Below are 56,106 nucleotides of genomic sequence, written 5' to 3' on the forward strand. Positions count from 1 at the left end.
CACCGGGGTATCGCGCGGACCTCGTGGTCGTTTCGGGCGATATTTACGATTTCCCGGCGCTGGCGGGGAATGTTCGGGAAGTGTGGCAGGACGGGGCGCGCGCGGTTTAGGGCGGGGCTTTCCCGGGCACGGCATACTGGCCGCCGTGATCATGAAAACCGAGGAACGCCACGCTTCCTGGCTCGAGCTTTTCTTCGACCTGGTCGCGGTCGCCGGCGTCGCCCAGCTTTCGCACCTCGTGCGCGGAACGACTTCCTGGAGCGACGCCGGCCTCTACGTCGTGTGCTTCCTCGCGTTCTGGACCGCGTGGATGTGCTTCACCGTGTACGGCAACGTCACCGGCGAAGCGGCCCGCACGATGCCCGTGCTGCTCGCGATGGCCGGACTGGTTTTCATGGCCGGTTCGGTGCACGACATCGGCGAGCACGCACAGGGTTTCGCCATCTCTTACGTGGCGGTGCGCGCGCTCGCCAGCCGGGTCTGGGAAGGCCGGGAAAACACGCGGATCATCGTCGAATGGCCGGTGGTGCACGCCGGGATGGGCGTGGTGCCGTGGTTCGTTTCGTTCTGGGTCGACGCGCCGTGGAAGTACGCGCTGTGGGCACTCGGGCTGGGGATCGACCTGATCGCCGGGCTGACCATGTCGGGAGAGCAGGTCGCGGCCAAGGTCGCGGAACGGGCCACCCAGTCCAAGCGGCCGATGCCAGGGCTGGCTTTCGCGCACTTGGACGTCGCGCACTTCGGCGAGCGGCTGGGGCTTTTCACGATCATCGTGCTGGGCGAGGGCGTCCTGACGGTCACCGACGCGATGACGGAGATCCCGGACTGGGAGTGGCCGCTGATCACGACCGTGCTCGGGGTTCTGGCGCTGCTCGCGGCTTTGTGGGGAGCGGCGTTGTTCCAGGGGTTCGGCGGGATTCCCTACCTGTCCCACGCCGCTTGGGGCCCGCGGGTGCTGCTGCCGGTGCACTGCCTGGTGGCCGGTTTGCTGGCAGCGCTGGCGGCCGGATTCGGGGATGCCGTGGAGTCGGTCGCGCACGGACACGTCGCCGCGGGGACGCGATGGCTGCTGTGCGGTTGTGTCGCGGCGTTCACGGTGGTGGGCGTGGTGGCGCGGGTGGCTTCCGGGAAGTGGAAACCGTGGGATTTCGTCGCCGTGCTCGCCGGAGTGGGGATTCCGGCCGCACTGGGCTTCGCCGGCGGGGGACTGCCTCCGGCGCGGTTCTTGTGGGTGCTGCTGCTGGCGATCCTGCCGGGGTTGGTGCGGGAGTTCCCCCGACGTCGCCCGGTTGCCGCTTCGGGCGCGGACGGCCGGTAAGGGGGAACCCTCAAGGACTCTGATTCCTTCAGAGTTCCCCGCACGGCTTTCAGACGTTGGCGAGGAGATCCTTCAACGCGGCCGCGAACTTGGCCGGATTCCGTTGCGGCGCCAGGTGCGCACCCGGCGTCTCGGTGAACGGCAGGCCCAGTTCGAGCGCGAGAATCTTGGCGGGCTGGTAGTGGTACCAGCCGCGGCTGGCTTCCCCGGCGACCGGCACGATCTCGGTGTTCGTCCGGCGCAGCGCGCGCAAATCCGGCAGGTAGTCGAAGAACTCGGTCAGCTCGCGGTCGAACAACCGGAGCCAGTCGCCCTCGTTCGGCAGCCGCAGACGCGGCAGGTCGGGCAGCGCGGCACCGGCGATCCCGTCCGCGAACCGCGTGACCGCGCCCATCAGATCACCCGAACGGGCCAACCGGACCTGCGCCGCGGCGGCCTCGAGAATCCCCTCGGCGTCCGGCATCAACTGGATCGCGGGCGGTTCGTGCGCGACGAACGCGGCGACCCGATCCGGATACCGCGCGACGAGATCCAGCCCGATCAACGCGCCGGCACTGGTGCCGAACATCGAAACCGGCCCGCTCCCGCCGACGTGGTCGAGAACCGCGAGCGCGTCGTCCGCCTGCAGTGCCACCGGAACGGGCCCGGTCGTGGTGTCCGTGCTGGAGAAATGGCCGCGGCGGTCGTAGGTGATCACGGTGTAGTCCGTGCGCAAAAGCTTGACCAGCGCCCGGAACGAGTCCGCCGCACCGGTCCCGCCGGGGACCAGCAGCAGCCGCGGTCCCTCGCCGGTCGTGCGGACGGCCAGCTCGCCGCCCTCGACCGGACAGCGATGCTCGGCAGTCTCGGCGTCTTCCGCGATCATGCCGAGAGTCAAGCACAACCCGGGTCACCCGATGGCTTCCGGGACGCCGGTTTTTGTCGGTGGCGGGTGGGAGACTCCGGAAATGACGAGTTGGGATGAGTTCAGTGCCGCCGCCCCGACACTGGCCTCGCGCGTACGGGCCCGCTTCGCCGCTGCGGATTCGCACGTCTTGGCCACCCTGCGCAGCGACGGTTCGCCACGCGTGAGCGGTTCGGAGATCGACTTCCGCGACGGCGAGGCGTACATCGGGTCGATGCTCGACGCCGTGAAGGCCCGCGATCTTCAGCGTGACGACCGCTTCGCCCTGCACGCCTACCCCGGCATCGAGGAAGGCGGCGACGCGAAAATCGCCGGGCACGCGGTGGAGATCACCGATCCGGCGGAGGTCGCGCGCATCCAGGAGGGACAGGAAAGCCATCTGTTCCGGCTGGATCTGCGGGAGGCCGTGGTGACGTGGGTGGAGGACAACACGCTGTGGATCGAATCGTGGCACCCGGGCAGCTGGGTGCGGTTCGCGAGGCCGGACAACGGTCCCGCGGTGCGGACGGAGCTGCAACTGGGGTGACGGGCCGACCAGCGGGCGATCCGCGCGGCGGGTCTGGTGAGGGGAGTGGCAGCCGATAGGAGAGTCAGGCGGCCAGCAAACGGGCTTTGGCTGGGGTGAAGCACCTGGACGGTCCTGATCGAGCGGGCCGTCAACTGTGCGCGCCGGGACAGAGTGCGCGCCGGAAACAGGGGGGAGCGCCGGAAACTGGAGGGAGCGCCGGGACGGCGGCAGCGTGGGCAGCGGCAGCGAGCGATAAGTGTGGCGAGGCGGTGAAGTGTGGCGAGGCGGTGAAGTGTGGCGAGGCGGTGAAGTGTGGCGAGGCGGTGAAGCGTGGAGCGAACAGCGCGCCGAGCCCTAACCTGGCCCGATGAAACTCACCTCCACCGTGCTCGACGCACCGGATCCCCGGGCGCTGGCCGAGTTCTACCGGGAGTTGCTCGGGTGGCCGATCGGCGCTGACGAGCCGGAGTGGGTCACCTTGCGGCCGTCCGAGGGCGGGGCGGGGCTGTCGTTCCAACTGGAGACGCAGTACGTCCCGCCGGCGTGGCCTGCCGGGCCGGGGGAGCAGCAGATGCAGCTGCACCTCGACTTCGAGGTCGACGGGCGCGCGGCATTGGAAGCTGCGGTCGCGAAGGCGGTCGAGGGAGGGGCTCGGGTCGCGGAGTTTCAGCCGCAACAGCTGGTGCGCGTGTTGCTGGATCCGGCTGGGCATCCGTTCTGCTTCTGGACGGACGACCGGCCTTAGCCGACATCGCGACACCGCGATCCGTGCGAAGGCGGAAAGGCTGGGCTCGCACCAGCCGCGGCCTCGAACCCGTCGGCCCGCGAGAGTTCCCTTGCCACAGCGGAACCGGTGCCAGCCCGGCAAGAAATCCGGCCCGACTCAGCCCGGCACCGGCCCGACCCAGCTCGGCACCGGCCCGACCCAGCTGTCCTGGGCCGATTCAGTCCCGCACCGGGGCCGACCCAGCCCTGCCCCGGCCAGTCCGCTCAGATCCGCTCCAGAATCGTCGCCGTGGCCATCGCCCCGCCAGCACACATCGAAACCAGCGCCGTCGTCGCGTCGCGGCGCTCGAGTTCGTGCAGTGCGGTCGTCAGCAGCCGCGCGCCGGTGCTCCCCACCGGGTGTCCCAGCGCGATCGCGCCGCCGTTGACGTTCACTCGCGTCTCGTCCGGATTGTGCATGCGCTGCCACGAAAGCACGACCGACGCGAAGGCCTCGTTCACCTCGAACAGGTCCACGTCGCCGATTTTCATCCCGGCCGCTTCGAGAACCCGCGTCGTGGCCTGGACGGGACCGTCGAGGTGGTAGTACGGCTCCGCGCCGACCAAGGCCTGCCGCCGGATCCGCGCACGCGGGCGCAGGCCGAGCGAGCGGGCCAGCGAGGCGTCCATGATCAGCACCGCCGCGGCGCCGTCGGAGATCTGGGACGACGAACCCGCCGTGTGGATTCCGTCCGGCACCACGGGCTTCAACCGCGCCAGACCCTCCATCGTGGTCTCCCGCAGGCCCTGATCCCGTTCCACCACACCGGCTTCCGTCGTGACCGGCACGATCTCCCGCGAGAAATGCCCGGCCGCCCACGCGGCGGCGGCGTTGGTCTGCGACCGCACCCCGAAAGCGTCGACGTCCTCGCGCGTGATGCCTCGCCGGATCGCGATCCGTTCTGCCGCACCGTATTGGTCCGGCATGTCGACCGACCACGCGTCCGGTTTGGGGGAGCCGACGCCCTCGCCGCGGTTGGCGCCAAGGGGAACGCGGCTCATCGCCTCGGCGCCGCACGCCACGCCCACCCTGATCGCGTCCGCGGCGATCAAGCCCGCGATCAGATGCGCGGCCTGCTGCGCCGAACCGCATTGCGCGTCGATCGTCGTGGCGCCGGTCGATTCCGGCAGGCCCGCGTGCAGCCAGGCGGTGCGGGTCAGGTTGCCGCACTGCTCGCCCGCCTGCGTGACGGCTCCGCCGATCACCTGCTCCACCTCGGCCGGATCGATGTCCGCCCGTTCGACCACTCCGCGCACCGCCGCGCCCAGCAGTTCGGCCGCGTGCAGGCCGGACAGCCAGCCGCCGCGCTTGCCGATCGGCGTGCGTGCCGCGGCCACGATCACCGGTTCGCCCACGAGTGTCCCCTTTCCCTGCTTCAGCACAGCAAAACTAGAACACGTTCCTGTTAATGACAAGCGGCCGCACGGCAGCGCGGAAGTCGATCACCAGAAGATGAGCGAGCACTCACCTGCGGCAATTGGTTCTGGAACGGTAAAGTAAACAGGTTTCACTCAAGCGGGTTCCGTTGGTTAACACCGTATGCTCTACTGGGGTCATAGAACGCGTTGCAGTTGGGTATCACCGCCGATCCCGCGCAGGAGGCCAAGCCGTGGCAGCTCCGCTTTTGCCCGCCGGTTTCGACTTCACCGATCCGGACCTCTACGCCAGCCGGCTGCCCCTGGAGGAGTTCGCCGAACTCCGCCGCACGGCGCCCGTCTGGTGGAACCCGCAGCCGCACAACACCGCCGGATTCGGCGACGACGGCTATTGGGTCGTCACGCGACATGCCGACGTCAAGGCGGTCTCGCGCGACAGCGAGCTCTACTCGTCGAGGGAAAAGACCGCGATCATCCGGTTCGACGACCAGATGACCGCCGAGGGCCTCGACGCCAACCGGCTCGTCCTGCTGAACATGGACGCGCCGCAGCACACCAAGCTCCGCCGCATCGTGTCGAAGGGGTTCACCCCGCGCTCGATCGCGAAGCTCGAGGACACCTTGCGCGACCGCGCCGAGCGGATCGTGCACGAGGCCAAGAAGAAGGGCTCCGGCGACTTCGTCACCGACGTCGCGTGCGAGCTGCCGCTGCAGGCGATCGCCGAGCTGATCGGCGTGCCGCAGGAGGACCGGCTCAAGCTCTTCGACTGGTCCAACCAGATGGTCGCCTACGACGACCCGGAATACGACCTCGAGCCGATCGCCGCGTCCGCGGAACTCGTCGGCTACGCCTGGAACATGGCCGAGGACCGCCGCCGCTGCCCGATGGACGACATCGTCACGAAGCTCGTCCAGGCCGACGTCGACGGCGAATCGCTCGGCTCCGACGAGTTCGGCTTCTTCGTGATCCTGCTGGCCGTCGCGGGCAACGAGACCACCCGCAACGCCATCACGCACGGCATGAAGGCGTTCCTGGACCACCCGGACCAGTGGGACGTCTTCAAGGAGCAGCGCCCGAAGACCGCGCCGGACGAGATCGTCCGCTGGGCGACGCCGGTCGTCGCGTTCCAGCGCACCGCGACCCGCGACACCGAACTGGGCGGCGCGCAGATCCGCAAGGGCGACCGCGTCGGGATGTTCTACAGCTCGGCCAACTTCGACCCCGAGGTCTTCGACGAGCCCGGCAAGTTCGACATCCTGCGCGAGGACAACCAGCACGTCGGCTTCGGCGGCACCGGTTCGCACTACTGCATCGGCGCGAACCTGGCCCGGCTGGAGATCGACCTGATCTTCAACGCGATCGCCGAAGCGATGCCGGGCATCGCCGAGGTCTCCGCGCCCGAGCGGCTGCGGTCCAGCTGGCTCAACGGGATCAAGCACTACCAGGTCCGCTACGCCTGAGCAGGCGAAACGCCCGGGCAAGCGACCTGATCGGCAAGGAGCGCGGCGCACCGGCATGATGGCCCCGTGCGCACGACGGTAGACGCGGAATTCGGCGTCCGGGTGACGAAACCCGGCCTCGCCGCGATCTCGGTCGCCGCCGTGCGCGCGGACGCCGGCGAACTCACCGTGTCCGACGCCGGTTCCGCGCGCACCGCCGAGTTCGAGCACGGCACCCGCGCGGAGGTGTACGACCTCGCCGAGGGCGAGCATCGCGTTGCCTACCACGGCGAACGAGTGCTGCACCGCGGCAACGCCGAACCCGTCACGCTCGCCGACATCGCGCGGTACACGCGGCCCAGCCGGTACTGCCCGTCGGACCGGATGGGCGGTCTGCTGCCGCCGGGCATCGGGGACCTGACCGGCGCGCGGGCGCGAGTACAGGCGATCGTCGACCACGTGCACGGCAGGCTCTCGTACGTCGTCGGTTCCGGCGGCCCCACCCACGACGCCATCGACACTCTCCTCGCGGGCGAAGGCGTCTGTCGCGACTTCGCGCACGTATGCGTCGCGCTGTGCCGGCTCGTCGACGTACCCGCGCGCTACACGTCGGTGTACGCGCCGGGTTTGCAGCCGATGGACTTCCACGCGGTTTTCGAAGCGGGCATCGACGGCCGCTGGTACGTCTTCGACGCCACCCGGCTGGCCCCGCGCCAGACCATGCTCCGCATCGCGACCGGACGCGACGCCGCCGACACCCCGTTCCTCGCGACGCTGGACTGCGAACTCGACTTCCTCGGCGCGACCGTCTTCGCCACGACCGACGAGCCGCTGCCGCGTGACGACGGGCACGCCCCGGTCGTACTGGCCTGAATGCGTGTCTTTTGCGACAAACAGCGCGTCCGCTGGGTAAACAGTGACGGTGAAGCGTTCCCGCAAGACCCCCGGGCCGAGCAAGTGGGCCCGCGCGCGTGCCCGGTACCGATGGCTGGACCACATCGCGCGCGCCACCAACCGGTACATCGACTACGGCGGCTACCACTACGTCGCGTCGATCACCTACTTCAGCCTGCTGTCGCTGGTGCCGATTTTGATGCTGTCCTCGTCGGCGGCCGGCTTCGTGCTCGCGACGCAGCCGCATCTGCTCGACGCGCTGGTGCGCGGCATCTCCGGATCGCTGCCCGGCCCGATCGGCGCCCAGGTGTCGTCGATCCTGACCGGGTTCGTCGAGCAGCGCACCGGCGTCGGGGTCGCCGGTCTGGTCGTCGGGCTGTACTCCGGCTGGAACTGGATGAACGCGCTGCGGGACGCGCTCACCGCGATGTACGGCCAGAACCGGTCCGAGGGGCCGCTGCTGCGCACGATCCTGATGGACGTCCTGGCGTTGCTCGGCCTGGCCGCGGCGCTGCTGGTGTCGTTCGGGATCTCGGTGTCCGGCACCGCGGTAGGCCGTTCGCTGCTGGGGCTGGTCGGTGTCGAGGACACGAGCTGGGGACACAACCTGCTGTCGTTCGTCTCGGTGCCGCTCGCGCTGCTCGCCGACTGGATGGTGTTCCTGTGGGTGCTCACCCGGTTGCCGCGGGAGCGCGTCGGCTGGCGCAGCGCGATGCGCGGCGCGGTCGCCGCGGCGGTGGGGTTCGAACTGCTCAAACTGGCCGGCGGGTTCTACCTGAACTTGATCAGCAAATCGCCGTCCGGCGTGGCGTTCGGTTCGGTGATCGGTCTGCTGTTCTTCATCTCGCTGATCGCGCGGATGCTCGTGTACATCACCGCCTGGACCGCCACCGCCCGCGACGCTCCGCGCAAACCGATCCAGCCTCCGGCGGCGACGCAGCTGCGGCCGATCATCGCGCCCAAGCAGAACAACGGGAAGGCGGCTCTGCTGGGCGCGATGGTCGGGGCATTGGGGACGTTGTTCGCCTTGCGGGGGCGGCGAAAGGACTAAGGCTTCTCCGAGCCGACGACCCACATGCTGAAGTACTGCGAGCCGCCGCCGTACGCGTGTCCTAACGCGACACGAGCACCGTCCACTTGGTAATCACCGGCACGGCCCATCACCTGCTTCGCCGCTTCGGAGAACCGCAACATCCCGGATGCGCCAATGGGATTCGACGACAGCACGCCGCCCGACGGATTCACCGGCAGACGTCCGCCGATCGCGGTGTCACCGGCTTCGGTGATCTTCCAGCCCTCGCCTTCGGCGGCGAAGCCGAGGTTTTCCAGCCACATCGGCTCGAACCAGGAGAACGGCACGTAGATCTCCGCGACGTCCACTTCGGACAGCGGATCCTTGATGCCCGCGTCGCGCCACAACGCGGCCGCTGCGTCGCGACCGGCTTGCGGGCTGACCTGGTCGCGTCCGGCGAACGTCGTGGGCTCGGTCCGCATCGCCGTCGCGTGGATCCAGGCCGCACCGCCCGGCACGGCGTCCCCGGCGGCTTCGTCGCCGAGCACCATCGCGCAGGCGCCGTCGGAGGACGGACACGTTTCGTCGTACCGGATCGGGTCCCACAGCATCTGCGACGCCTGCACCGACTCGACCGTGATGTCGGACTGCTGCAAGTGCGCGAACGGATTCAACGCGCCATTGCGCCGATCCTTCGCCGCCACGATCGCGCCGATGTGTTCCGGAGCGCCGGAACGGCGGATGTAGGACCGCACGTGCGGCGCGAAGTAGCCACCGGCTCCGGCGCCGACCGGCATCTGGAACGGCGGCAGGATCGACAGGCCCCACATCGCGTTCGATTCGGACTGTTTCTCGAACGCCACCGTCAGCACGCGCCGGTGCACGCCGGACTGGACCAGCGAAGCGGCGACCAGCGCCGTCGATCCGCCGACCGAACCCGCGGTGTGCACGCGAATCAACGGCTTCCCGTTCGCGCCCAACGCGTCCGCGAGGAACAGTTCGGGCATCATGACGCCCTCGAACAGGTCCGGCGCCTTGCCGATCACGACCGCCTCGATGTCGTCCCAGCCGACCTGGGCGTCCGCCATCGCGCGGTCGATCGCTTCGCGGAGCAGACCGGCCATCGACACGTCGGTGCGCTTCGCGCGGTGGTGCGTCTGCCCGGTCCCGAGCACCGCGGCGAGCTGCTTGGTCATCGTGCCTCCAGCACGGCGAGGAGGTTCTGCTGCAGGGCAGGTCCGCTGGTCGCGTGCGCGAGCGTCTTGGCCGCCTCGCCGCGATGGATGCGCGCGGCGGCCTCGCCGATCCGCGCGAGCCCGGCAGAGAACATGGGATTCCCGGTGAGCGCGCCGCCGGACGGGCTGATCCGCACGCCGTCGTCGAGGCCGAGTTCACGGCGCAGGATGAGTTCCTGATGCGTGAACGGCGCGTGCAGTTCGGCCAATTCGACACCGTCGAGATCCAGCCGTTCCGCGGCGATGGCGGTCGACGGGGAACGCGTGAGGTCGCGCGCGCCGAGAACGGGGGAGTCGATGCGGTGCTCCAGCCCGGAGATGATCGCGGGCCGCTCCACGAGGTCGCGGGCCCGTTCCTCCGAGGCCAGGATGATCACCGACGCGCCGTCCGTCACCGGCGCGATGTCGTGCGCGCGAAGGGGATCGGCGACATACGGTGTGTCCAGCAGTTCGGCGACGTCCACGGTTCCGGAGAGCTGCGCGGCTGGATTGTCCGCCGCGTCCGCACGCGATCGGGCGGCGACTTCGGCAAGGTCCTTTTCGGACCACAGCCCGCCTTCGAGGCCCAGCCGGGCTTGCAGGCCGGCGATCGCCAGCGAATCCGGCCACAGCGGAGTGACGAGGTACGGGTCCAGCTGCATCGCCATGACCCGGCGGAGCTGTCCGGCGCTGGCTTTGCCGAATCCGTACACGAGCGCGGTGTCGACCTCGCCGGTGCGGATCTTCAGCCACGCCTCATACAGCGCCCAGGCGGCGTCCATTTCCACATGGGACTCGTGGATCGGCGGGAACGCGCCCAGCGCGTCCACCGCGGCGATGAACGAAAATGCCCGCCCGGCAAGGTAATCCGACGATCCTGAGCACCAGAATCCGATGTCTTGTTTGGACAGTCCGGTCGCGGCGAACGCCTCGGCGAGGATCGGCACAAGCATTTCCACGCCGTTGGTGGTGCCCTCGGTCTTGCGGACGTTGGGCGCCTGCGCGAAACCGGCTACGGCTACTTCAGGCATGGTTCCTCACAGGTGATGGGCGAAGGTCTCGTACGCGGCGTCCGGTTCGCCGGTGGGCTCGAAGTGGCTGATGTTCTCCAGCGACGTCCACCATTCCTCGCGCGGCCGCCAGTTGGCGCGCACGCGCATGCCCATCCGGACCTCCTCGGCGGCACAGCCGAGCACGAGGTGCAGGAAGGCGATGTCGGCCCCGTCGAGCAGGATGTACGCCGCGACGTACGGCGGTTTGATGCGCTGGCCGAGGAACGGCACGTTGACGATGCAGAACGTCGTGACGATGCCGGTGTCGGGCAATTCCACCTCGTCGGTGGTCGGCACGCCGTCGACCGGGCAGGCACCGCGCGGCGGGATGTAGACCTTGCCGCATTCGGGGCAGCGCTGGCCGAGCATCCGCCCTTCGGCGAGCCCGCGCAGGTACCGGCTTTCCTCCGGCGACGCGGAATGCTGGTACTTCAGGTGCACCGGCGTGATGATCACGCTGACCGGCGCGCCGTCCTCGCGTTCCGCCACCGGCGGAGGAGCTTCGGTGGGCGTGGTGTCCGGGGCGTCCGCGGGCAGGAAGTACGCGATGTCGCGGATGTGGCCGACCGTTTCCTCCGCCCACCGCACGCGCACGCGCTGTCCGATGTGGACATTGTCCGGCGAGCCGGCGTCGAGGGCGTGCAGCAGACTGGTGTCCGCGCCGTCGAGTTTCACCAGCACCCAGGCGAACGGACGCGACAGCGGCTGGCCGTCGAGCGGATCCGCGCACCAGGACCAGGAAACGACAACGCCTTCCGCGGCGACCGGGACGAATTCCGTCAAGGGGTCGGCGGTGGCCGGGTCGTACTCGACCGGGGGCACGTGCACGCGCCCGTCGCTGCCGCGCACGCCTTCGATCCGGCGTTCGCGCAGCGCGTTCACGAAGCGGCCGAGCACCGGCCCGGTCGAACGGGTGTAGTCGAAGCCGACGTTGAGCGGCGCCGACAGAGGAGCATCCGAAACCGTCACGGCTTCGAGTGAAACACGTTCTCGAATCCGAGGCAAGGAACCTGTTGTGTCTATGTGGAACGCGTTCTAGATTTGGGAGCTATGGACCTGGGACTGTGGACCATCGCCGCGGCCGAGCCCGCCCGGGTGGCGCTGGTGGATCCGGACGGGCGGGAAATTTCCTACGGCGACCTGACGGCGAAAGCCAACCGGTACGCCTCGGGGCTGCGCGAGCTCGGCCTCGGCGTCGGCGATTCGGTGGTGCTGCTGCTGCCGAACGGCGACGAACTGGTCGCGGCGTACTTCGCGGCGATCCAGACCGGGCTGTACGTGGTGGTGGTGAACTGGCATCTCGTCGGACCGGAAGTCGCGTACATCCTCGCCGACAGCGGAGCCAAGGCGTTTCTGGCGCACGAGCGGTTCGCCGATGTGGCGGTGGCTGCGGCCGACGAGGCTGAGTTGCCTGCTTCGGCGCGGTTCTCTGTCGGATCTGTGTCTGGCTTCCGTCGTGTCGAGGAGCTGGGCGCGGGGCTGGGCGATGGGCGGCCGGACAACAGGACGGCCGGCTCGCCGATGCTGTACACCTCGGGCACGACAGGGCGGCCCAAGGGCGTCAAGCGGCCGCTGACCGGGGCGGACCCGGATCAGGTGCCCGCGGCGTCCACGTGGTTCTTCGGAGTGTTCGGGCTGCAGCCGTTCGACGATCACGTGCATCTGTGCGGATCGCCGCTGTATCACACGGCGGTGCTCAACTTCGTGGCTATTTCGCTGCAGCTGGGACATGCCGCGGTGCTGATGGATCGTTGGGACGCCGAGGAAATGCTGCGGTTGATCGAGCGGCACCGGGTCACGCACAGCCACATGGTGCCGACGCAGTTCCGCCGGTTGCTGGCCCTGCCGGACGACGTGCGCGGGAAGTACGACCTGAGCTCGCTGCGCGTGATGATTCACGGGGCCGCGCCTTGTCCGCTCGAAGTGAAGCGGCAGATGCTCGAGTGGTGGGGACCTGTGGTCACCGAGTACTACGCGGCGACAGAGGGCGGCGGGACGGTGATTTCCGGCGAAGACTGGCTGCGCAAGCCGGGGTCGGTGGGATTGCCGTGGCCGGGGTCGACAATCCGGATTCTCGACGACGACGGGAACGAGGTGCCGACGGGCGAGACCGGCGCGGTGTACATGAAAATGGGCGACTCCAAGTTCGAGTACCACCGCGACAAGGCCAAGACGGAGAAGGCCCGGGTCGGGGATTTGTTCACCCTCGGTGACGTCGGGCATCTCGACGAGGACGGCTATTTGTTCCTGCACGACCGCAAGGCCGACATGATCATTTCCGGCGGGGTGAACATTTACCCGGCGGAGATCGAGGGCGAGCTGGTGATGCATCCGAAGGTCGCGGACGTCGCGGTGTTCGGGATTCCGCACGAGGACTGGGGCGAGGAGATCAAGGCGGTCGTGCAGCCCGCGGACGGGGTCGAGGGATCGCCGGAACTGACCTCGGAACTGCTCGCCTACGCGGAAACGCGGCTGGCCCGGTTCAAGCTGCCCAAGTCGGTGGACTACCTGCCCGAACTGCCCCGCGACCCCAACGGGAAGCTCTACAAACGCAAGCTGCGCGCCCAATACGTCTCCTGAAGGTACGTGCGGGGAACCCTGAGGGAATCAGATTCCCTCAGGGTTCCCCGCACGTATGTCAGCGGCCCTGGAAGTCGGGTTTGCGTTTTTCGGCGAAGGCTTTGGGGCCTTCTTTCGCGTCCGCGGAGGCGAAGACTTCGATGCCGTACTTGGCGTCCAGTTCGAAGGCTTCCTCCTCGTGCATGCCCTCGGTGTCGCGGATGGTCTTGAGGATCGCGCGTATCGCGAGCGGGCCGTTGTCGTTGATCAGTTCAGCGAGTTCCAGCGCGCGAGACAGCGCTTGACCGTCGGGGACGACGTGGCCCACCAGGCCGACGTCGCGTGCCTCTGCGGCGGTGATGTGCCTGCCGGTGAGGAGGAGGTCCGCGGCGACGGTGTACGGGATCTGCCTGGGCAGGCGCACGGCCGAACCGCCCATCGGGAACAGGCCCCAGCGGGGTTCCGAGACGCCGAATTTCGCGCTCTCCGCGGCCACCCGGATGTCCGTGCCTTGCAGGATTTCCGTGCCGCCCGCGATGGCCGGTCCTTCGACGGCCGCGATGAGCGGTTTGGTGAGCCGGCGGCCCTTCAGCAGGCCCTCGATGCGGCTCGGATCGAAGGAACCGTTCGAAAACGACTTGTCGGGGGCGTTGCGGGACATGGATTTCAGGTCCGCGCCCGCGCAGAACGCGCCGCCGGCTCCGGTCAGGACGCAACTGCGCACCTCGTCGTCGGAATCCACCCGGTCCCAGGCCTCGACCATGATCGCCAGCATTTCGCCGGTGAGGGCGTTGCGGGCTTCCGGGCGGTTCATCGTCACCACGAGCGTGCGGCCTTCGAGGCTGACGAGTGCGTGGGGTTCGGCCACCGGGGCCTCCTTCTCAGCTGGCCGGGGTCATTGCCCAGAACGATAACATGTTCTACTTTGGGTGAGTGGCACTCAACATCGCGGATCTACTCGAGCACGCCGTCGACGCCGTGCCGGAACGCGTCGCGGTCGTGTGCGGCGGACGCCAGGTCACCTTCGCGCAGCTGGAGAAACGCGCGAACCGGCTGGCGCACCACCTGGCCGCGCACGGCGTGGGACCCGGCTCCCACATCGGTGTCTATTCCCGGAACTCCATCGAGGCGCTGGAAACCATGTTCGCCGCGTACAAACTGCGCGCGATCGCGGTGAACGTGAACTACCGCTACGTCCACGGAGAACTCCGCTATCTGTTCACCAACGCCGACCTGGTGGCGCTGGTGCACGAGCGGCGCTACTCCGACCGGGTGGCGGCGGTGCTGCCGGAAACGCCAAAACTGAAACACGTTGTAGTCGTCGACGACGGTTCGGGCACGCCGTACGAGACGGGCGTCGAGTACGAGTCGGCGCTCGAGGGCGAGTCGGACGAACGCGACTTCGGCGAGCGCAGCGCCGACGATCTGTACATCCTCTACACCGGCGGCACCACCGGTTACCCCAAGGGCGTGCTGTGGCGGCACGAGGACATCTGGCGTGCGCTCGGCGGCGGCATCAACTTCGTCACCGGCGAGTACGTGCCGGACGAATGGACGCTCAGCGAACAAGGCAAATCCGGTTCGCTCGTACGGTTGCCGGCCGCTCCGTTGATCCACGGGGCCGCGCAGTGGGCCGCGTTCGGCGCGTTGTTCACCGGCAGCCCGGTGGTGTTCGTGCCGCAGTTCGACGCGCACGACGTGTGGCGCGCGGTGCAGGAACACAAGGTGCAGGTGCTGACGATCGTCGGCGACGCGATGGCGCGGCCGCTCGTGGACGCCTACCGCTCCGGCGATTACGACGCCTCGTCGCTGGTCGCGGTGTCGAGTCACGCGGCGCTGTTCTCGCATTCGGTGAAGCAGGAATTCCTGGAGATGCTGCCGAACGTCGTGATCACCGACGCGATCGGTTCGTCGGAGAGCGGCTTCACCGGAATCGGCATGGTGGGCAAGGATTCCGACCATTCCGCGGGTCCTCGGGTGAACTTCGGCAAGGACGCCATTCTGCTGGACGACGAAGGCGAAGTGGTCGAACCGAAACCCGGTGCGGTCGGGCTGATCGGCCGCCGCGGCCACGTCCCGCTCGGCTATTACGGCGACCCGGAGAAAACCCGCACCATTTTCACCGAAGTGGACGGCGTCCGTTACGTCGTGCCCGGCGACTACGCGCGCTACGAGGAAGACGGCACGGTGACGTTGCTGGGCCGGGGATCGCAGTGCGTGAACACCGGCGGCGAAAAGGTTTATCCGGAAGAAGTCGAGGGTGCGCTGAAATCGCATCCGGACGTTTTCGACGCACTGGTCATCGGCATCCCGGACGACCGGCTCGGCCAGCGCGTCGCCGCCGTCGTCCAGCCGCGTCCCGGCGTGCGGCCGGATCTGGCCGCGCTGGAAGCACACGTGCGGACCGAGGTCGCCGGATACAAGGTGCCGCGAACGGTGTGGCTGGCCGAGGAAATCGGCCGTTCGCCGAGCGGGAAGCCGGATTATCCGTGGGCCCAGCGGTACGCCGCCGAACACGAACCCGCCTAGGAGGGCGCATGCGCACATCGTTGTGCGACCGGTTCGGCATCGAGGTGCCGATCTTCGGATTCACCCCGTCGGAGCACGTCGCGGCCGCGATCAGCCGCGCGGGCGGCATGGGCGTACTGGGCTGCGTCCGGTTCAACGACGCCGCCGAACTCGACGCGGTGCTGTCCTGGATGGACGAAAACACCGACGGAAAGCCTTACGGCGTCGACATCGTGATGCCGGCGAAGATCCCGTCCGAAGGCACCCAGACCGACCTGAACGAACTGATCCCGCCGGGACACCGGGAATTTGTCGATAAAGTGCTGAAGGACCTCGCGGTCCCGCCGCTGCCCGACGACACCGACGAACGCGCCGGGGTGCTGGGCTGGCTGCACTCGGTCGCCCGGTCCCATGTGGACGTCGCGCTGAACCACCGGATCAGCCTGATCGCCAACGCACTGGGCTCGCCCCCGGTCGACGTGATCACCCGCGCCCACGACGCGGGCGTCCCGGTGGCAGCCCTGGCCGGAAAGGGCTCGCACGCGGCTCGGCACGTCGACAACGGCGTGGACCTCGTTGTCGCGCAAGGGCATGAGGCAGGCGGCCACACCGGCGAGATCGCGACCATGGTGCTGGTCCCGGAAATCGTCGACGCGGTCGGCGACCGCGCCCCGGTCCTGGCGGCCGGAGGAATCGGCTCCGGCCGCCAGGTCGCCGCCGCACTGGCCTTGGGCGCGTCGGGCGCGTGGATGGGCTCGTACTGGCTCGCGACGCGGGAGTACCTCCAGACGATGCCCGAATCGGAGGCAATGCAGAACGCGCTGGTCGCGGCGACCTCGGCGGACACCGTCCGGACGCGGATCTACACGGGCAAGCCCGCCCGCCTGCTGAAGACCCGCTGGACGGAGGCATGGGCGGCGCCGGGTGCGCCGGAACCGCTGCCGATGCCGCTGCAGAACCTGCTGGTTTCCCACGCGCACAACCGGATCCACGCCGCCGCGGACCCGTCGGTGGTGTCGATGCCGGTGGGCCAGATCGTCGGCAGGATGGACCGGGTCCGCCCGGTGGCCGAGGTGATGGCGGATCTGGTGCAGGGGTTCGACGAGACGGTTTCCCGGCTGGACAAGCTCCGCTGAGCTTCAGGCGAGGCGCTGCTTGATGAAGAGGGCGGCCCGGTCCAGGGCTTGGCCTGCTTCGTCGAGGGTGTCGGTGAAGGTCTGGAAGACGTGCGGGACGTCGGCGGTGATGTCGAGGATCACGTCGACGTCCGCCTCGCGGGCGCGTTCGGCCAGCCGGACCGAATCGTCCAGCAGGACCTCGTTCGTGCCGACCTGCAGCAGGATCGGCGGGAAGCCGGTCAGGTCGGCGTGGACCGCCGGGGCGAGGAGCGGCTGGGCGGGGTCCGCGTCCGCCCGGTACAGCTCGCCGGTCTTGCTCATGCCTTCCCTGGTGAAGAAGGGGTCCGCGGCTTCCTTTGCCACCATGGACGCGCCGGAACAGGTGTGGTCGAGCCCCGGCGAGAACGCGACGATCCCGGCGGGCATCGGCAGTCCCGCGTCGCGCGCGGCGAGGGTTGTGGTTACGGACAGGCCGCCGCCCGCGGAGTCGCCCGCGAAGACGATCGAGGACGGGTCGTTGTCTTCCAGGAGACTGCGGTAGGCGGCGAGGCCGTCTTCGATCCCGGCCGGGAACGGATGCTCGGGCGCGAGCCGGTAATCCAGCGAGAGAGCGCGGATTCCGGTCCGCAGGACCAGATTCGCGGTCAACGCCATCGCGGTGTGCGGCGAACCCAGCGAGAACGACCCGCCGTGGAAGTACAGGATCGTGCCCGGCAGCGGTGTTGTCGGCGGTTCGACGAGGACCGCCGGTCTCCCGGCGAGCGCGGCCGGAGTTTCCCGATGCTCGGTCGGCACGGGGTACTGGCTCATGAGCCTGGCGAACCCGGCCCGCATCTGGTCGATCGAAGACGCTTCGGGCTGCTCCGGTGCGTTCCGCAGCTTCTCGTCGATGGCGCGGCGCTGTTCCCTGCTCATCCGCTTCTCCTCAAAATTCCTTGGAAGTATATGCCGTGGCATCTAATGCTAGACTATATGCCATGGAAGGTACTTCGGCGAACGAGCAGCTCTTCGACCATCTCGTGCGCTGCGAGACCCGGATCTACAACGCGCTGGCCGAGGGCCTCAAGGCCGAACACGGCATCGGCGCGGCGCAGTTCGAGTTCCTGCAGTACCTGGGACGGCATCCGCAGTCGCGGGTGGCGGACCTCGCGGTGAACTTCGCCGTCGGGATCGGAGCGACCAGCAAGGGCGTCGACCGGCTCGAAGCACGCGGCTGGGTGCGCCGGGTGCCGAACCCGGAGGACCGGCGGTCGTCGCTCGTCGAGCTGACCCCCGCCGGGCGGGAGCTGACCGAGGCGATGGAGAAGACGTTCCGAAACCAGCTCGACGTGCTCATCGGCTCGGTGGTGGGGGAGGACCGGGCCGCGGGGGTCATCGCGGTGCTCGCCGAGTTGCGGGGGGCGCTGGAGGAGCGCGGGGTCGGGCTTCCGGCGGGCTAGGGTTCGCGGATTCCGGTGGCGGGATCCCGAGCGGGCGCGAGAGCGCTTGGTGCGGGTCAGATGCCTGCCCGGCGGTTTCCGAGGGCGGGGGCTCGCATCGCTGCCGTGCCCCGGCGGGGTGGAGGCGGAATGCCGGGCTTGGGTGGCTGGCCTGCGGTTTCCGTGAGGGAGATCTGCGCCGCTCGTTCGGGAGGCCGCGCGACTTGCTGCGGATTGGCCCGCGGTTTCAGGCAGTGGAGACCGCGCTGTTCGCCGGGTGCGGAGGGGCGCGCAGCTTGGTTGCCCGTCTCGCGACTCCGCGTGGTGCGGAGCCCGAGTTTTGCCGCACTCTGGCGCGTTAGGCGAGCGGAACCCGGCGACGTGGCAGCGCCGCCTTCATCCCAGCCGGAGGTTCGCGAGCCACACCCTCCCGCACCCGAGTGCAGGCGTAGTCAGCCGTGCCGCCCCGGGAAGACACTGCACAAGCCAGGTGCGGAACCCCAGCGGAGTCCCGCACCCGGCTCGTCACAGCGGGGTCAGATCTTCCCGGCCGCAGCGGCGATGTCGGAGGCGAACGTGCTCACCTCGGTGTACACGCCGGGCGCGTGGGCCCTCGCGCAGCCGTCGCCCCAGCTGACGATGCCGACCTGGATCCATTCGCCCGCGCCGTCGCGGCGGAACATCGGGCCGCCCGAGTCGCCCTGGCAGGTGTCGACGCCGCCGGTGTCGAGTTTGCCCGCGCACAGTTCCGCGTCCGGCTTCAGGTCGGCGTAGTCGCCGCCCTGGGACTGGCACGTCGAGTCGTCCACGAAGGGGACCTCGGCCTTCAGCAGGTAGCGCTGCTGTGCGCCGCCTTCCTGGGCCGCGCCCCAGCCGGCGATGGTGAACGTGCCGGAGTTGTTGTCGGCGTTCTTCGCGATCGGCAGCGTCGGGATGCCGCTCACCGGGCTCGCCAGCTTGATCAGCGCCCAGTCGCCGCCGGTGGAGTCGTACGTCGGGGACCGGTAGACGTAGGTCGAACGCACCTTCTTCGCGCTCGAGCTCTGCAGATCGACCACGCCGAGCGTCGCGGTGATCGACGAGTCCGCTCCGGTGCGGTCGACGCAGTGCGCGGCGGTCAGCACGATCTGGTCCGTGTACAGCGCGCCGCCGCAGCCCATCGAAAGCCGGACCATCCACGGGAATTCCCCTTGGTCGGCGCGCGTCCCGCCGACGACCTGAGGCTCCGCGCCCGGCGACGGCGGCGTCGACGCCGCGGCGGGCGTCGCCAGTCCGGCGGCGGCCGCGAGTGCTGCCGCGCCGGCCAGGACTCGCGTGAGCATGCTGAAGTTTCGCTTGTCGGCCAAGGGGATTGTCCTTCCGGTGTCCACAGTGGAGCTTCCGCTCCCGGGGCGGGGAGGTGTCGTGTGGTGACGAATCGACTACACCAGAGCGGCGGTAAGTGGACAACCAACTTTCTTCGGATCTTTCGGATTCTTCACCGGATCCGGCAGATTCCGGCCTCGGGGACGACGATAAAAAGCAGCCTTGACCTGGGGGTCTGTGAAAATCGGAGTAGCCGGGCGGAGACGGAGCGAGGGGGACTTTCGCGCACCGCCCACGGCGAGCAGTGCGCGATCCCCTGCCGGAAAGCAAAAACTCAGCGCACAACCCCTCGACGGCGCACCAAGTACGCCACCGCGCCCAGCCCCAGCACCAAACACCCGCTGATCACCGAGGCGGCCGGCAAACTGAAGGCCAGCACCGCGCATCCCGCCAACCCGCCAGCCGCGACCGCCTTCGGCGCGGCCCCCTCGTCCCGGCGCAGCGTCAACGCGGAAGCGTTCGCCACGGCGTAATAGGCCAGCACCGCGAAGGACGAAAACCCAATCGCACCACGCAAATCCGTCGTCGTCGCCAGTACCGCGACCACCACGCCCACCGTCAGCTCAGCCCGGTGCGGAACCGAAAACCGAGGATGCACCGCGGCCAAGAACCGCGGCAGATGCCCGTCCCGCGCCATCGCGAGCGTCGTCCGCGAAACGCCCAGCACCAAAGCCAGCAACGAACCCAGCGCGGCCACCACGGCGCCGACCCGAACCACTGGCGACAGCCACGGCACGGCCGAAGCGAGCGGGTCGGAACTCGCGCCGATCCCGTCTGGTCCCAACGTCACCAGCAGCACCGCCGCCACCACGGCGTACACCACGAGCGTCAGTCCCAAAGCGAGCGGAATGGCTCGCGGAATCGTGCGTGCCGGGTCGCGGACTTCCTCGCCAAGAGTGGCCAGCCGGGCATAACCGGCGAAGGCGAAAAACAGCAACCCGGCCGCTTCGAGCACACCGCCGCCGTGAAATGGCATCCACGGGGAAACGTGCGTGCCGGAAAATCCGAAAACCGCGACCAGGGTGAGCACCACGAGGGTGATGCAAACGATCACCCGGGTCGCCAAAGCGGACCGGTGCACGCCGAGATAATTCACGCCGGTGACCACACCGATCACGCCCACCGCGAGCAGGCTCCGCCAAGGCTGGCCGAGCCCGGGCGCGGCGTAAGCGACGACGGTCAGCGTCATGGCCGCGCAGCTCGCCGTTTTCCCGGCGACGAAACCCCAACCCGCTATGTATCCCCAAAATTCACCCAGGCGAGCGCGTCCGTACACATAAGTGCCACCGGATTCCGGATACAGCGCGGCAAGCCGGGCGGAGGAAGTCGCGTTGCAGTACGCGACTAGCGCGGCCACGGCGAGCGCGGGCAGCAATCCCGAACCCGCAGCACGCGCAGCGGGAGCGAACGCGGCGAAAACGCCGGCGCCGATCATCGAACCGAGTCCGATGAATACAGCGTCGGCGAGGCCTAACCGGCGGGCCAAAGGCATTGCGGGGTCCTCCCGTGGGGTCAGTTCGCGAGACAGCGAACCACGTGCCGCGCGTCTGGCATAGGCTCGGGTCTCGTGCCCACGTCTTCGCCGCTGTCCCGCCTGTCCGCCGACGGACCGGTTCGCGACGGCATCCCGGATCACGGCCGCGTGCCGCGCTACTACGCGGTGAAGGTCGAACTGCTGGCCGTCATCGCCGAATTGGGCGAAGGGAGCGCGCTGCCCACAGAACGCGAACTGTGCGAACGGTTCGAGGTGTCCCGCGCGACAGTCCGGCAAGCGGTCGGCGAGTTGGTCCTCGAAGGCAGGCTCTCGCGACGGCAGGGGAGCGGCACGTACGTCGCCGCGCCGAAGCTGGTCCAGCCGCTCGCGCTCGTCAGCTACACCGAAGGCCTGCGCCGCCAAGGGATCCGTCCCGGCCGCACGCTGATCACGCTCGAACGCCGCGCCGCGGGTACTGGGTTGGCCGCCGACCTGCGGATCGAACCGGCTGCCGAGGTGATCCACCTGGAACGCGTCCTGCTCGCCGACGACGAACGCGTCGGCCTCGAATCGACCTTCCTCCGCGCCGACAAGTTCCCCACGCTGCCGGAGGATTTCGACCCGGAGCAGTCGCTGTACGCGTACCTGCGCGACGAACTGGGCGTCGTCTTCGACGGGGCCGAGGAACGCGTGGAGACCGTCCTCGCGACACCTCGCGAGGCGCTGCTCATCGGTACGAACCCGGCGCTGCCGATGCTGCTGATGCACCGGGTGTCGTGGGGTCCGGACGGCGAGCCGTTCGAGCGGGTCCGGTCGCTTTACCGCGGGGACCGGCTGAGTTTCGTGACGCGACTGAGCCGTGTCGAGTAGCTGTCACACCCGGTGCCGCCAGTTCGTTCCCTCCGCAGCGAACGGAGGGAACGAACCATGGAGATCGCACTGTGGACCGCTCAGGCGGCTCTGGCTTTGCTTTTCGCTTTGTCCGGCGTGCTGAAGTCGACGATGTCGCGGCGACGGCTGATCGAGACCGGGCAAACCGGCGTGGCCGCGTATCCGATGCCGGTCGTGCGCTTCGCCGCGATCTGCGAACTCGTCGCGGTGGCCGGGCTGATCCTGCCGAGGCTGACCGGGATCGCCCCGGCTCTCACCGGGTGGGCGGCGATCGGCCTGGCGGTGGTGATGGTCGGCGCGATGGCGGGGCACTGGCGGCTGGCCGTCACCGAGCACCGCCCGGCGGAGTACCGCAATGTCGCGGCGAACGTCGTGATCCTGGCGGTGTGCGTGTTCGTCGCGGCGGGCCGCCTGTGAAGATAACAGAACGATAACTCATCCGGTCCAATATTCGAGGCTGCTTCACCTGGCGTTCCCCGTGCCGACAGGCTCCGTTGAGCGCGGGCGGCGACTGTTGCGGCCGTGCGAATCCTCATCGTTGGCGGCGGCGTGCTCGGCACCCAGCACGCCTGGCAGGCCGTGGAACGCGGCCACGAAGTCCTCCAGCTCGAACGCGAGCCGGAGGCGCGCGGCGCGTCCGTCCGCAACTTCGGGCTGGTCTGGGTCGGCGGTCGGGCCGCCGGTCCGGAGCTGGAGACGGCGGTGCGCGCCCGGGAGCTGTGGGAGCGGATCGGCGAACGCGTGCCCGCGCTGGGTTTCCGGCCCAACGGCTCGCTGACGGTCGTCCGCACCGACGCCGAACTGGCCGTCGCGGAGGAGGTCGTCGCCGGGCCGGAGGCGGCGGAGCGCGGCTTCAAACTCCTCGACGCGAAGGAAACCCGGGCGCTGAACCCGGCTCTGCGCGGCAATTTCTCCGGCGCGTTGTGGTGCGAGCGCGACGCGGCCGTCGAACCGCGGACGGCGCAGCCCGCGCTCCGTGAAGCACTCAAGGCGAGCGGGCGTTACCGCTGGCTGCCGGGCCGCGAGGTGCGGAACCTGACGGAAAACGGCGTCGTTGACGATCACGGCGAGCGGCACGAAGGCGACGTCGTCGTGTTCTGCACCGGCGCGTGGCTCGGCGGGTTGGTCCGCGAGATCGCGGGCGAGATCCCGGTGCGGCGAGTCCGGCTGCAGATGGCGCAGACCGAACCGTTCGACGAACCGTTGCCCACCAGCGTCGCGGACGGCGACAGTTTCCGGTACTACCCGGCCTACCGCGGTGCGGCGCTCGACGCGATGAACGAAGGCCAGCCGCAGGGCGAGGTCGCCGCGCAGAACGCGATGCAGTTGCTGATGGTGCAGCGTCGCGACGGCTCGCTCACCATCGGCGACACGCACGAGTACGCGCAGCCGTTCACCTTCGACGTCACCGAAGACTCGTACGAACACCTTGCCGAAGTGGCGGGCGCGCTGCTCGGCCGGCCGCTGCCGAAGATCCGCCGCCGCTGGGCCGGCGTCTACGCGCAGGCAACCGACCAGGCCGCGGTGGTCCACCGGGAACGCTTGTCCGACAACGCTTTCCTCGTCACCGGTCCCGGCGGCCGGGGGATGACCTGCTCGCCCGCAATCGCCGAAGACACCGCAAAGGAGCTGGGCTGGTGACCACCGAACTCGTCGTGCTCGACATGGCCGGAACCACCGTCGCGGACGACGGGCTGGTCGAACGCGCCTTCACCGCGGCGATCGCCGCCGCCGGAGTGTCCGAAGAGGACGAACGGTACGCCGGAATGCTCGACTACGTCCGGGAAACCATGGGCCAGTCGAAGATCGCCGTGTTCCGCGCGCTGCTCGGCGACGAAGACCTCGCCCAGCGCGCGAACGCCGAATTCGAGGGTTCGTACGGACGGCTGGTCGCGGCCGGGGAGTGCAAGCCGATCCCCGGTGCCGAGGAAACCATCCGCGGCCTGCGCGAGAACGGCGTTCGCGTCGCGCTGACCACCGGTTTCGCGCCCACGACTCAGCGCGCGCTGCTGGACGCGCTCGGCTGGCACGACCTTGCCGACCTCGCGCTCGCGCCCGGCGACGGCGTGCGCGGCCGTCCGTATCCCGACTTGATCCTCGCTGTCGCACTGAAGCTCAAGGTCGCCGACGTCCGCAATATCGCGGTGGTCGGCGACACTCCCACTGATGTCCGCACCGGCCTCGCCGCTGGTGCCGGAATCGTCGCCGGAGTGCTCACCGGCGCCAGCAACCGCGCCGACCTGGAAGCGGCAGGCGCGACCCACGTTCTCGACTCCGTCTCCGCCCTCCCCGCTGTCCTTGAAGGAGCCACCCAGTCATGAGAATCCGGAAAGCGACCGTCGTCGCTCTCGTCGCTGCCCTCGCCGGCCTCCTGTCCGCGTGCGGCGGCACAGCGGGCGGCGCGTCCGGCGATCAGACCGTCACCGTGTACACCGCGGATGGCCTGGAGGACTGGTACAACGCCCGGTTCGCCGAGTTCAAGCAGCAGACCGGGATCACCGTCCAGGCCGTCACCGCCGGGTCCGCCGAGGTCGTTTCGCGCGTGGGCAAGGAAAAAGCCAACACCCAGGCCGACGTTCTCGTGACGCTCCCGCCGTTCGTCCAGCAGGCGGCGAAGGAGGGCCTGCTCGCCGCGTCCGCCCCGAAGGGCGTCGACCAGGTCCCGGCCGCGCAGAAGGACCCGCAGGGCCGCTACTACGCGCTGATGAACAACTACCTCAGCTTCATCTACAACCCGCAGCAGGCGAACCCGGCTCCGAAGAGCTGGAACGACCTGCTCGACCCGAAGTACAAGGGCAAGCTCCAGTACTCGACGCCGGGCGAGGCGGGCGACGGCACCGCGGTGCTGCTGCAGGCCCAGCACGTGTTCGGCGACCAGGGCGCGCTCGACTACCTCGGCCGCTTGCAGGCGAACAACGTCGGGCCGTCGTCGTCCACCGGCAAGCTGCAGCCGAAGGTCGCGAAGGGCGAGGTGCTCGTCGCCAACGGGGACCTGCAGATGAACCTCGCCGAGATCGACAAGAGCGGCGGGTTCTCGGTGTTCTTCCCCGCCGACGCGCAGGGCAAGCGGTCCACCTTCGCCCTGCCGTACTTCGCCGGCCTGGTCAACAACGCGCCACACGCGGACAACGCGCGCAAGCTGCTCGACTTCCTGTTCTCGCCGGAAACCCAGGCGAAAGCCAGCGACGCGTACGGCATCCCGGCCCGTTCCGACGTCAAACCGCAGGGCCCGAAGGCGGAGAAGATCACCGCCGCGATGTCCGGAGTGGACATCTGGACCCCGGACTGGAACTCAGTCCTCGGCCGCCTCGACGCCGACCTCGCCGCGTACCGGAAGGCCACCGGACAGTGACTCCGGCAGTGGAGTTCCGCGGCGTATCCGTCCACTTCGGAGCGACGCAAGCGCTTGCCCCGCTGGACCTCTCGGTCGCCCGCGGCGAAACGCTCGCACTGCTGGGACCGTCCGGCTCCGGCAAGTCGACCGCGCTCAAGGCGCTCGCCGGATTCCTCCGGCCGAGCGCCGGACGGGTGCTGCTCGACGGCCAGGACGTCACCGACCTGCCGCCGCACCGGCGTGGTCTCGGCGTGGTGGTGCAGAGTTACGCGCTGTTCCCGCACCAGCGGGTCGCCGACAACGTCGCGTTTGGACTGAAGGCGCGGAAGACGCGCCGGGCGGACGTGCCGAAGCGCGTCGGCGAGGTGCTGGAACTGGTCGGGATGAGCGAGTACGCGCGCCGCTATCCGTGTGAGCTGTCCGGTGGGCAGCAGCAGCGGGTGGCGTTGGCGCGGGCCCTCGCGATCCGGCCCAACGTGCTGCTGCTCGACGAACCACTGTCCGCATTGGACGCCGCATTGCGCGAGGACATGGTCGCGGAACTGCTGCGGCTGCGGGCCGAATTGCCGGATACGACGCTGATCTACGTCACTCACGACCAGAGCGAAGCTCTCGCGCTCGCCGACCGGATCGCGGTGCTGCGCGACTCGCGGCTGGTCGAACTCGGTCCGTGTGAACAGCTCTACCGCCGTCCGGCCACGGAGTTCACCGCGAGCTTCCTCGGCGCGGCGAACCTGATCCCGGTCGAATTGGTGCGAGCGGACGGCTCGGTCGCGACAGTCCGGCTGGCTGGGCGGGAACTGTCCGCCGAACCGTCCGGCACGCTCCAACCGGAGCGGCCGGTGGCGCTCGGCGTGCGGCCGCACCGGATCTCGGTCGGCGAACCCGGACCGGACACTTTCCCAGCGCTGGTGCGCGGTGTGCAGTGGCGCGGTTCCGGTTACCGGCTCGACCTGCGGCTCACCGACGAGGTCTGCGACATCCGCGCCGAGGTGCCGGACAGTCCGGTGCTGCCCGCGGTCGGCGACCGGGTCGGGGTGTCCATTCCGGACGGCTGCCCGCTGGTGGGGGTGGGCGGATGACCGGCCTCGCCCTCGGCGCCGCTGCGGTCGCTCCGGCCCGCCGCAATACCCGGCCCCGCCGGTACCGGATCGGCTGGCTGCTCCCGCCCGCGATCGTGGTCGCCGGGTTTTTCGGCTATCCGCTGGTGCTGGTGATCCTGCAGTCCCTCACCGCGCAGGACGGTAGTTTCGGGCTTTCGGTGTGGACGCAAGTGCTGTCGTCGCCGGAATTCGGCCGCGCGGTGTGGCAGACGGTGTCGCTGGCCTTGGGTTCCACCGTGGGTTGTGTCCTGCTCGGCGGGTTTCTCGCGCTGGTTGTCGCATTCGTCCCGTTTCCCGGGGCGACACTGCTGGCCCGGCTCGTGGACACGGTGCTGGCATTCCCTTCGTTCCTGATCGCGCTGGCCTTCACCTTCCTTTACGGCGGCGCGGGAGTCTTCGGCACCGCTGGGTTTCTGTACTCGCCGTGGGGTGTGCTGCTGGCTGAGATCACCTTCTACACGCCGTTCGTGATGCGGCCCGCGCTTGCCGCGTTCAGCCAAGTTCCGTCGGCGCAGTTGGACGTGGCGGCGAGTCTCGGCGCGCGGCCCGGCCGAGTGCTGTGGCGCGTTGTGCTGCCGGAAGCGTTGCCGTCGCTCGCGTCCGGCGCGTGTCTGGTGCTGCTGTTGACGATGAACGAGTTCGGCATCGTGCTGTTCCTCGGCGCCAAGGGCGTCTCGACCCTGCCGATGCTGGTGTACGGCAAGGGAATCGTCACGTTCGACTTCCCGGCCGCCTCCGTGGTCGCGGTGGTGAATGTGGTGCTGTCGCTGGTGCTCTACACGGTTTACCGGCGAGCGGTCGGGAAAGGGGGACGTCGTGCTGTTGTGGACGCGGCGTAGCCGGTTGCTGGTGTGGCTGGTGTTCGGCGTGGTTTTCCTCGGGGTGGTGGCCGCGCCGCTGGTGATGAGCGTGCTGGCGTCGTTCGCCGGGAGCTGGACCGGCGTGCTGCCCAGCGGGCTCACCGGGGCGCATTACACCGAGGCGCTGTCTGGCGAGACGTTCGCGAGCTTGTCGGTGAGCGTGCAGACCGGGGTGATCACGTCGCTGGTGTCGGTGCTGCTCGGAACCTGGGCCGCGCTCGCCGTCGACCACGCGCCGCCGCGGCTGCGCCGGATCGCGGATTCGCTGTTCCACCTGCCGATCGCGGTGCCGTCGGTGGTGCTGGGCCTGGCCTTGCTGGTGGCGTTCAGCCGTCCGCCGGTGGCGTTCAACGGCACGCGCTGGATCGTCCTGGCCGGACACTTGATGATTCTGCTGCCCTTCGCCTACAGCACGGTTTCAGCGGCGCTGCAACGCGTTGATCCGCTGCTCGCGCAGGCCGCGGCGAGTCTCGGCGCGCGTCCGTTGCGGGTGTTGCTGCGCGTCCGGTTGCCGGTGCTGGTGCCCGCGATGTCGGCTTCGGCCGGTTTGGCGCTGGCGATGTCGATGGGGGAATTGGGCGCGACGATGATGCTGTACCCGCCGGACTGGCGGACGCTCCCGGCGACCATTTTCTCCCTCACTGACCGGGGACAGGTGTTTCTCGCGTCGGCGAGCACGGTGCTGTTGCTGGTGGTGACGCTGGCCGGGGTGGTGCTGCTGGGGTTGGTGCGGGGGCGGGCTTCGGCCCGGTGAAATAGTTTTCCCGCTCGGATGCAACCGTCGCGGCCTCTGTTCCGTCCGCGATGCATGCGGACTACAGGGAAAATCGTGGGAGCGAGCGCGCTGCTGCTGACGGTCGCGGCGTGCGGGGGCAACGGAACCGTGGCTGCGCCGGTTTCCTCGGGGCCGCCGTCCGGTTCGGTGTCGGTGTCCTCGCCGCCGCCGTCGCCGTCCTCGACGTCGGTTGCGCCGCCGCCGGTGTCTGGGCCGCCGAAGAGCCGTCCGACGCAGGGTGTGCCGCCTGGGGACACGGCGCCTGCTGCTGGGCAGGTCAATGCTTCGGCGCTTCCGGCCGGGTATCCGCACGACGTCACGCTCGCGGAGGGTGGCTCGGTCGTGGTGATCCAGGCTGAAGAGGGCGGATGCGACAAGCTCAGCGCGAAGGCGGGTGAGCAGACGGCTGCTCAGGTTGTCGTGCTGGTGACTCTTGCCAAGGCGCCGCACGGGCAGATGTGTCCCATGCACGTGCGGGAGATTTCGTTGCCGGTACGGCTCGCTGCCCCGCTGGGCGGACGGGAATTGGTGTTGAAGCCCGGTCCGTGAAGATCGGGTGCAACCCGGCCGGGCGGCCGCTCCGTCTAGAGGGCATGAGGTACTCGACGAAGCTGATCGGAACGACACGACTGGCGGGCGCGGCACTGGTGCTCACGATGGCGGCCGCGTGCGGCAGTCCGACGAGCATGGCGAACGCACCAGCGTCCGGGACCGAGACTGCGCCGGCGAGCGGCAGCGCTTCGACCTCGATGCCGCCATCGGGCAAGCCCCAGTTCAACCCTCCCGCGGGGGCGGTTCGGGTTCCGGACAACCGGGTCGACGGGGCTGCGTTGCCCAAGACGTTTCCCAAGGAGGTTTATACGGACAGCGGGGGGAAGGTGCTCGTGGTGCGGGCTGAGGAAGGGGGATGCGGGCATGCGCTCGGGTCGGCTGTTGAGCAGAGCGCTCAGCGGGTGGTGGTCGATTTGAGCGAGACCAAGGCGCAGACCGGGCAGATGTGCACTATGGATCTGCGGCATCCGGTGATTTCGGTGCCGTTGGAGGCGGCGTTGGGGGAGCGGACTGTGGTGTTGAAGCAGTCTCCGCCTCGGTGAGGTCGCTCGGGTGATGGGTCGGACGGCTTCGTCGGGGGGTTGTTCGGCTCGTCGCCTGGGGGCGACATTGCGCCCGGTCTTGGGTTGCGTGGGGCACCCCGAAGGGTGATTGTGCTGACGGTTCGGGGGTGCTTGTCAAGGCGGGAAAGATGCCTTGACAAGCACCCCCGAACCGCAGGGCGGCTTCGTATCGGGGTGCGGGGGAGGGGCTGGGTGCCTCGCTGGTTGGGTGCGTCGGCTGCGGTGTCGTAGGTGGGCTGGGGCTAGCGCCCCAATGTGGCATTGGGTGCGTCAGATGCACCCAATGTGGCGTTCGGTGCGTGGGACGCACCCAATGCCACATTGGGGCGTGCCGGGGGCTGGTGGGTGGGTCGTGAGGGGAACCCTGAGGGAATCTGAGTATGTGAAGGGGCCCTTCACGTACTTCGGGGGCTGAGCAGTCCACAGTGGACGTGTTGGTCTGTTCGGGGTTGTGTCGATGGCCGTGGGGCTGGTGCGGCCCTAGGCTTGGGTGATGGGAACTCGCCAGGTTTCGCGCAGTGCTCTCGTTGCTGCTGCGCCGGAACGGATTTTCGCGTTGCTGGCCGATCCGGCGCAGCATCCGCTCATTGACGGGTCGGGCACGGTTCGAGGCAGCCGTGGGTCTGCGCCGGCGCGGTTGTCGCTGGGGGCGCAGTTCGGCATGGAAATGCGGATGGGGGCGCCGTACCGGATTCAGAACACCGTGGTCGAGTTCGAGGAGAATCGGCTGATCGCTTGGCGGCACTTCGCCGGGCACCGGTGGCGTTGGCTGCTTGAGCCGACTGGGGACGGACGCACTGAAGTCACCGAGACTTTTGACTGGTCTACTGCGCGGTCGCCGCTGGCGATCCGGTTGCTTGGCTTTCCCCAGCGCAACGCCGAGGCCATCGAGAAGACTCTCGCCCGGTTGGGCGGGATGTTTCCCGGATGACCTCGGCGCCGGTTTCCGTCAGCGGAAGCTGATCTGCAGGACCGGTTCGCTGGTTTCGGAGAAGAAGTCGTTGCCCTTGTCGTCGATGACGATGAACGCGGGGAACTCTTCGACCTCGATTTTCCAGACCGCTTCCATGCCGAGTTCGGCGTACTCGAGCACGTCGACCTTCTTGATGCAGTCCTTCGCCAGCCGGGCGGCCGGGCCGCCGATCGAGCCGAGGTAGAAGCCGCCGTGTTCCTTGCACGCGGCGGTGACCTGCTTCGAGCGGTTGCCCTTCGCCAGCATGACCAGCGAGCCGCCCGCTGCCTGGAACTGGGCGACGTACGAGTCCATCCGGCCCGCGGTCGTCGGGCCGAACGAGCCGGACGCGTAGCCGTCGGGGGTCTTCGCCGGGCCCGCGTAGTAGACCGGGTGATCGCGCAGGTACTGCGGCATCTCCTCGCCCGCGTCGAGACGTTCGGCGATCTTGGCGTGGGCGATGTCGCGCGCCACGACCAGCGGGCCGGTCAGCGACAGGCGCGTCTTCACCGGCAGTTGCGCCAGCTGGGCGCGGATCTGGTCCATCGGCTGGTTCAAGTCGACCGACACGACCTCGTCGGACAGGTCGTCCTCGGTGACGTCCGGCAGGAAGCGGGCCGGGTCGCGTTCGAGCTGCTCGATGAACACGCCCTCGCTCGTGATCTTCGCCTTCGCCTGGCGGTCGGCCGAGCAGGACACCGCGACGCCGACCGGGCAGCTCGCGCCGTGCCGCGGCAGGCGGATCACCCGGACGTCGTGGCAGAAGTACTTGCCGCCGAACTGCGCGCCGATGCCGAACTGGCGCGTCATCTCCAGCACCTGCTGCTCGAGGTCGCGGTCGCGGAACGCGTGGCCCAGCTCGGAACCCTCGGCGGGCAGGTTGTCCAGGTAGCGCGCGGAGGCCAGCTTCGCGACCTTGAGGTTGAACTCGGCCGACATGCCGCCGACCACGATCGCCAGGTGGTACGGCGGGCACGCGGCGGTGCCCAGGCTGCGCAGCTTCTCGTCCAGGAACCGGGCGAGCCGCTTCGGGTTCAGGACTGCCTTCGTTTCCTGGTACAGGAACGTTTTGTTCGCGCTGCCGCCGCCCTTGGCCATGAACAGGAACTCGTACGACGGATCCGTCGCGTCCGAGTCCTTGTGGTAGAGCTCGACCTGCGCGGGCAGGTTCGTGCCGGTGTTGCGCTCTTCCCAGAAGTTGATCGGGGCCATCTGCGAGTAGCGCAGGTTCAGCTGCTGGTAGGCGTCGAAAATGCCCTGCGACAGCGCGCGCTCGTCGTCGCCGCCGGACAGCACGCCCTCGGTGCGCTTGCCGATGACGATCGCGGTGCCGGTGTCCTGGCACATCGGCAGCACGCCGCCGGCCGAAATGGCCGCGTTGCGGAGCAGGTCCATCGCGACGAACCGGTCGTTGCCGCTGGCCTCGGGGTCGTCGACGATCGCGCGCAGCTGCTGCAGATGTGACGTACGCAACAGATGCTGGATGTCGGTGATCGCCGTGCGCGCGAGCGTCGTCAGCGCTTCCGGATCGACCTTCAGAAACTTCCGCCCGGCGGCTTCGACGGTCTCGACGCCGTCGGCGGTGACCAGCCGGTACTCGGTGGTGGTGTCCTTGCCGAGCGGCAGGACTTCGGTGTGCTGGAACGTGGTGGGCGGCACAGCGAGGCTCCTTTGCCCTGATCGGGATTGGCTCACGGTACTCAGCGGGTTCCGCCCGGTCGCACGGGCGCGGGGACGCTGTGGGATAGCGCACTCCGCGGCTTTTCGCGCGGGCATGGTCGGGAGGCCGGGCCCACCCCGACGGACCCGACCTCCCGGGGAAAGCGGACCGGATGCGCACACATCCGCCCCGCGTGACTAACGGGACCCCCGCCGGCGCGTTGACCGGACGCCGCACAGCGGGGGTCGCGAACGCTTGCTACCCACTGCCCAGAACCGCCAAACGCGAACGAGACGCGAATTCCACGATCGGGTGCGCGGAGTGGTGACGGGATTGCGGTGGGTGTCGGTAGAAACGGGATCAAGGGGAGGAAACGGGGCACGGAAGGAGGGTTGTGCGCCCAGAAGGGGCTGAAGTGGCTGGTGGTGCTCAAGTGGCTGGTGAGGCTGGTGGTGTTGCTGAGGCGATTTGTCGGCAAATCAGCGCGGCCGTGATCGGGGCGGTGAGCGGGGGGAGATCGGAGGCGGGACACGGGTGAAACCCCTGGTCGGACCGGTCGAATGATGCCGCGCTCGTCAGGGGGCGACAGGGGAAACCGGGGGTCAGGCACGACAGAAACCACGGCCGGAAAGCCGAAACGAAGGTTCTGCGGAACCGGCGGTGCGAACCGCCGCCCCTCGCAAGCCGAACGACTCCGCGGTCGTCGGGACGGCTGACGGCGGAGATCGGTGCGGGACGCGACAGGACCTCGGGCCGGAGGGCCGAACTGAGGGTGCTGCACAACCAGTGGCGTGAACCGCCGGAAAGCCGCGCGACTCCGCCGTCATCCGGGCGGCAAACGGCCCAAACCCTGGTCCGGACACGACAAAACCCCCGGTCCGGAAACCGAACCGAGGGTCCTGCGCAATCAGCGGCCCGAACCGCTGCCCACCGAAACAATCTTCTGGCCGAGGGTCTCCGCCCCGCCTGACCGAGCCCCACCCGGTCCCCGCGGAAAACCCCGGCCCGCCCGTCCGCGTGCCTGCCGCGGCCGGCTCACCGGACCCCACGCCCGGTCAGCCCGCCGCGCCAGCCCGAATCAGCCCCGCTGGACCGGCTTTTCCGCCCTCCCCGGAACCCGGGCCCCGAACCCCGGCTCCGGAAGAGGGAAGAAACTCAGCTGGCGTACGCCCGAAGCCGGTCGGCCCGCTCGCCCTGGCGCAGTTTCGCCATGACCTCGCGTTCGATCTGCCGCACGCGCTCGCGGGACAGGCCGAAGTGCTTGCCGATCTGGTCGAGCGTGCGCGGCTGGCCGTCGTCGAGGCCGTAGCGCAGCCGGATGACGTGCTGTTCGCGGTCGTCCAGCGTGGCCAGGACCCGGCGGAGGTCGTCCTGCAGCAGGCCGGAGATGACGGCGCTCTCGGCGTCGGTCGCCTCCGAGTCCTCGATGAAGTCGCCCAGCGGGGCGTCCTCCTCGGTGCCCACCGGCATGTCGAGGCTCACCGGGTCGCGCGACTGGTCGAGCAGGTCCGAGATCTTGTGCACCGGAATGCCCGATTCGGCGCTCAGTTCCTCGTGCGTCGCGTCGCGGCCGAGCTGCTGGTGCAGGTCGCGGCGGATCCGGGCCAGCTTGTTCACCTGTTCGACCAGGTGGACCGGCAGCCGGATCGTGCGGCCCTGGTCCGCCATGCCGCGGGTGATGGCCTGGCGGATCCACCACGTGGCGTACGTGGAGAACTTGAACCCCTTGGAGTAGTCGAACTTCTCCACCGCGCGGATCAGGCCCAGGTTCCCCTCCTGGATCAGGTCGAGCAGCGGCATGCCCCGTCCGGTGTAGCGCTTCGCGAGCGACACCACGAGGCGGAGGTTGGCTTCCAGCAGGTGGTTCTTCGCGGTGTGGCCGTCGCGCACCAGTGCGCGCAGCTCCTTGCGGCGCTGCGGCGTGAGGTCCTCGGCGGTGTCGAGCATGTGCTGGGCGAAGACCCCGGCTTCGATCCGCTTCGCCAGCTCCACCTCGTCGGCCGCGGTGAGCAGCGCGGTCTTGCCGATGCCGTTCAGGTACACGCGCACCAGGTCGGCGGCGGGGCTCTGGGCGTCGAGGTCGGCGTCGGTGAGCGCCCCCACGCTCGGACGCTCCTCGGTCTGCTGTGCTGGAATCCGGCGCTCGCGAATCCCGCGCGCTTCGCGTTCGAGAGTCTGGACTGACATTCTGCCTCCCCGGTCACGGGCTGAACGTGTCTCGCCGGCGCCTGCGGGACGGGGCCTGTGGAATCCCGTGTCCGCGGGCCCAGCCGGCTTGGCTGGACACTGGTCTCAACGCCCCGGGAAGCTGAAACGTTCCCGGCTCGCTGAAATGAGGACGGGCGTACCCGCCCCGCGGTTGCTCCACCAAAACTGAGGTTTTGCTGAGAACCGCTGCGCTCCGGGAAATATGCGCGAATCGCGCTGCGTGCCTTCGATGTTACGCGGCCTTCTCCACTGTGGTCTAGACCTCAACCAGAACGGTGAACGGGCCGTCGTTCACGCTTTCCACGGCCATCTGCGCGCCGAACCGTCCGGTCGAGACGGTCGCGCCGCGGCCGCGCAGTTCCGCGACCACGGCGTCCACCAGGGGTTCGGCGATTTCCGGCCGGGCGGCGGCGGTCCACGACGGGCGGCGGCCCTTGCGGGTGTCGCCGTAGAGCGTGAACTGCGACACCACGAGCAGCGGCGCCCCGGTCGTCGCACACGATTCCTCGTCGCGCAGCAACCGGAGTTCGTGCAGTTTGCGGGCCATCGTCGCGGCCTTCGCGAGATCGTCGTCACGGTGCACGCCCAGCAATACGAGCAGTCCGGGTTCCTTGATCTCCCCGGCAATCTCCCCCGCGACGGTCACGCTCGCGCGGGTGACCCGCGCCGCCACCGCCCTCACCGCGGCGAACCGGGCACGAGCATGCCGTGCCGCACGAGTTCGCGGACGATCGGCAAAGCGGCTGCGGCCAGTCCGGCCGAATCGAGGCCCTGCGCGGCGGACAACAGGTCCAGCAAATCCGACAGCGGCAGCGCACCGCGGCAACCCGCGAGAAGACGCGTAGTGAGTTCGTCGACCTCGTGCTGCCAACCGGGTCCGTCGGTGCGATGCAACCGCCGCACGGTTGTTTCCCAGCCTTCATCGCTGGGAGAGTCAACGCGTTCAAGCAGCACTGTCTCGGGTACCCGAAACGCTACGTCCAACACATTGTCGCCGTGCGTACGCAGCCACTCGACGCGGTCGAGCCAGTTCGCTGCTTCGGGGCCCAGCGGGTCGTCGTAAGCCTGTCGCAAGTCTTCGCAAACAACAGTCGGCGTCTGACCGTTCGCGCGCCGCAGTGTCACGAAGCCGAATCCGATGCCCTGTACGTCGTTTTCGGTGAACCAGTCGAGCCACGCGGCAGCCTTCGCGCGGCCTTCGGGCGAGCGCGGGTCGATGCCTTCGTCGCGAAGCCAGGTGCCGACGTACAGCCCGGGGTCGGCGACGTCGCGCTGTACGAACCAGGCGTCGGTCTCCGGCGGCAGCCAGCGCGCGACGCGGTCGCCCCAGTCTTCGCCGCGACGGTGCAGCCACGACGCGAGGAGCTGACCCGTGCCGCCGTCGTTGAGGAAACTCGGCAGCTGACGGACGACGAGCGCGCTCGCGTCGTCGCCGGCCAAGCCGGAGTCGCGGTAGGTGTAGTCGACGCGCGGCGGACCGACCACGAATGGCGGATTGCACACGATCTGGTCGAAGCGGCGGCGTGCGACCGGCGCGAACCATTCGCCGCGCAGCAGTTCGACCTCCAATTCGTTCAGCCGGAACGTGCCCGCGGCCAGCGCGAGCGCGCGAGCCGACACATCGGTCGCGGTGACCCGCTGCGCGTGCCGGGTCGCGTGCAGCGCCTGGACGCCGTTGCCGGTGCCGAGGTCGAGCAGGGTGCCGACCGGGCGGCGGCTGGTCGCGCGGATCAGGCTCAGCGACGCGTGCCCGACGCCGAGCACGTGGTCCTCGGGCACGACGTGGCCGAGCATGTCGGCGTCGAGGTCGGAGACGACCCACCACGAACCGTCCTCGTCGCCGTGCGGGCGGATGTCGAGCGCGGCGCGGAACTCGTCCCCGACGGTCCGCAGGATGCCCGCGGTCACCGCGTCGTCCGCGCTGAGCGGCGCGAACGCCGACGAGACAGTCTTCTCCGGCTCGGCGAGACCGAGCAGGTACAGCCGGATGAAGACGCCGAGATCGCCCGCGTCGAGGCTTGCGCGGCGGGCGGGTTCGGGCTCGCCGCGGCCGAGCGCCGTGTGCGCGGCACCGCCGAGCGCGTCGACGACGCCGTCAGCGTCGTAGCCGGTGCGTCGGAACGCTTCGCGCAGCCGCGCGCAGACGTCGTCGGAAAGGTCAGGGAGAGGCGTGTTCGTGCTCACGGTGGGTAAGCCTGCCACGATGAGCATCGTGACCACCGAGACCACCGAGCGTGTCCTGGCTCCGCTTGAAGCGGCACTGCCGGAGCTTGAAGCGCTGTACGTCGATCTGCACCGTCATCCCGAGCTGGCGTTCACCGAAACCCGCACGGCAGCCGAGTTGGCCCGAAGGCTGACTGAAGACGGCTTCGAGGTGCACACCGGCATCGGTCGCACCGGCGTCGTCGGGGTCCTGCGTAACGGCGAAGGACCAACTGTGCTGCTTCGTGCGGACATCGACGCGTTGCCAGTCGAGGAGCAGACAGGGCTCTCGTACGCGAGCACTGCGCGCGGCGTCGACTCCGAGGGTCGCGACGTGCCGCTGATGCACGCCTGCGGGCATGACATGCACGCGACGTGGCTCTCCGGGGCCGCGCACCTTCTCGCGGCTTCGCGGGAGCAGTGGTCCGGCACGTTGCTCGCGCTCTTCCAGCCCGGGGAAGAGGCCGGTGACGGTGCCGCGGGAATGGTCCGCGACGGTCTCTTCGACCGGGTCGGCCGCCCCGACGTGGTCTTCGGGCAGCACATCGTGCCTGGTCCGGCCGGGTGGGTGCTGACGCGTCCCGGCGTGATCATGGCGGCGACCGACACCTTGCGGATCACCCTGCACGGTCGTGGCGGGCACGGGTCGCGGCCGGAAACCACGGTCGACCCGGCGGTGCTGGCGGCGTCTGTGGTGCTCAAGCTGCAGACGATCGTGTCGCGGGAGATCGCCGCGACCGAGCCTGCTGTGGTGACTGTCGGCTCGATGCACGTCGGGACCGCGGCGAATGTGATCGCTGACCATGCAGTGCTGGAGGTCAATACCCGGGCCTTCGACGACGCTGTGTTGCTGCGGCTGCGCAAGGCGATCGAACGGATCGTGAACGGCGAAGCCGCGGCTGCGGGGGCGCCTCAGCCGCCTACGGTGGAGGTCGTCGCGTCCTATCCGGTCACGGCGAACGACGCTGCCGTGTCGGACGAGTTGACTGAGGTGTTTCGCGGGCACTTCGGGGCGGAGGCGACGATGCCCGCGCCGTTGGTCACCGGCAGCGAGGATTTCAGCGAGTTCGGGCGCGCGGCCGGGGTCCCGTCGGTGTTCTGGCTGGTCGGCGGGTTCGACGCGCAGCAGGTGATTACCGCGATGACGGAGGGGCGGTTCGAGACGGACGTGCCCTCGAATCACTCGTCCAAGTTCGCGCCGGTGCTGCATCCGACCTTGCGGACCGGGGTCGAGACGCTGGTCGTCGCCGCGCTGTCCCGGTTTGCCCGCCCGGGTGTCGCGGACGGGCGGTGAGTGAGACGATGGAACGCGGAGGTGGTGCTGTGAACGCACCCCACGGAGCCGATCCCCGCCCCGAGCCTGTGTTGATCACCGAGGCCGAGCCGTCGCTGGACGATCAGCTGGCGGCGCGGAAGCGGAAGTACGTCATCATGATGGTGTGCCGGATTCCCTGCCTCATTTTGGCCGGGCTGACTTATCACACGTGGTGGCTGGCGATTTTGTTCTTGGTGATTTCCGTGCCGTTGCCTTGGATCGCGGTGCTGATCGCCAATGATCGGCCGCCCAGGAAGTCTGAGAAGGTCAATCGGTATGCGCGGGATGCTCGGCAGATTGAGGGGCGGAAGCATCGGGTGATCGACGGGTAGGGCCCGTCTGGTCGGCTCGTCGCCTGGCGGCGACATCGGCCGTCTTGGGTTGCCTGGGGCACCCCGAAGTTTCATTGTGCTGACGGGCGGCGGGTGCTTGTCAAGGCGGGAAAGATGCCTCGACAAGCACCCGCCGCCCGCGGGGAGGCTTCGTATCGGGGTTGGGGGAGGGGCTGGGTGCCTCGATCGTTGGGTGCACCGGCTGCGGTTCGAGGACGTGAGGGGAGGACCCTCACGTCCGGTGTCTCAGGGTTGGGGGCCGATGCGGCTTACTGCCAGTGCGCCCAGTTGGGTGCCGGTGCGCAGGACGTCCACTGTGGACTTTCCGGCTAGCCAGGTGGTGAGGACGCCTGCGTCGAAGGCGTCGCCTGCGCCGGTGGAGTCGACGCAGGTCGTTTCTACTGCGGGGACTGAGGAGACGCCGGTTGCGTCGATCCAGCTCGCGCCGTCCAGCCCGGCGGTCACTACTACTGCGCCGACGGTGGTCAGCAGTTCGGTTGCGGAGGACGGGTCTGCGGAGCCGGTCAGGGCGACCAGTTCTTCGGTGTTCGGCATGAGCAGGTCGGTGCCGCGTACGTCGTCCAGGAAGGCCGCTGGGTCGTGGATGTGGGCGGCTGCTTGGGGGTCCACGGAGGTGGTTAGGCCCGCTTTCTTGGCAGCGTCCAGGGCGGCCAGTCCTGCGGGGCGCGAGGACGGGTCCAGCAAGACATAGCCGGACAGGTGCAGGTGGGTGGAGCCGGCTAGGGCCTCGGGGGTGACGTCTTCGGGGGCGAAGCGTTTGTTCGCGCCTCGGTCGGCGAGCATGCTGCGTTGGCCTTCGCCGTCAACGAGGACGACTACGCAGCAGGTAGGGGCTTCGGGATCGGTCGCGAAGGCGCAGCGGACGCCTGCGGTTTCCAGTTCGGCTCGGATCAGGCGGCCGCCTGAGTCGTCGCCGATGCGGGCGATCAGGGTGGTTTCCGCGCCTAGCGAGCGCAGCCACAGCGCGGTGTTCGCTCCGGCGCCGCCGCCGGTGAAGCGGATCGCGGCTCGGGCGTCGCCGCCGTGGGGGAGAGGTTGGTCGTGCCGGGCGACGACATCTAGGCCCGCGTCGCCGACTACTACGATTCCGGTCACGACAGGGCCACCGCCACTTCGGTCGCGAGTTTGGCGTTGGACAGCACCAAAGCCTCGTTCGCGTCGATGCTGACGCCTTCGCTTGCGGTGTGGAAGTGCTCCAGCAGCACCGGAGTCACGTCCGCGCCGTGGACATCGGCGTCGGCCAGTTTTGCCAGGCCTTCCCGCAACAGCCGGTCGTGCAGGGCACGGTCCATTTCGGACTCTTCCGGGATCGGGTTTGTCAGCAGGACACCGGAATTCGCGTAGCGGCGGTGGGCGGAGATGACCGCGGCGGCTTGCTTCGGGTCGTCCACCCGCCAGCCGACGGGGTGGCCGGACGAGCGGAGGTAGAACGCGGGGAAGTCGTCGGTGCGGTAGCCGAGGACGGGCACCGAGTTCGTTTCCAGCACTTCCAGGGTGGCGGGGATGTCCAGGACGGACTTCACGCCGGAGCACACGACCACGGTCGGCACCTTGGCCAGGACGCCGAGGTCTGCCGAGACGTCCCAGCTCTGTGCCGCGCCCAGGTGCACGCCGCCGAGGCCGCCGGTGGCGAAGACGCCGATTCCGGCTGCCGCGGCGAGCGCCGAGGTGCCCGCGACGGTGGTGGCGCCGGAGCGGCCGAGGCCGACCGCGGGGCCCAGGTCGCGCAGGGACAGCTTGTCCAAGCCGGCGTCGGGGGCGCAGACGCGCTCCAGTTCGGCGGGGGAGAGGCCGATGACCGGCCGCCCGTCGAGCACGGCGATAGTGGCCGGCACGGCGCCGCCGTCTCGCACGGTTTGCTCGATGCGGCGGCCGACGTCGAGGTTCCGTCCGTACGGGAGGCCGTGCGAAAGGATCGTGCTCTCGAGCGCGACGACGGGGTGACCGTCACGCAACGCCGAGGCGACTTCCTCGTGGACGAACAGGGGAGTGGTCTGGGTGGTCACGAACGGACATCATCTGTGATCGCCGCGCACACTGCGGCATCGGGTCAGCTCAGCCCGCAAATTCTGCCGCGCGGTGGCTTCCCAGCGTGAGCGGGCGCTTTCGGTGAGGTACAGCGCGGGCCGCGTGAGGAGGCTTTCCAGTACTGCGGCGCGGCCGGTCGCCCAGGCGTCGTCGGGGTAGCGCGCGTACTCCTGACGCACGTTGTCCACGTACGCGGCGTACGTGTCGGGAGGTGCGCCGAGGATGGCTAGGTCGGCGTCGAGGAGGGCTGCTGCGGCGAAGTCGTCTTCGGGTGCTTCGTGGGAGGCGGTGGCGAGGACGAGGGCTTCGGCCTGGTCAATGTGCGCATCGGCAATCCCTGCGCGCGTGAGCCAGCGGCGAAGCCACTCCGCGCTGCGTTGTTCGTCTTCGCCGGGTACGGCGTCGTAGACCACGTCGTGTGCCCACGCGGCGAGTACGACGACAGCGCGTTCGTGGAAGGGCAGGTCGGACGCTAGCTGCTCCGCGTCGTGCGCGACGGCGGTGGCGTGGGCGAGGCCGTGGTAGCGGCGGTGCGGTTCGGTGTAGCGCGTTTCGAGGTCGGCCCAGGCGTCGCGGCCGACGTGGTGGTCGCCGCCGAGGCGGGTCAGCGCGTTGTGCCAGCGGGGTGCGGACTCGTGCGGCATCCGGGCTCCTGAGGGGTCCCTTGGCAGGTCAGGCGAGCCTAGCCGGGCATTACCGCGGGCGCGGCGCTGAGGCATGATGGTGGGGTGAGCACCGAAACGCTGACCAAGCCGGAGACCGACAGCACCGAGTCGACCGACGACGACTCGCCGAAGATGTTCCACTACGTGCGCAAGAACAAGATCGCCGAGAGCGCGGTCATGGGCACGCACGTCGTGGCGCTCTGCGGCGAGGTCTTCCCGGTCACGAAATCTCCCAAGCCGGGGTCCCCGGTCTGCCCCAAGTGCAAGAAGATCTACGAGGGCCTCCGTCCCGGCGGCGACGACTGAGGTTTCCCCCGCGTCCCGGTGCGCGGGAACAAAGGTGAAAATCCTTCACTCGGTGGCTGTGCACCCGGGGAGGAACTGGTAGACCTGCAATCCGGCCAGTCGCCTCCCCGCAGGAGTGTCCCCGCATGCGCGCAACCGGGATCGTGCTTTCCCTCGTCGTCCTGCTGTCCGCCGTCAGCGCAGTCGCGGCGGGCGCCGCGGACGCGGTGACCGGATGGACCACCGTCGGCTCCGACCGGGCCCGTCCGCTCGACGAGAGCCAGGGCCTCGCCACCGTCGAGCGCTCGTCCGGAACCAGCATCCGCTACACCGGCATCGGCACGGTCGACCCGGGTCTCGCGGCGAAGGGCTGGAACCACATCGGCGACCCGGGGTCGGCGAAGGGCTGGTACGTCGAGCCCTACCAGCGCGACGACCGCGGCGCGAAGCTCTTCCGCGTCGAAGCTCCCGACGGCTCCCGCGCCGACTACCAGCACGCGCTGGAATCGTGGGAGGCCAACAACAATTCGTTCGCCGCCGTGTCGCCCGACGCGCGCTGGCTGGTGTCCGGCGAGTGGGGCACGATGGACCGCCTGCTCGTCTACCCGATGCCCGGAGTCGCGGCCACCGATCCCGGCCAGAACCTGCCGTACGCCTCGGCGATCCGGCTCGACCACCCGGTGCGCGACGTCCAGGGCTGCGATTTCGTCTCCGCGACCCGGCTCATGTGCTCCTCCGACGACCCGGACGGCAGCCTCTTCGGCACTGCCAAACCGTTGCTGCAGGTCGATCTCTCCGGCCCGGTCTCCGGCTCCGACGTGACCGGGCACGTCACCTCGCTCGGCCAGCTTCCGCTCGAAAGCGGCTGCGGCGGCAACTTCGAGGTCGAGGGCATCGACTACGACGAGCGCGACGGCGGCACGCTGCGGGTGGTCGTGATGTCGCCGAGCGTCTGCATCGCCTTCGACAGCAAGACGTGGCGGTTCCGCCAGGGTTGAGTCAGCCCTGCCGCGGACGGCGCGGACGAGATTCGGCGGACGGCTCCGAACCGGTGGCGCGCTCGGGTCTGGCGAGTTGCACGGTCTCCGATTCGGTGCGGTCCGGCTCGTCGTGGCCAGTCTCGGAGTCGTCGGTTTCGTTTCCGGGGTGCCGTTTCGGCCGCCGCAACGGCATCGTCGTGCGGTCCCACAGCCGGCGGCCCTCCTCGGCCCGCATCCGCTCGTTCGCGCGTTCCATCTCCAGCCGCCGCCACTTGCGCCGCTGCCGCCGGGTCGCCTTCGCGGGCCACAGCTCCTGGATCGCGCTGTTGAAATACGCGCCGCCGACCACCGCGAGGCCGATGAAGAACATCAGCAGCAGGAACGCGATCGGCGCGGCCAGCGCGCCGTAGGTGTAGCCGGTCTTGGTGATCCAGTTCAGGTAGATCCGCAGCCCGATGCTCGACACCAGGAAGACCACGCCGGCCAGCATCGCGCCCGGCAGCCCGCGGTGCCAGGGCAGCCGGCGCGGCAGCGCGAGCTTGTACAGCGTCGTCAGCGCGAGCGCGATCATCACGCCCAGCACCGGGTAGTAGAGCGTGCCGACCCAGGACGAGACTGTCGGCCGCCAGTCGACCGGGAAGAACTCCGGCAGCAGGTCCGGCCCGATCGCCAGCAGCGGCAGCCCGATCACGAGCCCGATCAGCGCGCACAGGTACAGCAGCAGCGCGAAAATCCGCTGCCACACCTCGTTGCGGACGCCGTACTGGTCGTGCGCGACGGTGATCGCGTCGACGAACGACGACATCGCCGACGAACCCGCCCACAGCGAGATCACGAAGCCCACGGACACGATCTCGCCCTTGCCGACGGTGAGGATGCTGTTCACCGTCGGTTCGATGATCTCCTGCACCGCGTTGGCGCTGAAGATGGTGTGGCTGAAGGTGATGATCCGGTCGTGCACCGCGGTGACCACGTTCTGGCCGAACCACTCGCCGATGAAGCCGACGCTGCCCAGCAGCCCGAGCAGCAGCGGCGGGAGCGACAGCGTCTGCCAGAACGCCGCCTCGGCGGCCTCGGAGAAGATGTTGCCGTCCCACGCTTTCGCGAGCGTGCGGGTGAGGAGCCGCCACGGCCCCCTGCGCACGGTCTTCTCCGGCACGCTCTTCTTCGGCACTGCCTCGCCGTTCGGCTCTGCCGCGCCGGCGTCCGGTGTCACCTCGCCCATGGTGTGTCCCAGCATGGTCCATGCGCGCGGTTTTGGCTCGTCACCCCCGCCGAGAGGGGGCGTGTCGGAGGACACCACCCGTGGCGGTGGCGGGCGCCCGGGGACTCGGAAGGTAAGCTGGCCGACGTGCCCTCATCGCGGCGCCCGGCGGCGAAGCCGGTGCCACAGTGGGGGTTTTCGCACGTCACGGCCGCGCCGAGCGGTCCGAGGAGGGGGTGAACCGAGTTTTGTCCGAGACGACCCAGCCGGTCCTCGGGGCGCCGCCCGCGGAGAAGGACAGCACCGCGCGTCCGCTGCGCGCCTGGCAGCGCCGAGCGCTCACGAAGTACCTGTCGAGCAGGCCGAAGGACTTCCTCGCGGTCGCGACGCCGGGCGCGGGCAAGACGGTGTTCGGCCTCCGGATCGCCGCCGAACTGCTTTCGGACCGCACCGTCGAGGCGGTCACGATCGTCACCCCGACCGAGCACCTGAAGCACCAGTGGGCGGCCTCGGCCGCGGCGGCGGGCATCCCGATCGACTCGAACTTCCGCAACACCACCGGCGTCACGTCGTCGGACTACCGCGGCGTCGCGGTCACCTACGCGCAGGTCGCCGCGCATCCCACGCTGCACCGGGTGCGCACGGAGAACCGCAAGACCCTGGTGATCCTCGACGAGATCCACCACGCGGGCGACGCGAAGTCCTGGGGCGACGCGACCAGCGAGGCGTTCACGCCCGCGGTGCGCAGGCTCGCGCTCACCGGGACCCCGTTCCGCAGCGACGACTCGCCGATCCCGTTCGTCACCTACGAACCGGACGCGGGCGGCTTCCAGCGCAGCAAGGCCGACCACTCCTACGGCTACTCCGACGCGCTCGCCGACGGCGTGGTCCGGCCGGTCGTCTTCCTCGCCTACTCCGGCGAGGCGTCGTGGCGCACCAGCGCGGGCGAGGAGTTCACCGCGCGGCTGGGCGAACCGCTCACCGCGGAGCAGAACGCGCGCGCCTGGCGCACGGCGCTCGACCCGGCGGGCGAGTGGATCCCGGCGGTGCTGCAAGCCGCCGACACGCGGCTCAGCCAGGTGCGGCAAGGCATCCCGGACGCGGGCGGCCTGGTGATCGCCACCGACCAGGAAACCGCGCGTGCCTACGCCAAGATCCTGGAGCGGATCTGCGGCGAGACGCCGACGCTGGTGCTGTCGGACGACCCGAAGGCGTCCGGGCGGATCAAGGAGTTCTCCGAGACCAAGGAACGCTGGATCGTCGCGGTCCGGATGGTGTCCGAAGGCGTCGACGTGCCGCGGCTGGCCGTCGGCGTGTACGCCACCAGCGCGTCCACCCCGCTGTTCTTCGCACAGGCCATCGGCCGCTACGTGCGGGCCCGGAAAAAGGGCGAGACGGCGAGCATCTTCCTGCCGAGCGTGCCGGTGCTGCTGGAGCTGGCCAGCGAGCTGGAAGCGCAGCGCGACCACGTGCTCGGCAAACCGCACCGGGAGAAGGAAGGCTGGGACGACGAACTGCTCGCCCAGGCCAACCGCACCGAGGACGAACCGGGCGAGGAGGAGAAGGCGTTCACCTCGCTGCACGCCTCGGCCGAACTCGACCAGGTCATCTACGACGGCAACTCGTTCGGCACCGCGGTCTTCTCCGGTTCCGACGAGGAGCAGGAGTACCTCGGCCTTCCCGGCCTGCTGGAGCCGGACCAGGTCCGCGCGCTGCTGCGCAAGCGGCAGGAAGAGCAGATCTCCGACGAGAAGCGGCGCAAGCCGAAGACCGAGGAACCGGCCGCGCCGCCGGTCCGGTCGCAGTCGGTGAGCGAACGGCTCGGCGCGCTGCGCAAGGAGCTCAACGCGCTGGTCGGCGTGTACCACCACCGCACGAAGAAACCCCACGGCGCGATCCACAACGAACTGCGCCGCCAGTGCGGCGGCCCGCCCACCGCGATGGCGACGGTGGAGCAGCTCGAAGAGCGGATCGTCACGCTGCGCTCCTGGTAGTCCTTCCAGCCGAGCACCGGGGCGCACGACGCGGTCGTGCGCCCCTTCTCCTGGTAGAACGGTTCGTCCGGTTCGATCCGGGCGCCTGAACGGGCACCGTCACGCCTCCGACCGGACAAGACCGGACAAGTTCTCGTTACGCTCGGTGCGTGGCCGAGGTCACTCCGTCAGCCGAGCCGCCAGATGAGGGCCGTGTTGCCGAACTGTGTCCATTTGGTGTCGGTTACTCGATCCCGCCATCTTCCGCAGAGCCGCTCCGCGGCATATGTTGTCGGCCACAACATATCTGCGACGGTGCACGGGGACCCCTCCCGATCACCCCGCGAGCATGATCGGAGAAGGAACGAGGATGCGCACCAGAACCCTTACCCTCCTCGCCGCGACGGTGAGCGCCGGCCTGGCGCTCTCGGCGTGCGGCGCCAACAGCGCGGGCTCCGGCAACTCGGGGGACAGCAAGAGCTCCGCCTCCGCCCCGGCCGGCGGCGGCGCCAACGGCAAGGTCGGCGTGATCCTGCCGGAGACCGCCACCTCGGCCCGCTGGGAAGCCTTCGACAAGCCGATGCTGCAGGCCGCGCTCTCCGCGCAGGGCTTCAGCGCCGACATCCAGAACGCCCAGGGCGACAACCAGAAGTTCTCCACCCTCGCCGACGGCTTCATCAGCTCCGGCGTCAAGGTGCTGATCATCGCCCCGTCCGACCCCGCGGTCGGCGCGGCGATCGAGGCCAAGGCCAAGAACGCGGGCATCCCGGTCATCGACTACGACCGCCCGAGCCTCGGCGGTTCGGCCGACTACTACGTCTCGTTCGACAACGAGAAGGTCGGCGAGATCCAGGCACAGGGCCTCGCGGACGCGCTGAAGAGCAAGCCGGGAGCCAACGTCGTCCAGATCGAGGGCGCGCCGACGGACAACAACGCGACCCTGTTCGCCAACGGCCACGACAAGGTCCTCAAGCCGCTGTACGCCTCCAAGGCGCTGAACCTCGTGCAGAAGCAGCCCATCGACAACTGGGACGCCCAGGTCGGCGGCACGACGTTCGAACAGATCTTCACCCGGGTCGGCGGCAAGGTCGACGGCGTCGTCGCGGCGAACGACGAGCTGGCGGGCGCGGTGATCACCGTGCTGAAGAAGAACGGCCTCAACGGCAAGGTCCCGGTCACCGGCCAGGACGCGACCGCGGCCGGGCTGCAGGCGATCCTGCGCGGCGACCAGACGCTGACGATCTTCAAGCCGATCAAGGAAGAGGCCGAGAACACCGCGAAGCTGGCCGCCGCGCTGGCCAAGAACGACAAGGCCGCCGCGGACGCGATCGCCACTGGCAAGCTGCACGACCCGAAGAACAACCGCGACCTGAAGTCGGTGCTGCTGCAGCCGCAGCTGATCACGATCAAGGACATCAAGACCGTCGTCCAGCAGGGCTACGTCAAGGCGTCCGACATCTGCACCGGCGACCTCGCCGCCAAGTGCACCGAAAACGGCATCTCCTGACGCCGCAGTAACTCCCCGCCAAGAGCAGCCGGGCCGGGACGCGTTCCCCCGACACGCGTTCCGGCCCGGCACCCACGCGAGAGACAAGCGATTCCCATGAGCGAGCCCATTCTCGACATCACCGGCCTGAACAAGAGCTTCGGCCCGGTCCACGTCCTGCACGACGTGGACTTCGCCGTGCGGGCGGGCGAAGTGACCGCGCTCGTCGGCGACAACGGGGCCGGCAAGTCCACTTTGGTCAAATGCATCGCGGGCATTCACCCGTACGACACCGGAGCGGTGCGGTTCAACGGCGCGGACGCGCACATCCGCGGCCCGAAGGACGCCGCCGGGCTCGGCATCGAGGTCGTGTACCAGGACCTCGCGCTCGCCGACAACCTCGACATCGTGCAGAACATGTTCCTCGGCCGCGAACGCGGCAGCAGCTGGCTGCTCGACGAGGCCAGCATGGAGAAGGCCGCGCGCGAAACGCTGGCGTCGCTGGGCGTGCGCACGGTGAAATCCGTCCGCACGCCGGTTTCCTCGCTGTCCGGCGGGCAGCGCCAGACCGTCGCGATCGCGAAATCGGTGCTGTGGAACAGCAAAGTCGTCATCCTCGACGAGCCGACCGCCGCGCTCGGCGTCGCGCAGACCAAGCAGGTCCTCGACCTGGTGCGCAGGCTGGCCGAACAGGGCCTCGGCGTGGTGCTGATCAGCCACAACATGGCCGACGTGTTCGAGGTCGCGGACCGGATCGCGGTGCTCTACCTCGGCCGGCTGGTCGCGGATGTCCAGACCAGCGACGTCACGCACAGCCAGGTCGTCGAACTCATCACCGCGGGCCGATCGGGCGATCTCGGCCTGGCCCGTCCCGAAGCTGTCGCGCTGTGAGCGAGAAAGAACCCGCCATGACCGAAACTTCCGAGAAGCCGCAGACTCCGGACGCGCCCTCCGGGGCGATCGCCGACTTCGGCATCGACACCACCTCGCTGTCCACCGGCGAAGCGATCAAGGACTACTTCGCGCGGATGAAGGACGGGCAGCTCGGCTCGATCCCCGCCGTGCTCGGCGTGATCGTGCTCGCCGTCCTGTTCAGCGCGCTGTCGGGCGACTTCTTCACCCTGCAGAACATCGCCAACCTGCTGGAGCAGGGCGCGGGCCAGACCATCATCGCGATGGGCATCGTTTTCGTGCTGCTGCTGGGCGAGATCGACCTGTCCGCGGGCACCGCGTCCGGCGTCTGCGCGTCGCTGATGGCGCTGCATTACGTCCACAACGGAAACCTGCTGGGCTCCATGGGAACCGGCGTCTTCATCACGTTCATCGCGGTGCTCGTGCTCGCGGTGGTGCTGGCGCTGCTGCAGAAGATCTGGGCCGGGGCGGCGGTTTCGCTGGTCGGCATCGTGGTGATCCTGGTCGGCGCGCCGGTCAACGCGTGGGTCGAAATGCTCATCGCGGTCTGCACCGGCACCGCGATCGGCTGCATCACCGGTTTTCTCGTGTCGAAGATCGGGATGCCGTCCTTCGTCGTCACGCTGGCGCTGTTCATCGTGTGGCAGGGCGTGATCCTGCAGTTCGTCGGCGAGGGCGGCACGCTGCCGATCAGCACGAGCGACACGCTCAACGCGGTCGCCAACGGCAACCTTTCGGTGGCGGGCAGCTGGATCCTGTTCGTCGTCGCGGCGGGCGGCTACGCGGTGCTCGCGCTCGGACAGCACTTCTCGCGGCTGAAGCGCGGGCTCGTCGTGCAGCCGACGCCGATCGTGCTGGCGAAGGTCGGCGCCATCGCGGTCGTCGCCGCGGTCGCGACTTACCTGCTCACCATCAACCGGGCGTCCAACGACCTCGTCGTGATCGCGGGCGTGCCGTACGTGGTGCCGATCGTCCTGGTCCTGCTGGTGGCGGGCACCTACGTGCTCAACCGCACCAAGTACGGCAGGCACCTGTACGCGGTGGGCGGCAACAAGGAAGCCGCGCGCCGGGCCGGCATCAACGTGCCGAAGCTGCGCACCAGCGTGTTCGTCATCAGCTCGTCGTTCGCGGCGATCGGCGCGATCGTGTACTCGTCGAAGGTCGGTTCGGTCAGCGGCCAGTCCGGCGGCTTGAACACGCTGCTGTTCGCGGTCGGCGCGGCGGTCATCGGCGGCACCTCGCTGTTCGGCGGCAAGGGCCGGATCATGGACGCGGTGATCGGCGGCGCGGTGCTGGCGATCGTGAACAACGGTCTGGGCCTGCTTCAGCAGAAGGCCGCGGTGGTCAACATCATCACCGGCCTGGTGCTGCTGCTGGCCGCTTCGGTGGACGCGTTGTCGCGACGGCGGGCTGAGGCATCGGCCCGCTGAGGGCTGATGGGAAGATGACCCGGTGAGCAGCCCGCCCGTCGCCCGCCCGGACGAGGTGCGCCGGCACAACCGCACGACCCTGTTGCGCCTGCTGCACGTCGGCGGGCCCAGTACGCGGGCGGCGCTGGCCACCGAGCTGGGGCTCAACCGGAGCACCATCAAGACCCTCGTCGACGGCCTCGCCGAGGCAGGCGTGGTCGAGGAAAAAGTGCCGAGGCCAGGGCGAGGGGCGGGCCGCCCCTCGCTCCTGGTCCTGCCGCAGCCGCACGCCGCCGTCGTCCTCGCGGTCGACCTGCAAGTCGAACACGTCGCGATCGCGCTGGTCGGGCTCGGCGGGCAGATACTCGGGCGCAACAGCTGGAACCTGCATGCCCGGACGCGGACCGCGGACGAGGTGATCACCCACGTGATCGAGTCGACGCGGGTGCTGGCCGGCGACCTCGGCGTGGAGCCGGTGGCGGCCGGCGTGTCGGTGCCCGGGGTGGTGCGGCGGGCCGACGGCTTGGTGCACGAGGCGCCCAACCTGCGGTGGACCGATGTGGCGCTCGGGGACCGCTTGTCGGCGGTCCTGCGGATTCCGGTGCTGGTAGCCAACGACGCCGAGCTAGGGGCCGTTGCCGAGCATCTGCGCGGGGCGGCCCGGGGATCTTCGGATTCGGTGTACGTGTCCGCGGACGTCGGCGTCGGCGGCGGGGTGATTTCGCAGGGTTCTTCGCTGCGCGGCGGCGCCGGGTATGTCGGCGAGATCGGCCACATGGCGATCCGGCCTGGCGGGCGGGCTTGCTACTGCGGCAGCCGCGGATGCTGGGAGACCGAGATCGGCGAGGCGGCGCTGTGCCGGGCTTTGGGATTGCCGGAGGACACGCCTCGCGGAGTGATTCTCGTCGAGCTGCGCGAACTGGGGCTGGATGCCGACGCGGCCGCTTCCCGGCTGGCGGAGTACGCGGAGTGGCTCACGCTGGGGTTGGTCAACGTGGTCAACCTGCTCGGGCCGGAGCTGGTGGTGCTGGGGGATCTGCTGACGGTGCTGCCGGAGTCGGTGATGCGAGCGGTCGCCGAGGAGGTCCGGGGGCGGAGCCTGGTTTCCCGGGCTGCCGGGGGGACCCGGATCGTGAGTTCGGCGCTGGGCGCGGACGTGAAGCTGCTGGGGGCGGCTGAGGTGGCTTTCGAGGTGGTTTTGGACACGGTGTGAGCTGGGCGTTTCGTCTTCGGCTCGTCGCCTGGCGGTTGCGTGGGGCACCCCGTTAGCCCATTGTGCTGACGGTTCGGCTTCGTATCGGGGTGCGGGGGAGGGGCTGGGTGCCTCGATCGTTGGGTGCGCTGGTGCGGCTTGTTCGCTCGGACGGCGGAGTGTGGCGGAGGTCGTGGGCTGACGGTGTCGGAGGCCAGCGCGAGTCCGAGCACACCCACGGGGCCAGTCCTGTACGGCAAGAGGGCAAGAACTGGAAGGTGCCGGGGCGGCACAAAACCGCCAGCCGAAACCGGGCGTCACCCCGGAAAACACCGGAGGCGGCAAGCGCGCCTGCGCCTGCCGCCTCCGGGGAGCGAATCTGTCGGTGAGCGAACTTACTTCTGGATCTCCGCGGCCAGTTCCTTGAGCTTGGCCTCGTGCTCGCGGGCGTGGTGCCCGCAGAAGAGCAGCTCGCCTCCGGAGCTGAGGACAGCGCGTACCTGAGCTGCTGCTCCGCACCGGTCGCATCGGTCGGCTGCGGTCAATTCGGGGCGGGTGAGCGTCGGTGTTGTCATGGGGGTCTCCCTCCGTCCCGGCACCGGTCGCCCGGTGCCTCGATCCAGCTACGCCCACTTCGGTCTCGATGCCTTCGGCGGGGATCGCTTCCGGCTCCGCGGTGTTCGTGCTTCCACTCTTGCAGACGTTTGGCGGCCCGCAAGTGTTCCCGCGCCGGTGGGAGGTGCGTCACGCCGAATTAGCCCGGTTGCCGCAGCGGCGTCCCACCCCGTAGGACCAGACCACCCGGCGCGGGGCGTTTTCCGTGGTCAGGCACCATGCGGGAGTGGGCATTGCACTCTCCTGGAAACGCGTGAACGCGATTCCGGCACCGGTCTTGTTCGTTCTCAGCGGAATTTCGATGTATGCCGGTGCGGCCATCGCGGTCGACCTCTTCGGGCACGCCACGCCGTCTGGGGTCGCGTGGCTGCGCTGTCTCGGGGCGGCCGTCGTGCTGGTGCTGTGGCGGCGGCCGCCGAAAGCCGCCTGGCGAGGGAAAAGGCTGCTGCTCGCGGGCGCTTTCGGGGTCGTCACCGCCGGGATGAACGTGGTCTTTTACGAGGCCATCGCGCGGCTGCCGCTGGGCACGGTGGTCGCGCTGGAGTTCGCCGGTCCGGTGGTCGTGGCGGCGATTGGGTCACGGACCCGGCGCGATTTGATCGCGCTGGTCCTGGTCGCGCTCGGGGTGGTCGCGATCGCGGACGTACGGATCGCGGGCAGTCCGCTCGGCGTCGTGTTCGCGCTGGCCGCGGCGGCTGCGTGGGCGGGGTACATCGTGCTCGGCAAGCGGGTCGCGATCGGCGGGGACGGGCTGGATTCGCTGGCGGTCGGGTTCGTGGTGGCGACGGTCGTGCTGTCGCCGCTCGCGCTGGGCACCGGCGAAGTGTGGGGTTCGCCACGCATGCTGCTGCTCGGGATCGGCGTCGGCGTGCTGTCGACCGTTGTGCCGTACGCGCTCGACCAAGTGGTCCTGCGCCGCCTCGGGCAGGCTCGGTTCGCGGTGCTGCTGGCATTGCTGCCGGTGACGGCGGGGGTCGTCGGGTTCCTCGTGCTCGCGCAGGTGCCGAGCGTCGCCGAAGCGATCGGGACGCTCGCCGTCGTCGCCGGGGTGGCGTTGCGCAGCCGGGACGACGCCGGGCCGGTCACTGAGCCGCCCGGGTGAACACTCGCGGATGGCCCGGGCGGCCCCGGCCCGCGATACTGATCCCGAGCCCGAGGAGGTTGCCATGACCAAGGCGGCGTCGGCGGCGGCGAAGGACCTGGCCGCGGCGGGGGTCGGTGGCGTCCACCTGGCCTGGGCGGACAACAACGGCATCCCGCGTTCGCGCGTGGTCCCGGTCGGCGGGCTGGCGGACGCGGCGGTCCGCGGCGTCGGCGCGACCTCGCTGTTCGCGGTCTTCGACAGCCACGACGCCATCACCTACGCCCATTCCGGTCTCGGCACGCCCTCCGGCGACATCCGGCTCGTGCCGGTCGTGGAACGCCTCCGCCGGCTCGCCGGGCAGCCCGCGCTCGCCTGGGCGCCGGTGCGGCAGCTCGCCGCGGACGGTTCGCCGTGGCCGTACTGCCAGCGTTCCGTGCTGGAGCGGCAGGTCGCCGAGGCGGCGCAGCGTGGTCTCGAATTCCGGGCCGGGTACGAGCTGGAGTTTGCCGTCGCACCAGCAGGCAGCGAGGACGTCGTGTCCGCGCCGGGACACCGCGGCCCCGCCTACAGTCCGCACGCGCTGATCGGCCTGGACGACTTCGTCGCCGCGCTGCTGCACGATTTCGCCGCGAACGGCTTGCAGATCGGCCAGCTGCACGCGGAATACGGCGTGGCACAGCTGGAATTGTCGCTCGCGGCGACGGACCCGGTATCCGCGGCGGACGATCAGCTGCTGGCGCGCCAGACCATCCACGCGGCCGCGCACGCACACGGGCTGGTGGCGAGTTTCGCGCCGATGATCGGCCTCGGAGCCGCGGGAAACGGCTGGCACTTGCACACTTCGGTCCGCCGCAAGGGCCGCAACCTCTTGGCAGGCGACGGCGTGCCGGGCGGCGAAGGCGCGGCGTACCTCGGCGGGCTGCTGCGGGATCTGCCCGCGCTGACGGCGATCACCGCACCGAGCGTGCCTTCGACGATGCGGTTGCGGCCGGGGTTTTTCGCTGGCGCGTATGCGTTCTGGGGCGTGGAGAACCGCGAGGCGCCGCTGCGGTACGTCCCGGGCACGGCGCTGCTCGGGGCGGAGCACGCGAATGTCGAGCTGAAGACGTCGGACGCGTCGGCCAACCCGTATCTCGCGCTGGCCGTCGTGCTCGCCGCGGGAATGGCCGGGATCGAGGATTCGGCGGTGCTGCCGGAGCCGATCGCGGAGGACCCGGGCGGCTGGAGCGAAGGGGAACGGAACACCGCGGGCGTGCTGCCGCTGCCGGCGAGTCCGTCCGAACAGGACACCGCGCTGCTGGCGAATCCGCGCGTGTCCGGGGCGCTGGGGGACGAGCTGCTCGGCGCGTTCCGCGCGGTGCGCGCCTCGGACGCGGCGTGGGCCGCCGAGCGGGCGCCCGAGGAGATCGTGGCGGCGCATCTGTGGCGGTACTGAACACGGGGCTTTCCGACGTCCACTGGCTTCCCGGCGGCGCGCGCCTGGTCGCCGAAGCCCGAGCGGAACTCCCGCAGAAGGACGGTTTGGCGGCGGCCTTCACCGGACTCGTGACGCTGCGCGCGGCGGACATCGCGGTACCGGACCAGGACGAGGTCGCGATCGCGGCGGGGACCGTGCGCACGTCGACCAGCCGTCCGGCGGGTGCGCTGTCCCGCAACGACTTCCGGCTTCCGGTACCGTTCGACGAAACTGCTGCGGGCACTTCGCTGGAGGGTTTGGCCTCAGCTGTCCGGACGTTGTCGGAGGAGAAGCTGGCGGTGGTTCCGGCGCTGGGGGAGTGGAGCGCTTCGACGGTTTCGGATCTGCTGCTGGGCTTGTGGGAACTGCCGCGCGTGGCGGTGCTGGCGCGGGTCGACCCGGCGGAGCTGGGCTCGCCGGACACGCCGGAACGCGCGTTGCTGGACTATCTCGACACCGGCATCCCTCCACTGTGGACAAACCGATGGCGGCCGCCCGCACCGCATCACGTGCTGATCGCCGGAGTACGGCTGGGTGCGGAAGGGACGCTGCTGTCCGTTGTGGACACTTACCGCGAACTGGGCGACGAAGGCGTGCACGACCAGCCGGTGGAATGGATCGCGGCGGCGCTGGAATCGGTGCTGCTGGTGGCGGACGCCCGGCACGCGGAGGTGCTGGCGCAGGCGGTTTCCTATGCCGGGCTGCGCACGCAGTAGGCCGGGAAAACAGTTCGCGAGACCGGCCGGGCGGATGGCAGCCTTCGCGTCATGACGGCCCCTTACGAGATCCGCGCGGACTTCGACACGGACACGATCGTGGTCTACCAGGCCTACCGGACGGCCATCGCCGACGCGGCATTGCGGGCGGGCCGGTTCGTCGCGCCGTTTTCGTTTCACCGGATGACGTGGATCAAGCCGTCGTTCCGGTGGCTCATGCATCGCAGCAACTGGGCGCGCAAGCCCGGTCAGGAACGTGTTCTCGCGGTGCGGATCACCCGGGCCGGGTGGGAGGAGGCGCTGTCCCGGGCGGCGCTCACGACTTCGGATCCGGCAGCGGTGGCCGAGGCCGCGGTGCACGTCCAATGGGATCCGGAACGGTCGTGGCGCGGAGCGGCGCTGAATCACTACAGCATCCAGGTCGGCGTCGGCCGCGAACTGATCCGGGCCTTCGCCGACGAATGGATCGTCGGCATCGAGGACCGCACGCCGCAGGTCCGCAAGGCCGCGGCTCTGGTCAAGGACGGGCGCACCGCGCAAGCACAACGGCTGCTGCCCGCGGAACGGGTGTATCCGCTGCCAGGAGAACTGGCAAACCGCCTGTGCCGCAACGGCTAACCGTCGTACCGCTCCTGCGCGTCCAGCAGTTCCTCCCAATGCTCGGCAACCCAGCCGTACACCGCCCGCATCGGTTCCAGCAGGCTTTGGCCAAGCGGCGTCAGCGCGTACTCCACGCCTGACGCGGGATCGGCGTGCGCGGTGCGGGACACCAGACCGGAGCGTTCGAGGCCGCGCAACGTCTGGGTCAGCACCTTCGGCGTAACGCGACGCAGCGGCACGCGCAACTCGGAGAACCGCCGCGGCCCGTCCTCCAGGCAGCGGATCACCAACGCGGACCATTTGTCCCCGAACCGGAACGGCACCAGCGCGGACGGGCACAGCTCCTCGAACAGGTCCGGAGGCAAGGGCCGGCGAACGGTCATCACGGTCTCCTCTCAAGTATCCCGGAGGGAACCGGCCCCCTGGCTACCTTCCAGAGCATCGACACTCCAGGAGGTATTCCCACGATGAGCAAGATCGTTGTTTTCGGGGCGGGCGGCCGGGCCGGACGGCAGGCGGTCGCGGAGGCACGGCGGCGCGGGCACGAAGTCACCGCGGTGGTCCGCGATCCCGCGCGCTATCCCGACCTGGCAGATGTCGTCGCTGGCGATGTCACCGACGCGGCCGACGTCGCTGCCCTCGTCGCTGGGCAGGACGCGGTCATCAACGCGGCCGCGGTCTACGGCGAGGGCACCGACCCGCACGCGTTCTTCACCGACGCCGCACACGCTCTCGTCACCGGTTTGTCGCAGGCCAGGCTCGTCGCGGTCGGGCTGTCCGCGCTGCTGCCCGCCGCCGACGGAACCTCGGTGCTGGACTCTATTCCGGCCGAGTTCCGGCCGTTCTGCCTGGCGCACGCGGCGGGGCTCGAGGTGTTGCGCATCGAGGGCGCCGGGCTGGACTGGGTGTACGTCAGCCCAGTCGGCGACTTCGACCACGAAGGCGAGCGCACCGGCCGCTACGAAATCGGCGGGCACGGCGACCTCGCCCGCAAGATCTCGTACGCCGATTTCGCCGTGGCGCTGCTCGACGAGGTCGAGAATCCGCGGCACCGCCGCGTGCACCTGGCAGTGGCCTGAACCTACTTCGCGAAGCGGGAGTGCTTGCGGCCGTAGAAGAAGTAGATCAGCAGGCCGAGCACGAGCCACGCGGCGAACCGGATCCAGGTCATCACGTCGAGGTTCAGCATCAGGTAGAAGCACGCTACCGCGGCGACGATCGGCACCACCGGCGAGAACGGCACGGTGAACGGGCGCTTCAGGTCCGGACGGCGTTTGCGCAGCACCGGCACCGCGACCGCGACGATGATCATCGCCGACAGCGCGCCGATGCTGACCATGTCGGCCAGCGCCGAGATCGGCACGAACGCCGCCAGCACGGCGATCAGCGCGGCCCCGCCGATGGTCATCCGGTGCGGCGTGCCCCAGCGCGGGTGCGCCGTGCCGATTGCCTTGGGCAGCAGGCCGTCGCGGCCCATCGCGAAGCCGATCCGGCCGATCGTGACCAGTTCGACCATCATCACCGACGTCAGCCCGGTGACCGCGCCCAGCGAGATCAGCGCGCCGACCCAGTGCTGGCCGACCCGGTCGAACGCGTCCGCGAGCGGCGCGCCGGAGTCGATGTCGGTGTAGTGGACCATGCCGGTGAGCACGATCGAGACCCCGATGTAGAGCACCGCGCAGACCGCCAGCGCGCCGAGGATGCCGACGCGGAGGTCCTTGCGCGGGTTGATGGTCTCTTCGCCGAGGTTGGCGAGCGCTTCGAAGCCGGTGTAGGCGAAGAACACGACCGCCGCGGCGGTGACCATG

Annotated in this window: 56 protein-coding genes (2 of these 56 cut by a window edge); 36 read left to right on the forward strand and 20 right to left on the reverse strand. The window is 69.4% G+C overall.

Features of this window, described 5'->3' with window-relative positions; all coding sequences use genetic code 11:
* Both L3Q65_RS02810 and L3Q65_RS02815 read left to right on the forward strand, forming a co-directional pair.
* On the forward strand, positions 1-110 hold the 3' end of the coding sequence (locus tag L3Q65_RS02810) for an amidohydrolase family protein (protein WP_182890697.1). It extends 1,093 nt beyond the left edge of the window; only the last 110 of its 1,203 coding nucleotides appear in the window; its start codon lies beyond the left edge, outside the window; its stop codon occupies positions 108-110.
* A gap of 41 nt (positions 111-151) precedes the next feature.
* Positions 152-1,318, forward strand: a complete 1,167-nt coding sequence (locus L3Q65_RS02815; protein WP_237601033.1) for a low temperature requirement protein A — start codon at positions 152-154, stop codon at positions 1,316-1,318.
* Positions 1,319-1,367: 49 nt separating this feature from the next.
* Here the strand turns inward: L3Q65_RS02815 and L3Q65_RS02820 are convergent, their stop codons facing one another.
* Entirely contained in the window at positions 1,368-2,183 is an 816-nt protein-coding gene (locus L3Q65_RS02820; protein ID WP_182890695.1) for an alpha/beta fold hydrolase, read from the reverse strand.
* An 82-nt stretch (positions 2,184-2,265) separates the two neighbouring features.
* Here L3Q65_RS02820 and L3Q65_RS02825 point away from each other — a divergent pair, with 82 nt between their 5' ends.
* Both L3Q65_RS02825 and L3Q65_RS02830 read left to right on the forward strand, forming a co-directional pair.
* Positions 2,266-2,748: a pyridoxamine 5'-phosphate oxidase family protein gene (locus L3Q65_RS02825; RefSeq protein WP_237598720.1), complete on the forward strand. Its 483-nt coding sequence runs from the start codon at positions 2,266-2,268 to the stop codon at positions 2,746-2,748.
* Positions 2,749-3,097: 349 nt separating this feature from the next.
* Complete coding sequence (locus tag L3Q65_RS02830; protein WP_237598721.1) at positions 3,098-3,475, forward strand: VOC family protein; 378 nt, start codon at positions 3,098-3,100, stop codon at positions 3,473-3,475.
* Between the two features lie 245 nt (positions 3,476-3,720).
* Here L3Q65_RS02830 and L3Q65_RS02835 read toward each other — a convergent pair whose 3' ends face one another.
* Positions 3,721-4,851 carry a steroid 3-ketoacyl-CoA thiolase gene (locus L3Q65_RS02835; RefSeq protein ID WP_182890692.1) on the reverse strand — a complete coding sequence of 377 codons (1,131 nt, stop codon included), beginning with the start codon at positions 4,849-4,851 and terminating at the stop codon, positions 3,721-3,723.
* Positions 4,852-5,105: 254 nt separating this feature from the next.
* Between L3Q65_RS02835 and L3Q65_RS02840 the strand changes: the two genes are divergently transcribed.
* The 3 genes from L3Q65_RS02840 (at position 5,106) to L3Q65_RS02850 (ending at position 8,256) form a co-directional block, all read left to right on the forward strand.
* Positions 5,106-6,332 carry a cytochrome P450 gene (locus L3Q65_RS02840; RefSeq protein ID WP_182890691.1) on the forward strand — a complete coding sequence of 409 codons (1,227 nt, stop codon included), beginning with the start codon at positions 5,106-5,108 and terminating at the stop codon, positions 6,330-6,332.
* Positions 6,333-6,398: 66 nt separating this feature from the next.
* On the forward strand, positions 6,399-7,184 hold the full coding sequence (locus tag L3Q65_RS02845; RefSeq protein ID WP_237598722.1) for a transglutaminase family protein: 786 nt from the start codon (positions 6,399-6,401) through the stop codon (positions 7,182-7,184).
* 43 nt (positions 7,185-7,227) lie between these two features.
* Entirely contained in the window at positions 7,228-8,256 is a 1,029-nt protein-coding gene (locus tag L3Q65_RS02850; RefSeq protein WP_182890689.1) for a YhjD/YihY/BrkB family envelope integrity protein, read from the forward strand.
* On the opposite strand, the gene L3Q65_RS02855 is transcribed toward L3Q65_RS02850, so the two are convergent.
* Genes L3Q65_RS02855 through L3Q65_RS02865 form a run of 3 tightly spaced genes read right to left on the reverse strand, consistent with a single transcriptional unit; the run spans position 8,253 to position 11,452 of the window.
* A complete protein-coding gene (locus tag L3Q65_RS02855; protein ID WP_237598723.1) occupies positions 8,253-9,413 on the reverse strand; it encodes a thiolase domain-containing protein in 1,161 nt (386 codons plus the stop codon). The genes L3Q65_RS02850 and L3Q65_RS02855 overlap by 4 nt on opposite strands.
* On the reverse strand, positions 9,410-10,462 hold the full coding sequence (locus tag L3Q65_RS02860) for a thiolase domain-containing protein (protein WP_182890687.1): 1,053 nt from the start codon (positions 10,460-10,462) through the stop codon (positions 9,410-9,412). The genes L3Q65_RS02855 and L3Q65_RS02860 overlap by 4 nt, the downstream gene beginning before the upstream one ends.
* 6 nt (positions 10,463-10,468) lie before the next feature.
* Positions 10,469-11,452 carry a Zn-ribbon domain-containing OB-fold protein gene (locus L3Q65_RS02865; protein ID WP_237598724.1) on the reverse strand — a complete coding sequence of 328 codons (984 nt, stop codon included), beginning with the start codon at positions 11,450-11,452 and terminating at the stop codon, positions 10,469-10,471.
* An 81-nt stretch (positions 11,453-11,533) separates the two neighbouring features.
* Between L3Q65_RS02865 and L3Q65_RS02870 the strand changes: the two genes are divergently transcribed.
* Entirely contained in the window at positions 11,534-13,063 is a 1,530-nt protein-coding gene (locus L3Q65_RS02870; RefSeq protein WP_182890685.1) for an acyl-CoA synthetase, read from the forward strand.
* Between the two features lie 58 nt (positions 13,064-13,121).
* On the opposite strand, the gene L3Q65_RS02875 is transcribed toward L3Q65_RS02870, so the two are convergent.
* Positions 13,122-13,910, reverse strand: a complete 789-nt coding sequence (locus tag L3Q65_RS02875; protein ID WP_237598725.1) for a crotonase/enoyl-CoA hydratase family protein — start codon at positions 13,908-13,910, stop codon at positions 13,122-13,124.
* A gap of 65 nt (positions 13,911-13,975) precedes the next feature.
* Here L3Q65_RS02875 and L3Q65_RS02880 point away from each other — a divergent pair, with 65 nt between their 5' ends.
* Together L3Q65_RS02880 and L3Q65_RS02885 are read left to right on the forward strand one after the other, a co-directional pair.
* Positions 13,976-15,571 (forward strand): acyl-CoA synthetase, encoded by a 1,596-nt coding sequence (locus tag L3Q65_RS02880; protein ID WP_182890683.1) that lies wholly within the window; start codon positions 13,976-13,978, stop codon positions 15,569-15,571.
* 8 nt (positions 15,572-15,579) lie between these two features.
* Positions 15,580-16,686 carry a nitronate monooxygenase family protein gene (locus L3Q65_RS02885; RefSeq protein WP_182890682.1) on the forward strand — a complete coding sequence of 369 codons (1,107 nt, stop codon included), beginning with the start codon at positions 15,580-15,582 and terminating at the stop codon, positions 16,684-16,686.
* Positions 16,687-16,689: 3 nt separating this feature from the next.
* Here L3Q65_RS02885 and L3Q65_RS02890 read toward each other — a convergent pair whose 3' ends face one another.
* Positions 16,690-17,583: an alpha/beta hydrolase gene (locus L3Q65_RS02890; protein ID WP_237598726.1), complete on the reverse strand. Its 894-nt coding sequence runs from the start codon at positions 17,581-17,583 to the stop codon at positions 16,690-16,692.
* Positions 17,584-17,645: 62 nt separating this feature from the next.
* Between L3Q65_RS02890 and L3Q65_RS02895 the strand changes: the two genes are divergently transcribed.
* Positions 17,646-18,107 carry a MarR family winged helix-turn-helix transcriptional regulator gene (locus L3Q65_RS02895; RefSeq protein WP_182890680.1) on the forward strand — a complete coding sequence of 154 codons (462 nt, stop codon included), beginning with the start codon at positions 17,646-17,648 and terminating at the stop codon, positions 18,105-18,107.
* A 515-nt stretch (positions 18,108-18,622) separates the two neighbouring features.
* Here the strand turns inward: L3Q65_RS02895 and L3Q65_RS02900 are convergent.
* Both L3Q65_RS02900 and L3Q65_RS02905 read right to left on the reverse strand, forming a co-directional pair.
* Positions 18,623-19,432, reverse strand: coding sequence for a trypsin-like serine protease (locus L3Q65_RS02900; protein ID WP_237598727.1), 810 nt, complete (start codon positions 19,430-19,432; stop codon positions 18,623-18,625).
* A gap of 293 nt (positions 19,433-19,725) precedes the next feature.
* Positions 19,726-20,943: an APC family permease gene (locus tag L3Q65_RS02905; RefSeq protein ID WP_237598728.1), complete on the reverse strand. Its 1,218-nt coding sequence runs from the start codon at positions 20,941-20,943 to the stop codon at positions 19,726-19,728.
* Between the two features lie 75 nt (positions 20,944-21,018).
* Between L3Q65_RS02905 and L3Q65_RS02910 the strand changes: the two genes are divergently transcribed.
* From L3Q65_RS02910 to L3Q65_RS02960, 11 genes are all read left to right on the forward strand, one after another.
* Positions 21,019-21,795 (forward strand): GntR family transcriptional regulator, encoded by a 777-nt coding sequence (locus L3Q65_RS02910; RefSeq protein ID WP_182890678.1) that lies wholly within the window; start codon positions 21,019-21,021, stop codon positions 21,793-21,795.
* 57 nt (positions 21,796-21,852) lie between these two features.
* Complete coding sequence (locus L3Q65_RS02915; protein ID WP_182890677.1) at positions 21,853-22,233, forward strand: DoxX family protein; 381 nt, start codon at positions 21,853-21,855, stop codon at positions 22,231-22,233.
* Positions 22,234-22,338: 105 nt separating this feature from the next.
* Entirely contained in the window at positions 22,339-23,457 is a 1,119-nt protein-coding gene (locus L3Q65_RS02920; protein ID WP_237598729.1) for a TIGR03364 family FAD-dependent oxidoreductase, read from the forward strand.
* Entirely contained in the window at positions 23,451-24,137 is a 687-nt protein-coding gene (locus L3Q65_RS02925) for a phosphonatase-like hydrolase (protein WP_237601034.1), read from the forward strand. The genes L3Q65_RS02920 and L3Q65_RS02925 overlap by 7 nt, the downstream gene beginning before the upstream one ends.
* Complete coding sequence (locus tag L3Q65_RS02930; protein ID WP_237598730.1) at positions 24,134-25,168, forward strand: 2-aminoethylphosphonate ABC transporter substrate-binding protein; 1,035 nt, start codon at positions 24,134-24,136, stop codon at positions 25,166-25,168. The genes L3Q65_RS02925 and L3Q65_RS02930 overlap by 4 nt, the downstream gene beginning before the upstream one ends.
* A complete protein-coding gene (locus L3Q65_RS02935; protein WP_237598731.1) occupies positions 25,165-26,232 on the forward strand; it encodes an ABC transporter ATP-binding protein in 1,068 nt (355 codons plus the stop codon). Before L3Q65_RS02930 ends, L3Q65_RS02935 begins: the two co-directional genes overlap by 4 nt.
* Positions 26,229-27,092: a 2-aminoethylphosphonate ABC transporter permease subunit gene (locus tag L3Q65_RS02940; protein WP_182890673.1), complete on the forward strand. Its 864-nt coding sequence runs from the start codon at positions 26,229-26,231 to the stop codon at positions 27,090-27,092. The genes L3Q65_RS02935 and L3Q65_RS02940 overlap by 4 nt, the downstream gene beginning before the upstream one ends.
* A complete protein-coding gene (locus tag L3Q65_RS02945) occupies positions 27,070-27,867 on the forward strand; it encodes an ABC transporter permease (RefSeq protein WP_182890672.1) in 798 nt (265 codons plus the stop codon). The genes L3Q65_RS02940 and L3Q65_RS02945 overlap by 23 nt, the downstream gene beginning before the upstream one ends.
* Positions 27,868-27,942: 75 nt before the next feature.
* Positions 27,943-28,437 carry a hypothetical protein gene (locus L3Q65_RS02950; protein WP_237598732.1) on the forward strand — a complete coding sequence of 165 codons (495 nt, stop codon included), beginning with the start codon at positions 27,943-27,945 and terminating at the stop codon, positions 28,435-28,437.
* A 44-nt stretch (positions 28,438-28,481) separates the two neighbouring features.
* Entirely contained in the window at positions 28,482-28,982 is a 501-nt protein-coding gene (locus L3Q65_RS02955) for a hypothetical protein (protein WP_237598733.1), read from the forward strand.
* Positions 28,983-29,496: 514 nt separating this feature from the next.
* Entirely contained in the window at positions 29,497-29,934 is a 438-nt protein-coding gene (locus L3Q65_RS02960; protein ID WP_182890669.1) for an SRPBCC family protein, read from the forward strand.
* Positions 29,935-29,952: 18 nt separating this feature from the next.
* Here L3Q65_RS02960 and L3Q65_RS02965 read toward each other — a convergent pair whose 3' ends face one another.
* From L3Q65_RS02965 to L3Q65_RS02980, 4 genes are all read right to left on the reverse strand, one after another.
* Positions 29,953-31,614, reverse strand: a complete 1,662-nt coding sequence (locus tag L3Q65_RS02965; RefSeq protein WP_116206878.1) for a fumarate hydratase — start codon at positions 31,612-31,614, stop codon at positions 29,953-29,955.
* 1,156 nt (positions 31,615-32,770) lie between these two features.
* Positions 32,771-33,802 (reverse strand): sigma-70 family RNA polymerase sigma factor, encoded by a 1,032-nt coding sequence (locus L3Q65_RS02970; protein WP_237598734.1) that lies wholly within the window; start codon positions 33,800-33,802, stop codon positions 32,771-32,773.
* A 277-nt stretch (positions 33,803-34,079) separates the two neighbouring features.
* The gene (gene dtd, locus L3Q65_RS02975) at positions 34,080-34,505 is read right to left on the reverse strand and encodes a D-aminoacyl-tRNA deacylase (RefSeq protein WP_182890668.1); all 426 of its coding nucleotides are present in this window, start codon (positions 34,503-34,505) and stop codon (positions 34,080-34,082) included.
* Positions 34,502-36,007: a class I SAM-dependent methyltransferase gene (locus tag L3Q65_RS02980; RefSeq protein WP_237598735.1), complete on the reverse strand. Its 1,506-nt coding sequence runs from the start codon at positions 36,005-36,007 to the stop codon at positions 34,502-34,504. The genes dtd and L3Q65_RS02980 overlap by 4 nt, the downstream gene beginning before the upstream one ends.
* 19 nt (positions 36,008-36,026) lie before the next feature.
* Between L3Q65_RS02980 and L3Q65_RS02985 the strand changes: the two genes are divergently transcribed.
* Together L3Q65_RS02985 and L3Q65_RS02990 are read left to right on the forward strand one after the other, a co-directional pair.
* Positions 36,027-37,319, forward strand: a complete 1,293-nt coding sequence (locus L3Q65_RS02985) for an amidohydrolase (protein ID WP_237598736.1) — start codon at positions 36,027-36,029, stop codon at positions 37,317-37,319.
* Between the two features lie 8 nt (positions 37,320-37,327).
* A complete protein-coding gene (locus tag L3Q65_RS02990; protein ID WP_237601035.1) occupies positions 37,328-37,672 on the forward strand; it encodes a DUF3099 domain-containing protein in 345 nt (114 codons plus the stop codon).
* 246 nt (positions 37,673-37,918) lie between these two features.
* Here the strand turns inward: L3Q65_RS02990 and L3Q65_RS02995 are convergent, their stop codons facing one another.
* From L3Q65_RS02995 to L3Q65_RS03005, 3 genes are read right to left on the reverse strand one after another with little or no spacing between them, the layout of a single operon-like run.
* A complete protein-coding gene (locus L3Q65_RS02995; protein ID WP_237598737.1) occupies positions 37,919-38,788 on the reverse strand; it encodes a carbohydrate kinase family protein in 870 nt (289 codons plus the stop codon).
* Positions 38,785-39,699 (reverse strand): pseudouridine-5'-phosphate glycosidase, encoded by a 915-nt coding sequence (locus L3Q65_RS03000; protein WP_237598738.1) that lies wholly within the window; start codon positions 39,697-39,699, stop codon positions 38,785-38,787. Before L3Q65_RS03000 ends, L3Q65_RS02995 begins: the two co-directional genes overlap by 4 nt.
* 9 nt (positions 39,700-39,708) lie before the next feature.
* Positions 39,709-40,365, reverse strand: a complete 657-nt coding sequence (locus L3Q65_RS03005; protein WP_237598739.1) for a hypothetical protein — start codon at positions 40,363-40,365, stop codon at positions 39,709-39,711.
* Between the two features lie 84 nt (positions 40,366-40,449).
* On the opposite strand from L3Q65_RS03005, the gene L3Q65_RS03010 reads away from it, so the two are divergent.
* Complete coding sequence (locus L3Q65_RS03010) at positions 40,450-40,692, forward strand: DUF3039 domain-containing protein (RefSeq protein ID WP_020657970.1); 243 nt, start codon at positions 40,450-40,452, stop codon at positions 40,690-40,692.
* A gap of 125 nt (positions 40,693-40,817) precedes the next feature.
* A complete protein-coding gene (locus L3Q65_RS03015) occupies positions 40,818-41,669 on the forward strand; it encodes a hypothetical protein (protein ID WP_237598740.1) in 852 nt (283 codons plus the stop codon).
* A gap of 1 nt (position 41,670) precedes the next feature.
* On the opposite strand, the gene L3Q65_RS03020 is transcribed toward L3Q65_RS03015, so the two are convergent.
* Positions 41,671-42,876, reverse strand: coding sequence for a YihY/virulence factor BrkB family protein (locus L3Q65_RS03020; protein WP_237598741.1), 1,206 nt, complete (start codon positions 42,874-42,876; stop codon positions 41,671-41,673).
* A 215-nt stretch (positions 42,877-43,091) separates the two neighbouring features.
* Here L3Q65_RS03020 and L3Q65_RS03025 point away from each other — a divergent pair, with 215 nt between their 5' ends.
* The 5 genes from L3Q65_RS03025 (at position 43,092) to L3Q65_RS03045 (ending at position 49,848) form a co-directional block, all read left to right on the forward strand.
* Positions 43,092-44,849, forward strand: coding sequence for a DEAD/DEAH box helicase (locus tag L3Q65_RS03025; protein ID WP_370648169.1), 1,758 nt, complete (start codon positions 43,092-43,094; stop codon positions 44,847-44,849).
* Between the two features lie 349 nt (positions 44,850-45,198).
* The gene (locus tag L3Q65_RS03030; protein WP_043829303.1) at positions 45,199-46,335 is read left to right on the forward strand and encodes a sugar ABC transporter substrate-binding protein; all 1,137 of its coding nucleotides are present in this window, start codon (positions 45,199-45,201) and stop codon (positions 46,333-46,335) included.
* A gap of 96 nt (positions 46,336-46,431) precedes the next feature.
* A complete protein-coding gene (locus tag L3Q65_RS03035) occupies positions 46,432-47,205 on the forward strand; it encodes an ATP-binding cassette domain-containing protein (RefSeq protein WP_182890567.1) in 774 nt (257 codons plus the stop codon).
* Positions 47,206-47,222: 17 nt separating this feature from the next.
* The gene (locus tag L3Q65_RS03040) at positions 47,223-48,656 is read left to right on the forward strand and encodes a sugar ABC transporter permease (RefSeq protein WP_182890566.1); all 1,434 of its coding nucleotides are present in this window, start codon (positions 47,223-47,225) and stop codon (positions 48,654-48,656) included.
* Between the two features lie 22 nt (positions 48,657-48,678).
* The gene (locus tag L3Q65_RS03045; protein WP_182890565.1) at positions 48,679-49,848 is read left to right on the forward strand and encodes an ROK family transcriptional regulator; all 1,170 of its coding nucleotides are present in this window, start codon (positions 48,679-48,681) and stop codon (positions 49,846-49,848) included.
* 374 nt (positions 49,849-50,222) lie between these two features.
* Here L3Q65_RS03045 and L3Q65_RS03050 read toward each other — a convergent pair whose 3' ends face one another.
* Positions 50,223-50,402: a hypothetical protein gene (locus tag L3Q65_RS03050; protein ID WP_037358805.1), complete on the reverse strand. Its 180-nt coding sequence runs from the start codon at positions 50,400-50,402 to the stop codon at positions 50,223-50,225.
* A gap of 341 nt (positions 50,403-50,743) precedes the next feature.
* Between L3Q65_RS03050 and L3Q65_RS03055 the strand changes: the two genes are divergently transcribed.
* The 4 genes from L3Q65_RS03055 to L3Q65_RS03070 all read left to right on the forward strand — a co-directional run bounded on the left by L3Q65_RS03055 (position 50,744) and on the right by L3Q65_RS03070 (position 54,316).
* Positions 50,744-51,544 (forward strand): DMT family transporter, encoded by an 801-nt coding sequence (locus L3Q65_RS03055; protein WP_182890905.1) that lies wholly within the window; start codon positions 50,744-50,746, stop codon positions 51,542-51,544.
* A gap of 64 nt (positions 51,545-51,608) precedes the next feature.
* Complete coding sequence (locus L3Q65_RS03060; protein ID WP_237598742.1) at positions 51,609-52,961, forward strand: glutamine synthetase family protein; 1,353 nt, start codon at positions 51,609-51,611, stop codon at positions 52,959-52,961.
* Positions 52,949-53,698, forward strand: coding sequence for a hypothetical protein (locus L3Q65_RS03065; protein ID WP_182890563.1), 750 nt, complete (start codon positions 52,949-52,951; stop codon positions 53,696-53,698). Before L3Q65_RS03060 ends, L3Q65_RS03065 begins: the two co-directional genes overlap by 13 nt.
* A gap of 51 nt (positions 53,699-53,749) precedes the next feature.
* Positions 53,750-54,316, forward strand: coding sequence for a DUF4291 domain-containing protein (locus L3Q65_RS03070; RefSeq protein WP_182890562.1), 567 nt, complete (start codon positions 53,750-53,752; stop codon positions 54,314-54,316).
* On the opposite strand, the gene L3Q65_RS03075 is transcribed toward L3Q65_RS03070, so the two are convergent.
* On the reverse strand, positions 54,313-54,681 hold the full coding sequence (locus L3Q65_RS03075; RefSeq protein WP_182890561.1) for a helix-turn-helix domain-containing protein: 369 nt from the start codon (positions 54,679-54,681) through the stop codon (positions 54,313-54,315). The two genes, L3Q65_RS03070 and L3Q65_RS03075, sit on opposite strands and share 4 nt — an antisense overlap.
* A gap of 75 nt (positions 54,682-54,756) precedes the next feature.
* Here L3Q65_RS03075 and L3Q65_RS03080 point away from each other — a divergent pair, with 75 nt between their 5' ends.
* Positions 54,757-55,377 (forward strand): NAD(P)-dependent oxidoreductase, encoded by a 621-nt coding sequence (locus tag L3Q65_RS03080; protein ID WP_370648248.1) that lies wholly within the window; start codon positions 54,757-54,759, stop codon positions 55,375-55,377.
* A gap of 2 nt (positions 55,378-55,379) precedes the next feature.
* Here the strand turns inward: L3Q65_RS03080 and L3Q65_RS03085 are convergent, their stop codons facing one another.
* Positions 55,380-56,106, reverse strand: the 3' portion of a protein-coding gene (locus L3Q65_RS03085) for an APC family permease (RefSeq protein ID WP_182890559.1). 707 nt of this gene lie beyond the right edge of the window; 727 of the gene's 1,434 nt are visible here — the last part of the coding sequence; its start codon lies beyond the right edge, outside the window — the gene reads right to left on this strand; its stop codon occupies positions 55,380-55,382.

This window comes from Amycolatopsis sp. FU40 (assembly GCF_021903635.1).
Classification (GTDB): domain Bacteria; phylum Actinomycetota; class Actinomycetes; order Mycobacteriales; family Pseudonocardiaceae; genus Amycolatopsis; species Amycolatopsis dendrobii.

Excerpts from the sequence above, each read along its gene's own strand:
- L3Q65_RS02985 (WP_237598736.1), top strand. The coding sequence starts at position 36,027 with ATGAGCATCGTGACCACCGAGACCACCGAGCGTGTCCTGGCTCCGCTT.
- L3Q65_RS03020 (WP_237598741.1), bottom strand. The coding sequence starts at position 42,876 with ATGGGCGAGGTGACACCGGACGCCGGCGCGGCAGAGCCGAACGGCGAG.
- L3Q65_RS03055 (WP_182890905.1), top strand. The coding sequence starts at position 50,744 with ATGTATGCCGGTGCGGCCATCGCGGTCGACCTCTTCGGGCACGCCACG.
- L3Q65_RS02830 (WP_237598721.1), top strand. The coding sequence starts at position 3,098 with ATGAAACTCACCTCCACCGTGCTCGACGCACCGGATCCCCGGGCGCTG.
- L3Q65_RS02970 (WP_237598734.1), bottom strand. The coding sequence starts at position 33,802 with ATGTCAGTCCAGACTCTCGAACGCGAAGCGCGCGGGATTCGCGAGCGC.
- L3Q65_RS02895 (WP_182890680.1), top strand. The coding sequence starts at position 17,646 with ATGGAAGGTACTTCGGCGAACGAGCAGCTCTTCGACCATCTCGTGCGC.
- L3Q65_RS02915 (WP_182890677.1), top strand. The coding sequence starts at position 21,853 with ATGGAGATCGCACTGTGGACCGCTCAGGCGGCTCTGGCTTTGCTTTTC.
- L3Q65_RS02905 (WP_237598728.1), bottom strand. The coding sequence starts at position 20,943 with ATGCCTTTGGCCCGCCGGTTAGGCCTCGCCGACGCTGTATTCATCGGA.
- L3Q65_RS02940 (WP_182890673.1), top strand. The coding sequence starts at position 26,229 with ATGACCGGCCTCGCCCTCGGCGCCGCTGCGGTCGCTCCGGCCCGCCGC.
- L3Q65_RS02990 (WP_237601035.1), top strand. The coding sequence starts at position 37,328 with ATGGAACGCGGAGGTGGTGCTGTGAACGCACCCCACGGAGCCGATCCC.
- L3Q65_RS02930 (WP_237598730.1), top strand. The coding sequence starts at position 24,134 with ATGAGAATCCGGAAAGCGACCGTCGTCGCTCTCGTCGCTGCCCTCGCC.
- L3Q65_RS03035 (WP_182890567.1), top strand. The coding sequence starts at position 46,432 with ATGAGCGAGCCCATTCTCGACATCACCGGCCTGAACAAGAGCTTCGGC.
- L3Q65_RS02825 (WP_237598720.1), top strand. The coding sequence starts at position 2,266 with ATGACGAGTTGGGATGAGTTCAGTGCCGCCGCCCCGACACTGGCCTCG.
- L3Q65_RS03040 (WP_182890566.1), top strand. The coding sequence starts at position 47,223 with ATGACCGAAACTTCCGAGAAGCCGCAGACTCCGGACGCGCCCTCCGGG.
- L3Q65_RS03005 (WP_237598739.1), bottom strand. The coding sequence starts at position 40,365 with ATGCCGCACGAGTCCGCACCCCGCTGGCACAACGCGCTGACCCGCCTC.
- L3Q65_RS02960 (WP_182890669.1), top strand. The coding sequence starts at position 29,497 with ATGGGAACTCGCCAGGTTTCGCGCAGTGCTCTCGTTGCTGCTGCGCCG.
- L3Q65_RS02890 (WP_237598726.1), bottom strand. The coding sequence starts at position 17,583 with ATGAGCAGGGAACAGCGCCGCGCCATCGACGAGAAGCTGCGGAACGCA.
- L3Q65_RS02820 (WP_182890695.1), bottom strand. The coding sequence starts at position 2,183 with ATGATCGCGGAAGACGCCGAGACTGCCGAGCATCGCTGTCCGGTCGAG.
- L3Q65_RS03015 (WP_237598740.1), top strand. The coding sequence starts at position 40,818 with ATGCGCGCAACCGGGATCGTGCTTTCCCTCGTCGTCCTGCTGTCCGCC.
- L3Q65_RS03030 (WP_043829303.1), top strand. The coding sequence starts at position 45,199 with ATGCGCACCAGAACCCTTACCCTCCTCGCCGCGACGGTGAGCGCCGGC.
- L3Q65_RS02885 (WP_182890682.1), top strand. The coding sequence starts at position 15,580 with ATGCGCACATCGTTGTGCGACCGGTTCGGCATCGAGGTGCCGATCTTC.
- L3Q65_RS02855 (WP_237598723.1), bottom strand. The coding sequence starts at position 9,413 with ATGACCAAGCAGCTCGCCGCGGTGCTCGGGACCGGGCAGACGCACCAC.
- L3Q65_RS03070 (WP_182890562.1), top strand. The coding sequence starts at position 53,750 with ATGACGGCCCCTTACGAGATCCGCGCGGACTTCGACACGGACACGATC.
- L3Q65_RS03075 (WP_182890561.1), bottom strand. The coding sequence starts at position 54,681 with ATGACCGTTCGCCGGCCCTTGCCTCCGGACCTGTTCGAGGAGCTGTGC.
- L3Q65_RS03060 (WP_237598742.1), top strand. The coding sequence starts at position 51,609 with ATGACCAAGGCGGCGTCGGCGGCGGCGAAGGACCTGGCCGCGGCGGGG.
- L3Q65_RS02955 (WP_237598733.1), top strand. The coding sequence starts at position 28,482 with ATGAGGTACTCGACGAAGCTGATCGGAACGACACGACTGGCGGGCGCG.
- L3Q65_RS02870 (WP_182890685.1), top strand. The coding sequence starts at position 11,534 with ATGGACCTGGGACTGTGGACCATCGCCGCGGCCGAGCCCGCCCGGGTG.
- L3Q65_RS03050 (WP_037358805.1), bottom strand. The coding sequence starts at position 50,402 with ATGACAACACCGACGCTCACCCGCCCCGAATTGACCGCAGCCGACCGA.
- L3Q65_RS02860 (WP_182890687.1), bottom strand. The coding sequence starts at position 10,462 with ATGCCTGAAGTAGCCGTAGCCGGTTTCGCGCAGGCGCCCAACGTCCGC.
- L3Q65_RS02815 (WP_237601033.1), top strand. The coding sequence starts at position 152 with ATGAAAACCGAGGAACGCCACGCTTCCTGGCTCGAGCTTTTCTTCGAC.